Genomic DNA, 57,671 nt, shown 5'->3' with positions numbered 1-57,671 from the left:
TCATGCGTGTGTTGCTTGTCTTTGACATGACTTTACGGGGCGTGCGTCACACACTCGCGTCGAGTCGGGCTTACTTCTTTCCGGGCCGTGGTTCGTTTCTGGGGCATGACACTGCCCGCACGGCCCCGTAGCCTTTCTGTGGAGGATCGAGCAGGGGAGGCGACGCGCGGTGGGCGCAGGTGGCAGGGCCGGTTCCCGGTTCGGGCAATACGAATTGCGTCGGTTGATCGGTGTCGGCGGCATGGGCGAGGTGTACGAGGCGTACGACACCGTCCGTGATCGCGTGGTGGCCGTGAAACTCCTGGATGTGGAGCTGGCCAAGTCCCAGACCTATGTGGAGCGCTTCCGCCGCGAATCCCGCACCGCCGCCAGATTGCAGGAACCGCACGTCATCCCGGTGCACGACTGGGGCGAGGTGGACGGCGTGCTGTTCATCGATATGCGCCTGGTGCGCGGCCGGGACCTCAAGGCCTACCTGAACGCCGAGGGCCCGCTGCCGCCGCACCAGGCCGTCGCGGTGGTGGATCAGATCGCCGCCGCCCTGGACGCCGCGCACGAGATCGGCCTGGTGCACCGCGATATCAAGCCCGCCAATATTCTGCTCACCGGCGACTTGTTCGCCTACCTGGTCGATTTCGGCATCGCGCATTCGGAATCGGATGTGCAGCTGACCAGTACCGGCAGCGCCATCGGCTCCTTCGCGTATATGGCCCCGGAGCGGTTCGAGCAGCAGGTCGTGGTCTCGCCGTCCGCCGATGTCTACGCGCTGGCCTGCGTCTTGTACGAATGCCTCACCGGCGAGGTGCCGTTCAAGACCGACAGCAATCTCTCCACCATTCGCGCGCACATGCTGACTCCGCCGCCGCGCCCGAGCCTGCGGCCCGGCGTGCCGGACACCTTCGACGAGGTGATCGCCATCGGCATGGCGAAGGAGGTCGCGCATCGTTATGTCTCGGCGGGTCAGCTGGCTCGCGCCGCCCGGGCCGCGCTCATGCGCGCCGAATCCGGCCAGCAGACCCGCACGCAGGCCCCGCCCACCGTGCTGAATCAGCGTGTGGCGCATTCGGTTCCGCCCGGCGACCAGTTTCAGACGCGCACCGACCAGCCCTCCAGTCCGGTCAGCTACTCCGGCCCGGTCAGCTACGGCGGCGGTTACTCCGGGCCGCCACCTTCGCACTTCTCCGGGCCGCAGCCGCAGCGGGAACATCCTTCCGCACCGCTGCCGCTGCCACCCCGGAAGCGCACCAGGTCGATGCCGATCCTGCTGGGCGCGCTCGCCGCGGTCGTGGTGCTGCTGGGCGGCATCCTCGGCTGGATGCTGTTGTCCGGCAACGGCAATGACCAGAACAAAACGGTGGCCACCGTGACCGGCGGTTCCACCTCGCCGATCACGCAGGCGCCGACCACCGGTGGAAGCTATCCGAAGTCCACCGCACCCACCACCGGCGCGGCCGTCACCACCACCCTGGCTCCGCTGACCGGCACCGTATCCGGCACGGACGCACAGGGTTTCATCGGCACCGGCGGCGCGCGCTGCAATGCCGATAATCCGGCCGTGGCCATCGGCCGCACGTCCGGCTCGCGATTGGTGGTGTGCCGCACGGGTACCGGCCGCTACTACTACAAGGGCGTGCGGATCAGTGACGGTGCGGGCATCGAACTCGACGATCCGGTGCCGGATGGTTATGGCGGGTTCACGGTCACCAATTCGACCGATGGCACCCAGTACCGGATCACCTCCAGCGCGCTCACCATCGTGAAGGGCGGGAATGTCCTCGCCGACGAACCCATGATCGAGTACGCGCACCGCTGAGCGGCATACGACCAACCGGTCGGAACCCACTGTGACATGACAAAAACCGGCCGACCGGGACAATTCGCCTGGGTATGGGTTAAGTTCGGTTTCACAGTCGTGGTGGGATTGATCGGAGTTGATCGGGTATGCGCGCAGCCGTGGTGAGCAAGCTGGAAGGCCCCGAAGCCATCGAGGTGGCCGACGTCCCGGAGCCCGCGACCTATCCCGGCGGCGTCGTGATCGATGTGCACGCGGCGGGCATCGCCTTCCCCGATGTGCTCATGACCCGCGGTCTCTACCAGATGAAGCCACCGCTGCCGTATGTCGTCGGCTGCGAGGTGGCCGGAATCGTGCGGGAGGCCCCCGAGGGCGCGCACGTCAAGGCCGGTGACCGCGTGGTCGCGCTGACCCTGCTCGGCAATGCCGCCGCCGAGGTCGCGGTGGCGCCCGCCGAAATGGTGTTCACCCTGCCCGACAATGTCTCCCTGGAGGCCGGTGCGGGAGTGCTCTTCAATGACCTCACCGTGCACTTCTGCCTCCGCAATCGCGGCCGCCTGGCCGAGGGCGAGACCGTCCTCGTGCACGGCGCGGCGGGCGGCATCGGCACCTCCACGCTGCGCATGGCGCAGGCCCTCGGCGCGGGCCGGGTGATCGCCGTGGTGAGCACCGATGAGAAGGCCGAGGTAGCGCGCGCGAACGGCGCCACCGATGTGGTGCTGACCGATGGCTGGCTGGCTGCCGTGAAGGAGCTGACCGGCGGTCGCGGCGTCGATATCGTGCTCGATCCGGTGGGCGGCGACCGCTTCACCGACAGCATCCGCTCGCTCGCCTCGGGCGGGCGCGTCCTGGTGGTCGGCTTCACCGCAGGCGATATCCCCACCGTCAAGGTGAATCGCCTGCTGCTCAAGAACGTCGAGGTGATCGGCGCGGCCTGGGGCGAATGGGTGATGACGCATCCGGGCTACCTGCAGGAGCAGTGGGCCGAGGTGGAACCGCTGCTCGCCAATGGCAAGATCAACCCGCCGGAGCCGGTCATCTACACCCTGGACCACACCGCCGAGGCCGTCTCCGCCCTCGACAAGCGCACCGCCACCGGCAAAGTCGTGGTCACGCTCCGCTGATGCCGCACCGGTAGCGTGGGCCGGTCACGAGGATATACAGCACGAAGATATACAGCATGAAGCTGTCCAACCGGATTCTGAATCGCACGTTGCTGCAGAGGCAGCATCTGCTGGACCGCACCACGCTCACGGTGCCGGAACTGTGCGAGCACCTCATCGGCTTGCAGGCGCAGGACATGCTGCCGCCGTTCGTCGCATTGTGGAGCCGCACCGCCGATTTCGATCCGGAGACGGTCTCGAAGGGGCTCGACGACCGATCCCTGGTGCGAATCACCTTGATGCGCGGCACCATTCACCTGGTCACCCCGCCGGACGCGCTGCGCATCGCCCCGCACATTCAGCCGGAGCTCGAAAAGGTGCCCTTCCGTAAGGGTTTCAACTTCGGCGCGATGGTCGGCCTGGATCCGGAGGAGGTTCGCGCGCACGGGGAAGCCCTGCTCGGCGACGAACCCATGTCCGCGGCCGATATGCGGGCCCGGGCCGCCGAGCTTTATCCCGACCGCGATGCCGGTGCGGTCCTGCAAGCCTGGCTCTACCAGCTTCCCGTCCTGCAAACCCCGCCGCGCGGCCGCTGGGGCGACAGCAGCCGCCCGGTCTGGTCCCGCGTGGAGCCCTGGCTGGGCGCACTCTTGGACCCGGCGTACCCGCTCGAGGAACTCCTGCTGCGCTATCTGCGCGCCTTCGGCCCGGCCACCACCATGGACATGCAGACCTGGTCCAAGCTGACCGGCATGAAACCGGCCGTGACCCGCCTCGGCGACCGCGTCCGCACCTACACCGACGAGCGCGGCCGCACCCTCTACGACGCCGCGGACGCCGAACTCGCCGACCCGGATCTGCCTGCGCCCGTACGCTTCCTGGGCTGGTACGACAATGCGATCCTGTCCCATCAGGACCGCACCCGAATCGTCCCGGACGGCGCGGCGCCCCCGCTGCGCGCCTTCGCCGCCCAGGTGTCGCCGATCCTGGTGGACGGCTATCTTTCCGGCATCTACAAGGTCTTCACCACCGCGAAGATCGCCCGCCTCCGAATCAGTCCGAACTCCGACTGGACGCCCGCCGACCGCGCCGCCATCGAAGCGGAAGCCCATGCGCTGCTGGCCTTCCTGGAGCCGGATCGCACCCCGCAGGTCGAAATCCTGGACACCGGGGCCGATCTGCGTCCCTAGCCGACGGCTCCGCGACCGGCGTCGTGCAGGCCGTCATCACTCCGCGCCACGCGGGCAGCGGTTTACCGCAGGATTGCTGATCGGTAGCCCATAGACTGCCCGCATGATCGGAGCATCCGGTCTCGACTGGGGACACGAGACGCTCGGCAGCCTCTGGTGGATCGCGAAGGCCTTCGTGATCACCGCTGTTCTCTTTCTTGTCGGTACCGCCGTCCTCATCCGATTCACCCAGTGGGGCCGGATGTTCTGGCGGATCTCCGGCGGCTACTTCCTCGGCAGGCGCAGCTGGCCCGCCTGGGGTCTGTTCGCCCTCGTATTGCTGATGGCCGTCTACAGCGTGCGCATGACGGTGCTGATCTCCTACGTCTACAACGACATCTACACCGCATTGCAGCGAGGCGTGCAGGCGCTGGTGAACAACGGGCCGGGCCCCGGCACCGCCCATGCCAAAACCCTTTTCTGGCACGCCCTGATCGTGTTCGGGGTGCTCGCGACGGTCCTCGTGACCATGGGCATGGTCACGTACTACCTGCAGAACGCCTTCCAGATCCATTGGTGGACTTGGCTGAACGAGCGCATGCTCGACGACTGGACCGCGGGCCGCGCCTATTACCGGGGCCGCTTCATCGACCAGACCATCGACAATGCCGACCAGCGGATCCAGCAGGACGTCCAGGATTTCGTGAACGGCTCGTTCGCCCTGGCCTTCGGCGGCAATATCGGCCCGTACACGATCAGCAGCAATGGCGTCATCGGCAGCGGGCTCACGCTGGTCTCGTTCACTCCGATCCTATGGCGGCTGTCCGGGCCGATCGAGGTTCTGGGCGTCGATATCCCCAAGGCCCTGGTGTTCTCGGCCTTCGTCTGGATCGCCTTCGCGACGGTCGCCTCGTTCCTGATCGTGCGACCGTTGATCAAGCTGAACTTCTGGTTCCAACGCCGCACCGCCGACTTCCGCTACGCCCTGGTCCGCCTGCGCGAGAACGCCGAGAGCGTCGCCTTCTACAACGGTGAGAAGGTCGAGCGCGCGGGTCTGTTCGGCCGCTTCGACGCCGTCATCGCCAACTATTGGGCGCGGGTGTACCGGCTGCTCAAGTACTTCGGCTGGAATCTGGTCACCCAGCAGATCGCCAATGTCTTCACCATGCTGCTGCTGGGACCGCGAGTATTCGCCGGTACCACCACGATCGGCGACCTCCAGCAGGCGGCGACCTCGTTCAGTCAGGTGCAGGGCGCACTATCCATGCCGCAGATGTCCTTCGACGCCTTCACCTATTACCGTGCCACCCTTATCCGTCTCGACGGTCTGCTCGACGCCGATCACAAGTCGCGGGAACTGCCGTCGATCGCCACCACCCCCGTGGCCGACGGCCTCGAACTCTCCGGCGTCCAGGTGAGCAAGCCGGACGGCACCCCGCTCATCACCGATCTCGCCCTGCGCCTGGTCCCCGGCGACGCCCTGGTCGTGAAGGGCAGCTCCGGCGTCGGCAAGACCACCCTGCTTCGCAGCATCGGCGAATTATGGCCGTACACAGAGGGTTTCGTGCGCCGCCCGATCGGCAACGACACGCTGTTCCTGTCCCAGCGCCCGTATCTGCCGCTCGGCGACCTGCGTTCGGCCATCACCTATCCGGCCGATCCGGACGTGGCCGACACCGATGCGCTGCGCGACGCACTGATCAAGGTCAATCTCGGTCACCTCACCGAACGCCTGGACGAGACGGCCGACTGGTCCGCCACCCTCTCACCCGGTGAACAGCAACGCGTCGCCTTCGCCCGCCTGCTGCTGCTCGCGCCGAAGCTCGCCTTCCTCGACGAGGCCACCTCCGCCATGGACGAGGGCCTGGAATACGCGCTCTACCACCTGGTACGCACCGAATCCCCGAACACCGTGCTGGTCAGCGTCGCGCATCGCAGCACTGTGGACCAGCACCACACCCAGCGACTCGAGTTGGAGGGTGCGGGCGTCTGGCGGCTGTCCCCGGTCGATGCCTGAACGCGGTCGAGGGCTGCATCAGTGCGCGGCGCGGTAGGCCGGAGCCTTGCTGGACCCCGCCGGATTCAGCGTCCGCAGCAGCGGCAGCGTGCGCGGCGAGACCACCGTGGACAGCACGATCACGCTGTGCGACCGCACCACGGACGCGCTGCGATCGATGCTGAGCAAGACGTTCTGCAATCCGGCATGCGAATCCGCCCCGATCCGGCACAGCACATCCTGCGAGCCGGTCGTGGCATAGGCCTCGAGCACCCCCGGAATCCCGTCGAGATCCGCCGCCACCGCATCCAGCGCGCCCTGTGAGATCTCCAATGTCACGAACGCCTGCACGTCGAAACCCGCTGCGGTGACATCGATCTGGGGATCATAGGAGGCGATGACGCCCGCCTCCTCCATGCGGGCGATCCGGGATTGCACGGTCGCGCGGGCGACCCGGGTGCGCCGGGACAACTCCAGAATCCCCGCCTTCTGGTACTCGTGCATGGCGGTGAGTATGGCCAGGTCCAGCTCGTCCAGCTTGGCGGGTGTGCGTGCCATGGCGGGACCTCCGCTCGGTTTGTCGAAGCTCGATACTGCTATTCAAATTGTCCAGTACGAAGCCGAAGTTGGTGACGTAATCCGCCAGGGTGTCCACTTCGAATCGGCGATATTGCTCATCAGCAGCCGGGGCGATTTCCTTGGGACATGAGCATCGAGGTTGCCGCACAGCGGCCCGCCGACCTGCCGGAATCCGATGACCTGCGCCGACTCGTCGGCCTGGTCGACCATGACGCCGCCGCAGACCCCTTCCCAGTACTCGGCTGGGACGCCCTGGTCTGGACCGTCGGCAATGCCACGCAGACCGCCCACTTCCTGGAATCCGCCTTCGGCATGCGACTGGAGGCGTACTCCGGCCCCGAGACCGGAAACCGCGACCACAAGGCCTACGTGCTGCGCAGTGGCGGCGCTCGGTTCGTGGTGTGCGGTGCGGTGGATCCGGAGAGTCCGCTTGTCGCCCACCATGATCGGCACGGCGACGGCGTCGTCGATATCGCCCTCGAGGTCCCCGATGTGGACCGCTGCATCGAATGGGCCCGCACCCACGGCGCGACCGTCCTGGTCGAACCGCATGACGAGACCGACGAATTCGGCACCGTGCGTTCCGCCGCCATCGCCACCTACGGCGACACCCGGCACTCCCTGATCGACCGCTCCCGCTACGACGGCCCGTATCTCCCCGGCTTCATCGCGCGCCGTTCCGCATTCAAGCCGCGCGGGACGTCGCCGAAGCGCCTGTTCCAGGCCATCGATCATGTGGTCGGCAATGTGGAGCTCGGCCAGATGGACACCTGGGTCGAGTTCTACCGCCGCGTCATGGGTTTCGAGAACATGGCCGAATTCGTCGGCGACGATATTGCCACCGACTACTCGGCGCTCATGAGCAAGGTCGTCGCCAATGGCAATCACAGGGTGAAGTTCCCGCTCAATGAACCGGCGGTGAGCCGCAAGAAGTCTCAGATCGACGAGTACCTGGAGTTCTACCGGGGCCCGGGCGTGCAGCACATCGCGCTCGCCACCTCCGACATCCTCACCGCCGTGGACGTGCTGCGCGCGGAGGGCATCGAATTCCTGGACACCCCCGACTCCTATTACGAGGACCCGGAACTGCGCGCCCGCATCGGCCACGTCCGCGTCCCGGTCGAGGAACTGCAATGCCGCGGCATCCTGGTCGACCGCGACGAGGACGGCTACCTGCTTCAGATCTTCTGCAAGCCGATCACCGACCGCCCCACCGTCTTCTTCGAATTGATCGAGCGGCACGGCTCGCTCGGCTTCGGCAAGGGCAATTTCAAGGCCCTCTTCCAAGCTATCGAGCGTGAACAGGAGGCGCGCGGCAACTTCTAACCGCCGCCTTCGCAATAGGTTCCGGTAGCGTCCAGAGCATGCACGTAGATGGTTCGCGGCCGTCTCGATTCTGGACTGACGGAGCGGGGGAGCGAAGCGGAGGAGCGGAGGAGGGAAGAATCGAGACCTCAGGGCCGCGAACCCGCCCCGGAGCGAAGCGGAGGGGCAAGATAGGCACCTCGATCGTCACGGGGATGGCTCTCGCGCTACTGCTGTCGGCATGCGGGGGGAGCAATGATTCGGAGACACCGACCGGACCGTTGAAGCCCCCGCCGAAGGTGGCGACACTCGGGCCCTTCGTGGGCGAGTGTGGCCACCTCACCGATGACGAGGTGCGCGATCTAGGGGGTTTCGGCTCCGTGTCGCAGGTGTTCAAGAACGCGGTCGGCTGCAATTGGCAGGCCGGGGGAGTGAGTTCGGGGAGCGTCACCTTCGCCTCCTACCGCGGCAGCCCGATCGATCGCGAGAAGGCGTGGGTGGCGAGCGTCGGCCGCAATCCGCAGGAGATCGAGGTGGGCGGGAAGAAGGGCTTCCAGGCCCTGGATCCGCGCGGCAGCGTCTGCGATCTGGCGATCCAACTGGACGACGACTTCTTCGAATGGTCCATGTCCTACGGCCTGTTCGGCGCTGGCAGCCTCGGCAATCCGTGTGACCGCACCCGCAAGATGGCCGAACTGACCGTGCAGCGACTCGGAAAATGAAGGGGACATCAGTGGGTAAGACCTCGCGCCCCGGAACCAAGCGCTACGCCGTGCTGTTCGCCGCGCTCGCGTTGACCGCCGCGGCCGGTGGTTGCGGCAAGACGGTGAACGGCACCGCGCTGCCCGTGGGCGGCACCACCGGCGGCAACAGCAAGATCAATACGAACTTCGACAAGCTGCTCCGCGAATGCGAGGTGGTCTCGGTCGATGACATCGGCAAGACCGTCGGCGAGGGCACCTATGTGGGACCGTCCTTCAATGGCGCGGTCTGCATGTGGGATCTGGACGGCGGCACGGCCGGCAGCGGCATGGTGACGCTCAGTTGGTACGAGCTCGGTTCACTCACCAACGAGAAGCAGAACAATGATCGGCTCGGCTATGTGACCAATGACATAACCGTCCAGGGCCGCCGATCTTTGGAGACGCATCGGCCGAATGACAATGACTCCTGCGGCGTGAGCGCACCCGCCGCCGACACGGGAATCGTTGGCTGGTGGGTGAATTACCGTGCGGGGTCGACACATCCGGATCCGTGCGAGGCGGCCCGCAAGCTCGTCGAGCTGACCTTGAACCTGGCTCGATAACCTATCTACCAGCTGCTGCGAGCGGACCCCTTTTTGCCCCCCGAAACACCGGCGGGTATCGTGGACCGCTGTGCCCGGAAGCATTCGGGCAGGTTTGTGCTCAGTACGTAGGCCAGCGAGAGCGGCTGACCGTTCCAGCGTGCCCGCATTTCGGGCCGCGCGCTGAGCGCGACACGCCCGACCTCGTGCGGTGAAAACAGCGCGTGAACAGGGCGAAAAGCTCGAATGACACAAACATGAAGTTCCAGACACCTGGTTACTAAATAAGGAAAGCCGGTCTATGCCAACCATCAACCAGCTGGTCCGCAAGGGTCGTCGCGACAAGGTCACCAAGACCAAGACTGCGGCCCTGAAGCACAGCCCGCAGCGTCGTGGCGTGTGCACTCGCGTGTACACCACGACCCCGAAGAAGCCGAACTCCGCGCTGCGTAAGGTCGCGCGTGTTCGCCTGACCACTGCGGTCGAGGTCACGGCGTACATCCCCGGTGAGGGTCACAACCTGCAGGAGCACTCGATGGTGCTCGTTCGCGGTGGTCGAGTGAAGGACCTCCCGGGTGTGCGCTACAAGATCATTCGCGGTTCGCTCGACACCCAGGGTGTGAAGAACCGCAAGCAGGCTCGCAGCAAGTACGGCGCCAAGAAGGAGAAGAGCTGATATGCCACGCAAGGGCCCCGCACCCAAGCGTCCGCTGATCAACGATCCGGTTTACGGGTCCCCGCTGGTTACTCAGCTGGTCAACAAGATCCTGATGGACGGCAAGAAGTCCACCGCCGAGCGCATCGTCTACGGCGCCATGGAGCAGGCACGCGAGAAGACCGGCACCGATCCGGTCGTCACCCTCAAGCGCGCGCTGGACAACGTCAAGCCCGCCCTCGAGGTGAAGCCCCGCCGCGTCGGTGGCGCCACCTACCAGGTGCCGGTCGAGGTCCGTCCGGGCCGCGCCAACACCCTGGCGATGCGCTGGCTGGTCAGCTACTCCCGCGCTCGTCGTGAGAAGACCATGGTCGAGCGTCTCGCGAACGAACTGCTGGACGCCAGCAATGGCTTGGGCGCTTCGGTGAAGCGTCGCGAGGACACTCACAAGATGGCCGAGTCGAACCGGGCCTTCGCGCACTACCGCTGGTGATTTGCTGCCCGGCCCTCCGTTCGGATGTGCCGGGAAGCGAGTCACTGTCCGGCGTGGCACTACGACGCCGCGCCGGACGTTGACACCACATGACCCGCTGGGCACACCAGGGGTCGCTCCCGAAGATCCCATCTATAACGAGCGGGGAAGATTTCCGTGGCACAGGACGTGCTCACCGACCTGAACAAGGTCCGCAACATCGGCATCATGGCCCATATCGATGCGGGCAAGACCACCACCACCGAACGCATCCTCTTCTACACCGGTATCACGTACAAGATCGGTGAAGTCCACGATGGCGCTGCCACGATGGACTGGATGGCGCAGGAGCAGGAACGCGGCATCACGATTACGTCGGCCGCGACGACCTGTTACTGGAAAGACAACCAGATCAACATCATCGACACCCCCGGGCACGTCGACTTCACCGTCGAGGTGGAGCGGTCGCTGCGCGTGCTCGATGGCGCGGTCGCGGTGTTCGATGGCAAGGAAGGCGTCGAGCCGCAGTCCGAGCAGGTGTGGCGTCAGGCCGACAAGTACGACGTGCCGCGCATCTGCTTCGTGAACAAGATGGACAAGCTCGGTGCGGACTTCTACTTCACCGTGCAGACCATCAAGGACCGCCTCGGCGCTCGCCCGCTGGTCATCCAGCTGCCGATCGGCGCGGAGGACAACTTCGAGGGCATCGTCGACCTGGTCGAGATGAACGCGAAGATCTGGCGCGGCGAGACCAAGCTGGGCGAGCAGTACGAGGTCATCGAGATCCCCGAGGACCTCAAGGAGCGCGCCGAGCAGTACCGCCAGGAGCTGCTCGAGACCGTCGCCGAGTCCGACGAGGCGCTGCTGGAGAAGTTCTTCGGTGGCGAGGAGCTCTCCATCGAGGAGATCCAGGGCGCGATTCGCAAGATGACCGTCAATTCCGAGCTCTACCCGGTGCTGTGCGGTTCGGCGTTCAAGAACAAGGGCGTTCAGCCCATGCTCGACGCCGTCATCGCGTACCTGCCGAACCCGCTGGACGACGGCGGCACCGATGGTCACGTCCCCAATAAGGAAGACGAGATCATCCACCGTGACGCGAGCGTCGAAGCTCCGTTCTCGGCGCTGGCGTTCAAGGTCGCGACGCACCCGTTCTTCGGCAAGCTGACCTACGTCCGCGTGTACTCGGGCAAGGTCGACTCCGGCGCTCAGGTCATCAACTCGACCAAGGGCAAGAAGGAGCGTCTGGGCAAGCTGTTCCAGATGCACTCCAACAAGGAGAACCCGGTTGCCGAGGCCCAGGCCGGCCACATCTACGCGGTCATCGGTCTGAAGGACACCACCACCGGTGACACCCTGTGCGATCCGCAGAACCAGATCGTGCTCGAGTCGATGACCTTCCCGGATCCCGTTATCCAGGTGGCCATCGAGCCGAAGACGAAGGCCGACCAGGAGAAGCTGGGCCTGTCGATCCAGAAGTTCGCGGAGGAGGATCCGACCTTCAACGTGAAGCTGGACGCCGAGACCGGCCAGACCATCATCGGTGGCATGGGCGAGCTTCAGCTCGACATCTACGTGGACCGCATGAAGCGCGAGTTCAAGGTCGAGGCGAACATCGGCAAGCCGCAGGTCGCGTACCGCGAGACCATCACCAAGTCGGTGGACAAGCACGAGTACACCCACAAGAAGCAGACCGGTGGCTCGGGCCAGTACGCCCGCGTGATCATCGCCCTCGAGCCGTTCGTCGGCGAGGACGGTGCGTCCTACGAGTTCGCCAACAAGGTGACCGGTGGCCGCGTCCCGCGTGAGTACATCCCGTCGGTCGACGCCGGCTTCCAGGACGCCATGCAGTACGGTGTCCTCGCCGGTTACCCGCTGGTCAATGTGAAGGCTTCGCTGATCGACGGCGCCTACCACGAGGTCGACTCCTCGGAAATGGCGTTCAAGATGGCGGGCTCGATGGCCTTCAAGGAAGCGGCCCGTAAGGCCGGTCCGGTGATCCTCGAGCCGCTCATGGCGGTCGAGGTCACCACGCCTGAGGACTACATGGGCGAAGTGATCGGCGACCTGAACTCCCGCCGTGGCCAGATCCAGGCCATGGAGGAACGCAGTGGTGCCCGTGTCGTCAAGGCGCTGGTTCCGCTCTCGGAGATGTTCGGTTACATCGGTGACCTGCGGTCGAAGACCCAGGGCCGAGCGAACTTCTCGATGGTTTTCAATTCGTACGCAGAGGTTCCGGCCAATGTGTCGAAGGAAATCATCGCCAAGGCGACCGGCGAGTAATAGCTCTCGGGACAGGATGTGCTGAATCTCGGCGCAGCCTGTCCCGGCCGGGAGTTGTGCACGACCCCCTGTAAGTAACCGCACTGCTGCGATGCAAAGCACGCAACAACAAGTCCAGGAGGACACAAGTGGCGAAGGCGAAGTTCGAGCGGACGAAGCCCCACGTCAACATCGGCACCATCGGTCACGTCGACCACGGTAAGACGACGCTGACCGCTGCGATCACCAAGGTGCTGGCTGACAAGTACCCGACGCTGAACGCGGCATTCGCGTTCGACCAGATCGACAAGGCGCCGGAGGAGAAGGCTCGTGGTATCACGATCAACATCTCCCACGTCGAGTACCAGACGGAGAAGCGCCACTACGCGCACGTCGACGCTCCGGGCCACGCCGACTACATCAAGAACATGATCACCGGTGCCGCCCAGATGGACGGCGCGATCCTGGTCGTGGCCGCCACCGACGGCCCGATGCCGCAGACCCGCGAGCACGTGCTGCTCGCCCGTCAGGTCGGCGTGCCCTACATCCTGGTCGCGCTGAACAAGTCGGACATGGTCGACGACGAGGAAATCCTCGAGCTCGTCGAGATGGAGGTCCGCGAGCTGCTGGCTTCGCAGGAGTTCGACGAGGATGCCCCCGTCATCCGCGTCTCCGGCCTGAAGGCCCTCGAGGGCGACGAGAAGTGGGCCGAGTCCATCGTCGAGCTCATGAACGCGGTCGACGAGTCGATCCCGGAGCCGGTTCGTGAGACCGACAAGCCCTTCCTGATGCCGATCGAGGACGTCTTCACGATCACCGGTCGTGGCACCGTCGTCACCGGTCGTATCGAGCGTGGCATCGTGAACGTGAACGAGGAAGTCGAGATCGTCGGCATCCGCGAGAAGGTCACCAAGACCACCATCACGGGCATCGAGATGTTCCGCAAGCTGCTCGACAACGGCCAGGCGGGCGACAACGTCGGTCTGCTGGTTCGTGGCATCAAGCGTGAAGATGTCGAGCGCGGCCAGGTCGTCGTGAAGCCGGGTACCACCACCCCGCACACCGAGTTCGAGGGCCAGGCGTACATCCTGTCGAAGGACGAGGGCGGCCGCCACACCCCGTTCTTCAACAACTACCGCCCGCAGTTCTACTTCCGTACCACGGACGTGACCGGCGTCGTTACCCTCCCCGAGGGCACCGAGATGGTCATGCCCGGCGACAACACCGAGATGAGCGTCAAGCTCATCCAGCCGGTCGCCATGGACGAGGGCCTGCGTTTCGCGATCCGTGAGGGTGGCCGCACCGTCGGTGCCGGTCGCGTCACCAAGATCGTCAAGTAAGACTGTCTCTCTGAGACTCAGCTCTTACTGAAAGGGCCGTTCCCCCTCGGGGGAGCGGCCCTTTCGCCATTTCCGAAAGTCCACGTAGATATCCAAGGTACTGTGGATGTCATGAGCGCAGCATATGACGTGATCCCCTTCAGCGACCTGCTACACAAGCCGGCCGTCACCGCGGGGCGGCTCGATCAGGTGCGTGCCCTGCGGCTTCGTCGGCGAGATGCCGGGGATCTGGCGCTCATGCGAGTGGAACAGCTCGATGCCGAGGGCGCCGTCGTCGATTTCACGGCACGACTGCTCGCCGGATTGGTCCGTCGGCTGGGCGCGGGTGCGGTGCGCGAGGTGCTGCCCGATGCGGTTCCCTGGGTGACCTTCCTGCCGGACGCGGATGTCGACGTGTTCGTGCGTGAACTAGTCGAAGTCGCACAGGGCGCAGCCGCTTTGGAGAACCTCGCTCCCTTGGCGACGCTGCTCACCCAGTGGCGCAACACCGCCGAGATTCACGCGGACCCGGTCTTGCGCGCCCTGGTGACCCGAGTGCCTGAAGGAGACTTGGGCCCGGTCCCGATCCCGGACCCACCGGAGGCGGCCGAGTGAGCCCCAAGCGCGGCGATCGCGCCGCACCGCCCGCAGTGGACACCGAGTTCGAGATCCGTTTCGCTGCAACGGAAGCCGTAACAGGATGGGAGCAACTGGCCAAACAGGCGCCCACAAACCTGCGTCGCGCCTACGACGCGATTCGTGCCGACCCTAGGGCTGGATCGAATCCCGAGAGGCAGCATCGTCTCAAAGGGTCGCTGGGCGCCGCGGATTGGAAAGGTGCTGTCCTCGAACGCTGGCAATACGAGGTGACCAGCGGTGGTCGCATCTGGTACCTCATCGATGACGACGAGCGCACCGCATGGATCACGTACGCGGGTACCGGGCATCCCAAGGCGACGGGCTGAAGATTTGTGACCTACTCCGCCGAGGCGCAGCCCAATACGCCCTACTCGCCAACAGCCTTTGACCCGGCATTTGCGAGACTGGTGCCATGCGTTCCCCGCTGATCATTGCCGCCGCCCAGCTCGCCTGCGTTCCCGGAGATATCGACGCGAATGTGGTTCTGCACGTGGATCTCATCGACAAGGCCGCCGAATCCGGTGCTCGCGCAGTGGTTTTCACCGAGTTGTCGCTGATCGGCTATGAGCTCGACGTGATCGCGCAGCGGCTGCCGGAGCTCGCTACCGGGCCGAATGATCCACGCCTGCAACCATTGCGAGCGGCCTGCGCGCGGCACGGTATCCACGCGGTGGTTGGCGCGGTCCTTCCTGCCGAAACCGGCTACACCATCTCTTCGCTGGTCTTCGATGGCAGTGGTGATCTGGCGGCCACCTATGCGAAGCAGCACCTGCATGGGGTAGAGGGTGAAATCTTCTGCCCTGGAACCGATTGCGTGGTTATCGAGGTGGATGGATGGAAGCTGGGTTTGGCCATTTGCGCTGACGTCAATCTGCCGGAGCATGCCGCGGAGACGGTGGCCGCCGGTGCCGATGTGTACGTGGCCAGTGCGCTGTACATGGCGGGCAAGGAGGCCAGAAGGGATGGCCACATGGTCGCTCGTGCCACCGAAAATAATTGCTGGACTGTGCTTTCCGCCTACAGCGCCCGGGTCGACGGTGAAGCCACGACCGGCGGCAGCGGCATCTGGCGTCCCGATGGCTCCCTCGCCGCCCAATCTGGCCCCGAATCCCCGGCCCTGGCCATCGCCGCGCTCACCGAGGCATAAGGCCCGTCACTCGTTTCCCCGAGTCCGATCGGGCGGCGGAAGGTGCTCCGGCGTCTGGTCGTTCGGCGTCCGATCGTCGTCGAACACCGAATTGCCTTCCTCGTCGACCCAGTCGCTGACGGCGGTCCCGGAGACCATCCCGTCCGTGCCGGGCATGACGGTGGTAGATCGGTCATCCCGATAGGAGTCCGCCATCTTCGCCGCTTGCCGCCGATGCTTCTCCTCGACTTCTGGCTCCGGTACCACCGGTCGCGATTCCGGTGACTCCTGCTCTTTGTCAACGCTCATGTGACAGACCTGCCCGCGTATGTGCCAATCAAACGGGATGGCCGAGGTTCAGTCTCTCGAGGGCTACGGGCTGACGGGCTCGGCGGGGAGGGCGCCGAGGCGGCGGCCGGAGTCGAAGGTGGCCGCGGCGGTGGGGAGGTGGCCGGGGCGGTGGCTATTGAGGACGCGGGTGGTGGCGGTGCCGGTGGTGGGGCGGGCGAGGGCGTCCATGCGGCGCAGGGTTTGCGCGGCTACGGCTTCGGCGCTGTCGAAGATGCGGATGCCGGGCGGGAGGGCGGCGAGGATGGCGTCGATGACGAGGGGGTAATGAGTGCAGCCCAGGACGATCCCCTCGGTGCCGGGTGGGGTGCGGTCGGCCGCGCTGGCGATGGCTTCGGTGATGGCGGGGAGGTCGCCGCGGTCGATCGAGTCGGCGAGGCCGTGGCAGGCCACACCGGTGACGTCGGCTTCACCGGCGAAGCGGGCGATCAGGTCGGCCTGGTAGGCGCTGGCCGTGGTGGCGGCGGTCGCCCAGACCGCTACCTTCCGGCAGGCGGCGGCGGCCGGTTTGATGGCGGGGACGGTGCCGATCACGGGTACGCCGGGGCCGACTTCGGCGCGGACATGCTCGAGGGCGATGACGCTGGCCGTATTACAGGGCAGCACAATGACTTCCGCGCCCTCACGCACGGAGGTGCGGGCGGTGTCGACCACGCGGTCGATGACCCACTGCTCGGGTTTCGGGCCCCAGGGGGCGCCGTCGGGATCGGTTTGCAGCAGCAGATCGATATCGGGCCGTAGCTTGCGCAGCCACGCCCCGGTGGGCAGCATTCCCAGTCCGGAATCAATGAGCGCGACGATCACACCAGTCACGGTAGTGAACCTGACCCCTCGACCGCGAACCGCGGTCCGAGATCGGGTCAGACCGTGGCTCGGGCTCCGGCGGCCAGTTGGGCGCGCATCTTCATGACCTTGCCGGTCATGCCCGCGCCGACCACGGCGACCAGCGTGCCCGCGCGCAGGTAGTGGGCGAAGAACTTGCGGCCCTTGTCCTCGATGATCTGGACCTCGTCGGCGAGGTGGGGGGTGCCGAGGACCTGGATCTTCACGTCGTACTGATCGCTCCACACGTAGGGGACGCGTACGGCGAGGGCGGCGTGGGGTTCCGCGCCGAGCAGGGCGGCGGTGAGCAGCTGGGCTTGTTCGCCCGCATTGGTCCAGTGTTCGACGCGCTTGTTGTGGCCGGTGTCGTGTTTCCACGCGGCGACATCGCCGACCGCCCAGACGCCGGGAACGGTGGTCCGGCCGACCTCGTCGGTGAGGACGCCGCCGCCGTCCATGGGTGCGGCGAGCGGGATGCCGGAGTCGGCGAGCCATTCGGTGACGGGCACCGAGCCGACGCCGATCACGACCAGGTCCGCGTCGACGATGCCGCCGTCGGAGAGTTGTACGCCGCGCACCGAATCTCCCTCGGTGAGCAGGGCTTCCACGCCGATGCCGCAGCGCACGTCGACGCCTTCCTCGTCGTGCATGCGGGCGACCAGCGCACCCACCTGCGGGCCGAGAGCGGCGGCCAGGGGAGTGGCCTGAGGTTCGACCAGAACCACATCGACACCCTTGGCGCGGAAGCTTGCCGTGAGTTCGCAGCCGATGAATCCGGCCCCGACGACGACGGCTTTCCGGGCATTAGCGAGCTCGTCGCGCAGTCCCGTCGCGTCCGCGTGGGTGCGCAGCACGTGCACACCCCGAACGTCGGGGAAGGAGGCGATGCGCCGCGGCCGCAGCCCGGTGGCAATGATCAGCTGGTCGTAGCCGAGCGTGTTGCCGTCACTCAGCGTGACCTGCCGCGCAGTGGTGTCCACGCCGGTAGCGGAGGCCCCGAGCCGCAGGTCGATCCGGTTCTCGTTGAAGAATTCGACGGGCCGCAGGGCGGTGTCGTCGGTTTCGCCGCGAATGAACTGTTTGGACAGTGGCGGACGGTCGTACGGTGCGCGATCCTCGTCCCCGATGAGGGTCAGTTCCCCCGCGTAACCTGCGCGTCGCAGTTCTTCGGCGGTGCGCAGTCCCGCGAGCCCCGCGCCAACAATTAGAACGTGTTCCACCGAGTCCGACATGGGTCACAGATTATCTGCTCGGGAGGGTCCCCGCCGATGTGTCACGCACCACACCCGAGTTGGTGCCGGATCGTAGCCAGGGATTTATTGATCGGGCGGTCAATCAGGAATTAACTGGAAGCAGGACATACCCTCAGCCTTTAAGGAGGCACATCATGTTCACCGAGAGCCGCGCACAGGACGCTGCGGCCGTCGTACTCGGCGCCGTAGCCGCGTTGTCCCCGATCTGGGTCGCGCATACCGATAAGGCCATGTGGACGCTCGTCGTCCTCGGCGTGCTGATTGCCGCCGCAGGGCTCGGGCACCTGGCCAAGATGGCGGGCACCACCGCCGATTACGCCATGGGCGTGCTGGGCGCATTGCTGTTCATCTCCCCGTGGGTGATGGACTTCCGTGGTTACAGCGGTGCGTCGTGGACCGCCTGGATTGTCGGCGCGTTGACCGTGGCGGTCGCGCTCGCGGCAATGCCCGCGGTGTCGGGTCGCTTCCATGCGGTGACGCATCACTGATGCAGATGCGCAGACCGGGGGCGGGGCGTCGCCGCAGTCGTAAGACCGACGGCGACGCTCGTCTGCTCATTCTGGATGCCGCGGAGAAACTGTTCGCGGAAAAGGGATTCGACGCGACTCCGACCGCCGCCATCGCGACGGCGGCCGGAGTCCCCAAAGGCCTGGTCTTCTACTACTTCCCCACCAAGGACGCGATTCTGTCGGCGCTCATGGCCGAACGCGTCCCCGCCGATCCGATCGACGATATCGATTCCCTTGTCGCTCCGGGTGATCCGGTCAAAAGCCTGGTGAACCTGGATGCGGCCCTGAATCTGCGCGATCACCATTCCTCGGTCCTGCGCGTGATCATGTGGCGTGAGGCGGATACCCATCCGGATGTGCGTAAGCAATTGCGCCGCATGCGGGATCAACTACTCGATATCACCGCGAGGGTTTTGCAGGCCAGCGCACCCGCCCCGGTTCAGCCCGGCACGCTCCGGGCCTGCGCCGCGGCCTGGGTATCGGCCATGTTCGCCATCGCGAGCACCGATCGCCTGCATGCCCTCGATGGCCTGACTCTTCCCACCTCCGATGAGATCTTCCATGTCTCGCAGGTGGTGGCCGCGGGCATGACACAAATGGGCTGAATTCCGTCAATGCCCCAATACCGTTGCTTGTGAATAGCTTTGGTCGCGGCCCGAGTCGCACCGGATCGGCGGGGGCGGTAAGAATGTCGGCCATGGATGCCGATTTCTCCGCCAGTCTCGGGGACACCCTCAATGCGCGTCAGGCGAACTACCGCCTCACCCACCCGGACACCCCCGAACCGGGCACTTCGCAGAACCCGGTGTTGACCGGCATCGACACCGGCACCCACGCCACCCTGGGCCGAACCGGCCTGGACCAGCCCGAACAGCCGGTCCAGTGGGCATCCCCCTACCGCCCCGACCCCGACCAGAGCTCCTTCAACTCTGCGCCGACCCCGGAGCCCGCCTCCTTCCGCTCGGTCATGGACCCCGACCCCGTCTCTCCGCGCCCCTCGATCCCGGAAGCCGATCCCGCTCCCCGCCAGTTGTCCCCCGACCCGGCGCCCCTCCCCAACCGTCGCCACGCCACCACGGACGCCGACCCCATCCCGCCCCGCGCCACCTGGGAATCCGAACCATCCCAGCCGGTTTCGAGACGCGAGTCCAGAGCCGAATCCCGTGCCGCCGAATCCCGCGAGATGGAGTCCCGCCCGCCCGCTCCCCGAGTCCCCGATTCCCCGTCTTCCGACGCCCCGGCCCCCAATATCGACCTCCACCAAATCATGCGTCTCCTACTCACCAGCCACGATCTCGAGGTAGCCGCCCTCGAGGCCGAATCGGGCGAAATCACCGTCTCCGAACTGGCCCGAGCCGCCCGCCGCACCCGCTCCGCAGCAGTCGATCTGGTGGCAGCCTGGTACGGCGGCCCCGACCAGATGCGCAAGTTCGGCGAGGTGCTGTTACAGGCTGCGGCTGAAACCGCTTGATGCAAAGAGTCGTTCGGTGCCGGGTTCGGCGTGGTGCCGATTTCGTGTCGGTGGGCTGGTCGATCATGGGTGGATGACCAGTCCGGGGATGACGGCGGCTGCGGTGCGGGCGGAATTGGCGAAGGTGGCTGATCCGGGGGATGCCGTGCACTTGCAGCGGTTCTTCAAGACTGGGGTGGGGGAGTATGGGGAGGGGGATGTCTTCATAGGAATTCGGGTGCCGAAGACGCGGCAAGTGGTGAAAAAGTTTGGGGGACTGCCGCTTTCGGAGATTGACGCGTTGTTGGACAGTGAGGTGCATGAGCATCGGCTTGCGGGGCTGGTGATTTTGAATGGGGAGATGGCTAGTGCCTCGCGGGGGCGTGGGGGAGATGTTGGGGCGCAACAGGAGATCGTGGAGTTGTATTTGGGGGCTGTGCGCCGGGGGAGGGTGAACAACTGGGATCTGGTGGATGGGTCGGCGGAGTTCATTCTGGGGCCTTGGTTGTTGGGGCGGCCTCGGGATTTGTTGTTTCAGCTGGCGGGGGAGGAGTCGTTGTGGGAGCGGCGGGTGGCATTGCTGACCACGTTCGCGTTTATCAAGGAGGGGGATACCGCGACCACTGTGGAGCTGTGTGAGCTGCTGCTGAGTGATCGGCGGGATCTGATTCAGAAGGCTGTGGGGTGGATGTTGCGGGAGATCGGTAAACGGGTGGATGAGGCGCAGCTAACTTATTTTCTGGATGCGCATGCGGCGGAGATGGGGCGGACCGCGCTCAGCTATGCGACCGAGAAATTGACGCCTGAGCAGCGGGTTTACTATCGCTCGCGGCGCTGATCGGGTGGGGCTGTGACCGAGGGCTCGGGCAGATTCACCTGTTGTTCAGCTTTAGTTGGGTTTACGTTAACCTGGCGCAACCATTCTGTGACTTGTCGAGAAACAGACCGAGCGCCTGCTTAAGGCGTGAAGTACTCGAGCATCATGCGGAAAACGTTCCGCGGTGAGATGCGCGAACGAGTAGCGGTCTCAGCGGCCGGATAACTGAATCCCGGTCCCCCACATAACAAGTCACATATACGCAGACAGTGCGACCACGAACGCCCGAATTCCGCAGCGGCGCTCGCGGTGGATGCTGTGCTGCCGGAGAAACGCGCATGCCTTTACGTAAGCTCATCCCCCTCGCCGTCCTGGCCGCCGTTGTCGCGGTGCCCGGCACCGCCTACGCCGACGCCCCGATCTCGGGTGTGCCGAACGAGTTGCAGGCCCCGGCCCAGCAGATGCAGGCCACGGCCGAGCAGTGGCAGCAGACGCTGCCTGCGCCGCAGCAGGACCAGGTGCAGCAGTTCGTGCAGTCCCTGCCGCAGCCCTTCTCGCAGATGCTGCCGCCGGTCTTCGCCGACAACCTGGACGGCTGGATCAAGAATGCGCTGTTCATCATGACTCAGCGCGGCATTCCGGGCAGCTACGACGGCATCTTCCGCAACATCATGCGCGAGTCGGGCGGCAACCCGGGCGCGATCAACCTCTACGACTCGAACGCCGCGGCGGGCATCCCCTCCAAGGGCCTGCTTCAGGTGATCGACCCGACCTTCAACGCGTACCACGTCGAGGGCACCGCGTTCGATATCTGGAACCCGGTCTCGAATATCGCGGCGGCCTGCAACTACGCGGCCCACCGCTACGGCTCGATCGACAACGTCTTCTCGGCTTACTGAGAAGCCGCTGACGCGGAGTCTTGGGGGCTTCGCCCCCAAACCCCCTGGCCGCCTCGCGGGGGCCGCCGCTCCGCGCGGGTCATGCTGCGGGCTCGCCATTCCTGGCCCCTCAACGTATTTCGGCCGCCGCATCTGTGATGCGGCGGCCGAAATTGTTGTGACAGATCAGAACTGGATCTTGAGGTGGTCCGTGACCGGTCGCGCCTGGCAGCCGAGGATGTAGCCGTTGGCGATGTCCTCGGGGTCGAGGATTTCGGCGTTCTCCATTTCGACGGTTCCTTCGAGGACGGTGCAGGCGCAGGAGCCGCATTCGCCTTCGAGGCAGGAGTAGGGGACGTCGAGGCCCTTGGAGAGCATGATGTCGACCAGGGTCTGGCTGCGCGGCCAGGTGAGTTCGTGTGTCTCGCCGTCGAGTTCGACTTCCACGCTGGCGGTGTCGGCGGCTTCCTCATCGCTGAGCTCGGTGGGGGCGACATCGGCGAACGAGTCGCCGGAGAGCGAGTTGAAGACTTCGGCGTGGGTTCGGTTGCGCGGCATGCCGATCGAGCCGAGTGCGTCGTGGACGCGGTCCATGAACGGCTTGGGTCCGCACATGAAGGCCTCGAACCCGGCATAGGGCTTGGTGAGGGTGGCGAGCGCGTCGGCGGTGGGCAGTCCTTGCAGGTGCTCGAGCCAGTGGATGACGACGAGCCGCTGTGGATGCTTATCGGCGAGTTCGCGTAGCTCCGCGGCGAAGATGACCGATTCGTGGTCGCGATTGGCGTACACCACGACGATGCGCCCATTGCCCCGCGCGAGTGCGGATTTCAAGATGGCCATGACCGGCGTGATGCCGCTGCCCGCCGCGAAGAGCAGTAGATCCTCGTCGAGGTTCTTGGGTGTGAAGACGCCCGACGGCGGCAGCACCTCGAGGGTGGAGCCGGCTGTCACGTTGTCGCACACCCAGTTCGAGGCGTAGCCGTCGACGGTGCGCTTGACGGTCACCTTCGGCTTGTCGTCCGTGTAGGGCGAGCTGGCCAGGGAGTAGCAGCGCGAGACGGACCCGGTGAGTTCGCTGGGGATGCGGAGGGTCAGGAATTGGCCGGGCTGGTAGGTGAAGCGTTCACGCAGTTCCTCGGGCACGTCGAATACCAGCGAGCAGGAGTCGGCTGTTTCGTTGATGACCGCGGAGACCCGCAGCACGGCCGATCGAGAGCTGTGCGGTACGTCGACGGTGGTCATAGTGTCCTCTCGAACCCGGCGTGTGGTGCGTTGCCGGTGCAGTCTACCCAAACTAGAACGTGTTCTAGTTTCACTATACGGTGCGCTCTTGCTGCCGGACAAGCTGAGCCTCGAGCCCGGCGATGAGCACATCCATGGAGAAGTCGTAGGAGTACTTCCCACGCAGGTCGCCCAGATGTTTCATCGCGCGTTCGACGGCTTCCGGCAACACCCGATCGGCGAGTACCCCGCGATCGCGCGGGTTCACCTTGCTGCGCCCGAACAGATAGGTGTGGATGGTCGCATAGGCGGCGAGCACATTCCGGTCGTCGAATCCGGCGTCGAAGAGGATTTCCATGACGGCCGCGATCAGATCGAGCTGTTTGCCCAGCATCTGCTCGATGAGTACGTCGCCGAGGCCCGGGTGTTTGCGCAATTTCTCGTCGATCTGATCGACGATCTCGCGCAGCCGCATTTGCCATGGCCCGAATTCCGGTGGCGGCTTGCGCACTCCGGTGAGTGCGGCGGTCGCCACCAGGTCGAGTAGCTCGCGCTTGTCCGCGACGTAGTAATAGGGGGCCATCGGAGAAACTCCGAGTTCGCGGGACAGTCGCCGCATGGAGAGTTTCTCCACGCCGTCCTGGCGGACCACCCGCAGGGCGGCCTCGACGATCTCGGCTTCCGAGAGGGTGTTACCGCCCCCGCTTGTCTGCATTCGCCCGACTCCCATGCCACCTCGGTACCGTGGGTCCGGATTTCCGTCCCCTGCCTGTTCAACTGCTGAAATTCCCACCGAAGTGTAGAGCGCGCGCTCTCGCACGGGTCCGGCTGCGGGTGGACCGCGAAAGGTTTATCGGACTATCGGGATAGCAAGCGGCGCGCCAATCATGATTGCTGAGTATGTGCTGACCTAGCATTCCAGGAATGCGCCATGATCGCCTTCCCGATGGTTTCGGGGTGCGAATCGATCCCAGGGTGCGCACTTACTCCGGTGGACGGCTCCTGGTCGGCGGCACGCCGACCCGGTTGCTGCGGCTCGCGCCGGAGGCTGCGGCCCTGATCGGTGACGGGTACCTCGAGGTGACCGACCCGACGTCGGCCAAGGTTGCCAGACGCCTGCTCGATTCCGGCGTGGCGAATCCGCGCCCGCGGCTGCTGCCCGCGCTGGAGGACGTCACCGTGATCGTCCCCGTGCACAACAATGTGCCCGAATTGAATCGGCTGCTCTCGGCGCTGCGCGGGCACACCGTGATCGTGGTCGATGACGGCTCGGATAAACCGGTGCGGATTCCGGAATCGGGTGGCAGCCGTCGCCGGGTGACGGTGCTGCGCTGGGATAAGCGGCACGGTCAGGCCGCCGCCCGGAATTTCGGCCTGCGCGCGGCGGCAACCGAATTCGTGGCCTTCCTGGACCCGGATGTGGTGCCGCGGACGGGCTGGCTGGAGGTCATGCTGGGCCATTTCAGCGATCCGAAGGTGGCCCTGGTGGCCCCGCGGATTCTGGCCATGGACCCGGATTCCACGGTGCTGGCTCGCTATGAGCACACCCGGGGTTCGCTGCATCGCGGTCGCCGCGAGTCGGCGGTGCAGGCGCACGGCCCGGTGCCGTATGTGCCGAGCACCGCGCTGCTGGTGCGCAGGCTGGCCCTGCTGGGTGAGGGTGGTTTCGACGAATCCATGCCCGCGGGTGGCGATATCGACCTGTGCTGGCGGCTGGATCGGGCGGGTTGGCGGTTGCGCTATGAGCCCGCGGCCCGGGTGGCGCACAGCAATCCGGTGTCGCTGCGAAAGTGGTTCACCCACAAACTGACCCATGGCACGGGTGTGGCCCCGCTGAGTCAGCGGCATGTGGGGATGGCCGCGCCGCTCTCGCTACCCATCTGGACCGCGGTGACGGCCGTGCTGTTCGGCACGCTCACGCGCTGGGGTGCGGTGGGCGCGCTGCTGACCCTGATCACCACGCTGTTCCGCTTGCGCCGGGTTTTCGCCGGTCTCGACAATCCGACCCGGGTCGCCGCGATATATATGGCGCGCGGGTTTTCGGGTGGGGTGTGGCGGCTGGCTTCCTCGCTGTGCCGCCACTATTGGCCGGTGACGCTGCTGGGCATGTTGTGCTCGCGCCGGATTCGGCATATCGCGGTGACGCTCGCGGTGGCGGAGGGCTTGGCGGACTGGTTCATTCATCGGGAGTCCGGCGCGCTGGATCCGACTCGATATGTGGCCTGCAAACGCCTGGACGATATTGCGTATGGCGCGGGCCTGTGGTGGGGCGCGGTTCGCCAGCGCAGCGCATCCTCCCTGCGACCGACTTTGCCGCCCAACTAGATTCGCCTACCGTTCCACCGGACTGAACAGGGCACGTTTTACAAACTGCTGCGTAGCTCACATTTCGTGAGGTTCTGTTCGGGGTGTGACCTGCGGGACAAACATCCGGCTTCTACCGTCGGGTGTAAAGCCCGTCGGTACTCTTTGGGGCGGGAAAGAAAGGCAAATGGTCAGCAACATCGCAGGTGGGAGCAATCCGCAGCACGGTGCCGAACCGGGCACGCAACTTGGCGCGCTCGAGGCCTATGCCGCGCAAGCCCACGGATATCTCAGTGTGGGCGGCGAACAACTCGGTCAGCTGCCGGGTTTGCTGCGACCGATGGTCCTCGAATCATGGTTGCGCAGCCTGCGCGGCGGCGTCGATCCCATGGACGACAATGACGGTCGCGGCCTGCGCGGCACCGATCTGGTCCGCTATCGGGACGCGCACGCGACCGCCGCGATCATGCCGCTGGTGGACAAGTTGCTGCTGCGCGATGCCACCAGCACCGGACTCATCGTGGTCATCTCCGATCAATTCGGCCGGGTGCTCTCGGTACACGGCAATGCCGATCGCGTGCATGCCGCGGCCGAGGCGGGCCTGCGTGAGGGCAATGATCTGAGCGAGCGCCGGGTCGGCACCAATGCGGTGGGCCTGGTGGTGCGCACCGGCCGCGCGGCCTGGATTCACGGTCCGGAGCATTTCCTGCAACGCCTGCATCAGATCACCGGAGCGGCTGCGCCCGTGCATGATCCGGATGGCCGCCTGGTGGGCGTGCTCATGATCGCGGGCGGCGTGCGTGTCGCGCGACCGGAGATTCTGGCGCTGGTCAAGGCGGCGGCGACGGCGGCGGAGATGGATCTGCTGCTGGCCGCGGTGCGGTCGGGGGATCGCCGTTCGGGTGCGGACGCGCCGATGCCGGAGCGGCTCGGCCTGGAGGTGCTCGGGCTGGGGCAGCCGCAGCTGACCGTGGCGGGGGAGCGAGTTCCCTTGTCGCAGCGGCACGCCGAGATCCTGTTGCTGCTCGCCGAACACCACGAGGGTTTGTCGGCGGATCACCTGGCGCTGCTGCTCGATGACGCGGATCTGGACAATGCCACCATTCGCGCGGCCATGTCGCGGCTGCGGTCGGTCGTGGGACCGAATGTGTTCGGGTCCCGGCCGTACCGGCTGTTGATTCCGATCGCCACCGATGTGGAGGCGCTGCGCGCCGCGCTGGATTCCGGGGACGCCGATACCGCGGTGCGGCTTTATTCGGGTCCGGTGCTGCCGCGTTCGACCGCGCCGGGAGTTATAGACATTCGCAATGAATTGCGGGTTCGATTGCGCACGGCCGTGCTGCGTTCCGGCGATGCCGCGATCTTGAGCCGATGGACCGCCGGTGCGGAAGGGCGTGACGACGCCGCCGCGTGGGCCGCCTATCGAGCGACGGTCGATCGAGATTCTCCGCTGTATTCGCAGATCGAGGCCAAGATGCGCGTGCTGGATCGGCGTATGGGCGCCGATGCAACGCAGATGCAACGTTTCGACTCATAGTCTTCGAATCCGAAAGTGCGGTTAGTCACACCGCGGCTTCATCATGTGGGCGTTCCCACATTCTTCGCGCTCGATGCGCGATCTTGCGAACCAACTAGACGCTCGTCCAACTTTTTTTGGGGAAAAAGTTCCGTTTTATTGCGTAAAGGCCTACTGTCCTCAATGCATGGACGGCATCCATGTGACGCAGGCGACACGGCGAGGTTTCGTGGCAAGTGTCAAGACAGCACTTTTCACGGCAGCGCCAGCGGTGAAGTTGGAGGAGATCGGCAACAGGACAATCCGATGCGGATGACCCGGAGGCAGCCGCATCCCGGACGGACCTGACGGGGGTTCCGCCCGGTTCGAGCACTAGTCAGATCACGCGCAGGACGTCGCAGCCCGGCGTCGCGCATTCGTCGAATCACCGTGGGCAGTACGGTTTTCCGTGGCCTGGCGGCCGATACTCATCGGCCTGCGCAGGCCTATTTCGTGATGCCCTCACACGTTCGGCGGGATAGCAATTCGCCATAACGAGGGAGGCTCCTGGTGCACGGTACGGAGTTGGGGTTCAGCGGTTCGGGCAGCGATCACGGCCCGGGACAACCGTTTCCGCTCACACCGGGGCAACTCGGCCTCTGGTACGCCCAGCTGCTCGAGCCGGAGGTGCCGAGCAATGTCGCCGAATACCTGGATGTGCGAGGCGAACTCGATCACACCGTGCTGGAGCAGGCGCACCTGGAGGCATTCCGGGAAACCGAATCCATCATGGTGCGGGTGCTCGAGGTGGACGGCGAGCCCCGCCAGATGGTGGATCCGCGACTGCCGGTGAGCATTCCGCTCATCGACCTGCGTGAGGCCGCCGATCCGATCGCCGCCGCGCACGACTGGATGCGCGCCGACTTCACCGCCCCGGTGGACCTGCTGGCCGACCGGCTCTTCGGCGGGGCGCTGCTGCGGGTCGCCGACCGCCGCTACTTCTGGTACCTGCGCTGCCACCATCTGCTGCTCGACGGGTTCGGCGCGCTCATTGTCACCATGCGCATCGCCGAGCGGTACAACGCCCGGATGAATGGCACCGCACCGTCGTCGATCGATCCGGCCGGTATGCGGACGCTGGTCGAGGCCGAGCGGGAGTACCGCGAGAGCGCGGACTTCGTGCGGGATCGCGAGTACTGGGCCGAGCAGGTGCGCGGTATGGAGCCCACCACGCTCGAGCGGCGTACGGCCGGACCTGCCGCCGCCAATCTGCGCTTCGGGCGGCCGTTGCCGCGGCGGGTGTTCGATCGCGTGAACGCCTTTGCCGCCGAGCATGGTTCGAAGGTGTCGGCGGTGTTGGTGGCGGCCTTCGCCGCCTATCTGGCCCGGCTGACCGACCGCGATGATGTGGTGCTCAGCCTGCCGGTGACGGCGCGCACCACGGATCTCGCGCGGCGTTCGGCGGGCATGCTGTCGAATATCGTTCCGCTGCGGATTCCGGTGCCGGCGGACGCCACCTGGGGTGATCTACTGGCCGCGAGCCGGGCGGGATTGTCCGGTGCGGTGCGGCATCAGCGCTATCGGGCCGAGGACATTCGCCGGGACGCCGACCGCGAGGGTCAACAGACGCGGCGGGCGCTGTTCGGGCCGATGGCCAACATCATGCTTTTCGATCTCAGCTTCCCGATGGCCGAGGCGACCGCGCGGTACCACGTGCTGACCAGCGGCCCGGTCGAGGATTTGAGCTTGCAGCTGTACCCCGGCGACAGCGATCAGGTGCTGCTGGAGTTGGAGGCGAATCCGAATCTGTACAGCCCGGACGAGATCGCCAGGCATCACGCGCGTTTCACCGGACTGCTGGAGCGGCTGCTGGAGCTCGATCCGGCCACACCGCTGTCGGCGGTGCCGGTGATCACCGAGCTGGAGCGCGAGGTGAGCCTGCGGATCTGGAACGACACCGCGCACCCCGTGGATTATGCGGCCACGCTGCCCTCGCTGTTCGCGGCGCAGGCGGCGCGCACTCCGGACGCGGTGGCGGTGCGCTACGCGGATGAGCCGGAGGCCACGATCGGCTATGGCGAGCTTGCCGAACATGTGAACCGCCTTGCCCGGCACCTGATTTCGACCGGCGTCGGACCGGAGTCCTTGGTCGCTCTGCACCTGCGGCGGTCGCCTGAACTGGTGATCGCGATCTACGCGGTGCACGCGGCGGGGGCGGCATACGTGCCGCTGGATCCGGATCATCCGGCCGAGCGCATCGAGCACATCGTGGGCACGGCGAACCCGGCGGTGGTGCTGACCACGACCGCGGATCGGCCCGCGCTCGAGCTCGGCGCGCCGATGTTGAACCTGGACGAGATCGACCTGGATGACTACCCCGACGGGCCGATCGAGGAGGCGGAACGCCTTGCGCCGCTGCGGCCTTCGAATACCGCGTACGTGATCTTCACGTCCGGCTCGACCGGCCGTCCGAAGGGTGTGGCGGTTAGCCACGCGGCCATTGTCAATCGCCTGGCGTGGATGCAGGACCAGTACGGCCTCACCGTTGAAGACGTTGTGCTGCAGAAGACTCCGGCGACCTTCGACGTGTCGGTATGGGAGTTCTTCTGGCCCTTGCAGATCGGCGCGGCCCTGGTGCTGGCGAAGCCGGACGGGCATCGCGATCCGGCGTATCTGGCCGATCTGATTGCCCGCGAGGGTATTACGGTCGCGCACTTCGTGCCGTCCATGCTCTCGGTGTTCGTGGCCGAGCTTGCCGCCGCGGCGGATCGGGACGAGGTCGGGGCCGGGGCGAATTGCGGACTCGGTCAGGGTTTCACCGGGCCGACGCTGCGCCTGGTGTTCGCCTCCGGTGAGGCGCTGCCCGCATCGACCGCGCAGCGTTTGCGCGCGCTCACCGGTGCCCGGCTGCACAACCTGTACGGTCCCACCGAGGCCGCCGTGGACGTTACGTTCCACGAGGTCACAGACTTGGACACCGAGATCGTGCCGATCGGCGCGCCGGTGTTCAATACCCGGCTGTACGTGCTTGATTCACGTTTACGGCCGGTTCCCGTAGGGACTCCGGGTGAGCTGTATCTGTCGGGGGTACAGCTCGCCCGGGGCTACGTGGCGTGCCCGGATCTGACGGCGGAGCGGTTCGTGGCCGATCCGTTCGCGGGTGCGGAGGGGCACGGGCGGGCCGGTGAATCGATGTACCGCACGGGCGATCTGGTCCGTTGGACCGCCCAGGGGGAATTGATCTATCTGGAGCGCACCGATTTCCAGGTGAAGCTGCGCGGTTTGCGCATCGAGCTGGGTGAGATCGAGTCGGCGCTGGTCGCGGTGGATGCCGTGCGGCAGGCCGTGGTCGTGGTGCGGGATGAGCAGCTTGTCGCTTACGTGGTGGCGGATGCGCCGGGCACGGTGGAGACCGCCGCGTTGCGTGCCGCCGCCGCTGCCGCGCTGCCCGCCTACATGGTGCCTGCGGCGTATGTGCTGTTGGAGGCGTTGCCGGTCAATGCTTCCGGCAAATTGGACCGGACCGCGCTGCCCGCGCCGGAACGCCGGACGGTCGAATACCGGGAACCCGTCTCACCGGTGCAGCGGACCGTGGCGCGCGTGTTCGGCGAGGTGCTCGAGCGCGATCGGCTGGGCCTGGATGACGACTTCTTCGCGCTCGGCGGCAATAGCCTGATCGCCACCCAGGTGGCGGCGCGGCTGGGTGCGGAGCTGGGGTGCCGGTTGGGCGTGCGGGAGCTGTTCGCCGCCACCACCGTTGCCGAATTGGCCGAGCTCATCGACAACCGCTTTGTGGACGAGAATGCCGAGGCAGGTCCGGAGCTGCGCCCGCGGGTGCGCCCGGAGGTGGTGCCGCTCTCGCCCGCGCAGCAGCGCATCTGGTTCCTGAATCGTTTCGAGCGTTCCGGCGCCGACTACAACATGCCCTTCGTGCTGCGTCTGAGTGGACCGGTGGAGGTTGCGGCGCTGCACGCGGCGCTGCTGGATGTGCTGAATCGTCACGAGGTGCTGCGCACCGTCTTCCCGCAGACCGCCGAGGGCGCGGCGTGCCAGCGCGTGGTACCGCTGGATCGGTTGCTGGGCACGCTGGCCGATGCCCGGTCCCCGGGTGCCGACCGCGTGACCGAAGTGTCTGAAATGTCCTCTGCGGCAGGGCCAGAACTGCCCATCGAGCCGGTATCGGTCGAGCGCCTCGATGCGGAGCTGCGCGGATTCGCCGCCACCGGTTTCGACCTCGAGCGCGAGCTGCCCTTCCGGGCGCGATTGTTCGCGCTCGCCGAGAACGAGTTCGCGCTGGCCGTGGTGCTGCATCACATCGGCGCGGACGGGTTGTCGCTGCCGGTGCTGGCCCGCGAATTGAGCGACGCGTATGCGGCGCGGCGTGAGGGCCGCGCGCCCGGTTGGGCTCCGCTGGCTTTGCAGTATGCGGATTATGCGCTGTGGCAACGGGAACGGCTGGGTTCGGCGGAGGACCCGGATTCGCTGCTGACCCGGCAGCTGGAGTTCTGGACCGATGCGCTATTCGGCGCGCCGGAGCAATTGGATCTGCCCTCGGATCGGCCGCGTCCGGCGATCGCGAGCGGGCGGGGCGGGACCCAGGTCGTCGAGTTGTCCGCGGACCTGCACGCGCGGACCGCCGAAGCCGCTCGTGCCCATGGGGTTTCGACCTTCATGTGGATGCATACCGCGCTGGCGGTGTTGCTGACCCGTTTGTCCGGTGCCGACGATGTGGTCATCGGCACGCCGGTCGGCGGGCGCGGCGTGCGCGAATTGGACGATCTGATCGGCATGTTCGTCAATACGCTGCCCTTGCGCACGCGGGTGGATGCCCGGTTGCCGTTCGAGAGTTTGCTGGCGCAGGTGCGGGAAGTCGATCTTGCCGCCTTCGCGCATGCCGACGCGCCGTTCGAGCAACTCGTCGAGGTAGTGAATCCGGCGCGCTCGCAGGCCCGTCATCCGGTGTTCCAGGTGATGTTCTCGTTCACCGGTGCGGGGAATGTCGGTGTCGAACTGCCCGGATTGCTTGCCACGGCGGGTACGCTGGACCCCGGAGTGACCAAGTTCGACCTTTCGATCGCGGTCACCGAAAGCTTCGCCGGTGCCGGTCCCGGGGAAGGTCCGGCACCGGCGGGGATCCAAGCGGAGTTCAACTTCGCTACGGATCTATTCGAACACGCCACCATCTCTGACTACGCACGCTGGTTTGTGCGTTTGCTCGACGTTGTAGTGGCGGCTCCGCAAACTATTGTTTCGGAGCTGCCGCTGCTCGATTCCGCGGAGCGCGCTCGCGTGCTCGAATCCGGTGTGGCCCCGGCCATCGCGGGCGGCGATACCGTGCTCGCGGCCTTCCAGGCGCAGGCGCTGCGTACTCCCGGTGCGGTCGCGCTCATCGACGGTCCGTGGATGCTCACCTACGGCGAGATGTCCGCGCAGGTCAACCGGCTTGCCCGGCAGCTCGTTTCGCTGGGTGTGGGCCCCGAGACGCTGGTGGTGCTGGGCATGCGGCGCTCGGCGGAGTTCGTTCTGTCCGTGTATGCCGTGCTCACCGCGGGTGGTGCGTTCGTCCCGGTGGATCCGGATCAGCCGGTTGCTCGTTTGCGGCAGGTAATTGAAACCGCCCAGCCGGTATGTATTTTGACGACTTCCGCCGATGGCTGGCCCGCCGACGCCGTCGCCGGAACTCGCGTACTCGCGGTCGATACCGCCGAATTGTCCGGCTTCTCAGACGATCCGGTCACCGACGACGAACGGCGCGGCCCGCTGCTGCCCTCCGGGCTGGCCTATGTGATCTTCACGTCCGGCTCCACCGGCCGCCCCAAGGGCGTTGCCGTGCAGCACGCTTCGGTGGCCAATCAGATCGCCTGGATCTCCGAGGAATACGGCATCGGGTCCGAGGATGTGGTGCTCTTCAAGACGCCCGCCACCTTCGACGTGTCGGTGTGGGAGCTTTTCGCCGCGCTGTGCCGGGGCGGTCGCGTCGTCGTCGCCGAGCATGACGGGCACCGCGATGCCGCCTATCTGGCCGAGACCATCGCGCTGTACGGGGTCACCATGACCTCGTTCGTGCCGTCCATGCTCACGGTGTTCGCGGGTGCGGTGCGACGGGAGGAAATCGCCTCGCTGCGTACGGTTCTGGTGGCTGGTGAGGCCATGTCGAGTGAGACCGCCGCGGTCTTCGCCACGGTGAGCGATGCCGCGCTGCACAATCTCTACGGTCCGACCGAGTTCACGGTCCATGCCACCTATGCACCCGTCGATGCGGCCGGTTCCGGGCCGGTGCCGATCGGCCGGGCGGTGCACGGCAGCACCGTGTTCGTGCTCGATGAGCGGCTGCGGCCGGTGCCCGACAATGTGATCGGCGAGTTGTACCTGTCGGGCGTGCAGGTGGCGCGCGGGTATCACGGTCGCACCGATCTGTCGGCGGAGCGCTTTATCGCCAATCCGTACGGACCGGCCGGTACCCGCATGTATCGCACCGGCGACCTGGTCCGCCGCACCCGTGGCGGCGATCTGGAATACCTGGGCCGCAGCGACTTCCAGGTGAAGTTGCGCGGACAGCGGATCGAACTGGGCGAGATCGAGGCGGCCTTGGTCGCGGCCCCGGACGTGCGCGCCGCCGCGGTGAACGTGCGCAAGCACCGCACCGGCGAGCTGCTGGTGGCCTATGTGGTCACCGAGCTGGCCGAGGACGAGCTCACCGAGATTCTCGGCGAACGCCTGCGCGCCGCGCTGCCGTCCTACATGGTGCCCACCGCGTATGTGCGCGTGGACGCCATGCCGCTCACCGCCTCCGGCAAGCTGGATCGCAAGGCGCTGCCCGAACCGGAGCTGCGCGCCCGTGCCTTCCGCGCCCCCGTCACCCGCGCCGAGCGCGCGGTCGCGGAGGTTTTCGCGGAGGTGCTGGGAGCCGACCGGATCGGCCTGGACGACGACTTCTTCGCCCTCGGCGGCAATTCGCTGGTGGCTACTCGGATTTCGGCGCGACTGGCCGCGGTGCTGCACGCCGATGTCCCGGTGCGCACCCTCTTCGAACATCCGACCGTCGCCGGGCTGGCCGAACGCCTGCGCCGGAGCGCGGCCGAATCCCGCCCGGCCCTGCGGCCGGGTGATCGTCCCGAATTGGTTCCGCTGTCCTACGCGCAACAGCGCATGTGGTTCCTCAACCGGTTCGACACCACGTCGGTGGCCGACAATCTGGTCGACGCCCTCCGGCTGCGCGGACCGCTCGACGAGGCGGCCCTCGCGGCGGCGATCGGCGATGTGGTCCAGCGCCACGAAACCCTGCGCACCGTGTATCCGGCGGTGGACGGCATCGGACGCCAGCAGGTCCTGGATATTGCCGCGCCCGCGCTCACCGTGGAGGACGTCGAACCGTCCGGCCTCGACGACCGCGTACGTGCCCTGGCCGCACGGCCTTTCGATGTCGGCGAGGAAGTGCCTTTCCGCTTGACGCTGCTGCGCATGGCCGATGAGCATGTCCTCGTCGTTTCGGTGCATCACATTGCCGCCGACGGCTGGTCCATCGCGCCGCTGACTCGCGACGTCATGACCGCCTATGCCGCGCGGCGCGCCGGGACCGCCCCGGAGTGGACCGCGCTGCCGGTGCAGTACGCGGACTACACGCTGTGGCAGCGGGAGCTGCTCGGTAGCGCGGACGATGCGGAATCATTGCTGGCCCGGCAGATCGGATTCTGGAGCCGGGAACTCGCGGGTCTGGCTCCGGAGCTCGCCTTGCCCGCCGATCGTCCGCGGCCCGCCACGGTGTCGGGCCGCGGGGCTCGGCACGGTTTCACCATCGACGCGGCGACGCACCGGCGGCTGTGGGAGATCGCCGAGCAGTGCCACGCCTCGCTGTTCATGGTGGTGCACGCCGCGCTCGCCACGCTGCTGGCCAAACTCTCGGGGCAGTCGGATATTTCGATCGGCACCCCGGTGGCCGGGCGTGGTGAGCAGGCTCTCGACGGACTGGTCGGGATGTTCGTCAATACTCTGGCGCTGCGCACCGAGGTCACACCGCGACAGGCCTTCACCGAGCTGGTGGGGGAGGTGCGCGACCGCGATCTGCGGGCCTTCGGACAGGCCGATGTGCCGTTCGAGCGCCTGGTGGAGGCGCTGAACCCGGTGCGTTCGCCGGGCCTGCACCCGCTGTTCCAGGTGGTGCTGGACTTCCAGAACAATGCCCGCACCGAACTCGTGCTCGACGGTCTTCAGGTGTCCCGCTTGGAAATCGACACCCACACCGCCAAGTTCGATCTCCAGCTGTCGATGACGGAGCTTCAGGATCCGACGGGTGCGCCCGCCGATCTCGACGCCGTATTCACCTATGCCACCGACCTTTTCGATGCGGAGACCATTGCGGCTCTGGCACAGCGCTTCGAACGGATCCTCGCCGCCGTGACCGCCGACAGCGCGATCACGATCGACGATATCGAGGTGCTCGGGGCCGAAGAGCGGCACCGGGTGCTCCACGAATGGTCGATCACCGGCGCGGATATTGCCGAAGACGATTCCATCGCACGACGTTTCGCTGTGGCCGCCGCACTGGATCCGGCGGCCGTCGCGGTGCGCTCCGGTGCGACCACGCTGACCTACGGCGAGCTCGATGCCCGCGCCAACCGTTTGGCCCGCCGCCTGATCGCGGCCGGGGTCGGACCGGAATCGCTGGTGGCCGTGGCGCTTCCGCGTACGGCGGACCTGGTTGTCGCCTTGCTGGCGGTACTGAAGTCCGGTGGCGGTTACCTGCCCATCGACCCCAACTACCCGGCCGATCGCATCGAGTATGTGCTGGGCGATGCCCGTCCCGTGTGTGCGCTCACGAGCGGCGGCGCGAAGCTGCCCGCCGGATGGTTCGGTGGCACCGTCATCGACCTCGACACCGTGGATCTGGCGGGCTACGCCTCGACCCCGATTGCCGATCGGGATCGGCGCGCGCCGCTCGACCCCGCGCACACCGCGTACGTCATCTACACCTCGGGCTCGACCGGCCGCCCCAAGGGCGTGCTGATCCCGCACCGGAATGTGGTTCGGCTGCTGGACAATACGCAGCGTCACTTCGGTTTCGGGCCGTCGGATGTGTGGACCATGTTCCACTCCTACGCCTTCGACTTCTCGGTGTGGGAGCTGTGGGGCGCGCTGCTGTACGGCGGCAGCGTCGTGGTAGTCGATTACTTCACTTCCCGTTCGCCACAACAGTTCCGGGAACTGCTCGCCGCGGAACGGGTCACGGTGCTCAACCAGACGCCGTCGGCCTTCTATCAGCTGATCGCCGCCGATCGAGGAAGGGACGCCGAGGATCTCGCGCTCCGCTACGTGATCTTCGGTGGCGAGGCGCTGGAGCCGCAGCGCCTGCGCGACTGGTTCGCCCGGCACCCGCAGGGTCCGGCGCTGGTGAACATGTACGGCATCACCGAGACCACGGTGCACGTGTCGTACCGGCCCATTACTCCGGACACCGGCTCGGCCAGTGTGATCGGTGGTGCGCTGCCGGGTCTGGCTGTGCGCGTACTGGATTCGCGTCTTCGGCCCGTGCCGGTCGGCGCGCCCGGCGAAATCTATGTCTCCGGTGGGCAACTCGCCCGCGGCTATCTGGACCGGCCCGCTCTGTCCGCGAGCCGCTTCGTGGCCGACCCGTACGGTCCGGCCGGATCCCTCGCCTACCGCACCGGCGACCTGGCGCGCTGGACTCGCACGGGGGACCTGGAATACCTCGGCCGCGCCGACCTCCAGGTGAATCTGCGCGGCTTCCGCGTCGAGCTCGGCGAGATCGAGGCCGCGCTGCTGGCGGAGTCCGGCGTGCGTGAGGCCGCCGTGGTGGTCCGGCACGACGAGATCGTGAACGAGGATCGCATTGTCGGATACGTCGTGCCGTCCGAGGCTTCGGATGCCGCGCACGTCGACACCGCCGCCCTGCGGCAGGCTCTGGCGCAGCGACTGCCCGAGCACATGGTGCCTTCGGCGATCGTGCTGATCGATCGAATCCCCTTGACCGTCAACGGCAAACTGGACCGCGCCGCCCTGCCCGCACCGACATACGAGGCCGCGGCCTACCGTGCGCCGGTCACTCCGGCCGAACGCGCGGTCGCCGAGGTCTATGCCGAACTGCTCGGCCTGGAGCGGGTCGGCGTGGACGACGACTTCTTCGCTCTCGGTGGCAGCTCGCTGCTGGCGGCCCGGGCGGCCGCCCGCATCGGTGTCGCGCTCGACTGCGAGATTCCGGTGCGCGCACTGTTCGAGGCACGCACGGTGTCGGCCTTGGCCGCGCGGGCGCAGCAGTCGGCGGGTGCGGGCGCGCGCCCCGCGCTGACCACGCGTCCCCGCCCGGGGCGGCTGCCGCTGGCGCATGCCCAGCGCCGCATGTGGTTCCTGAACCGCTATTGGTCCACCGAGGAGACCGCCGGTCCCGGTGCGGCCGTGGACAATATCCCGCTCGTCATCCACCTCGACGGTGAGCTCGACGCACCGGCCATGAGGGCCGCCCTCGGTGATCTGGTGGAGCGTCACGAAACGCTGCGCACCGTCTACCCGGATGGTCCCGACGGCCCCGAGCAGGTCATTCTGCCCGCGGCGGGGCATGCCCTCGTGCTCGAGGTCGAGGCGATCGAAGCGTCCGCGCTCGATGCGCGCCTGCTCGCCGCGGCCACCCGGGCCTTCGACCTGACCGTCGAAACCCCGCTGCGCGCAGCACTGTTCACGCTGACGGCCACCGAACACGTGCTGACCCTGGTCCTGCACCACATCAGCGCCGACGGCTATTCGCTCGGCCCGCTCGCCACCGATCTGATGACCGCGTACACCGCGCGCAGCGGCGGCCGGGCTCCCGGCTGGGAGCCGCTGCCGGTGCAGTACGCCGATTACACGGTGTGGCAGGAGGAAGTGCTCGGGTCCGATACCGATCCGGAGTCGGAATCGCGCCGCCAGCTGGACTACTGGCGTACCCGGCTCGCGGGCCTGCCCGAGCAGCTGGAACTGCCCGCGGATCGCCCGCGCCCGGCGGTGTCCTCGCAGCGCGGCGGCACGCATCGGGTCACCATCGATTCGCATCTGCACAGCGGGCTCGCGGAGCTGGCGAGCAAGCAGGACACCACCCTGTTCAGCGCGGTGCACGCGGCCCTCGCGGTGCTGCTGGCCCGCTTGTCGGGGACCTCCGATATCGCGATCGGCACCCCGGTCGCCGGTCGCGGCGAGCAGGCCCTGGACGGCCTGGTCGGCATGTTCGTGAATACCTTGGTGCTGCGCACCGAGGTCGACCCGCGCGCCGGGTTCGACACCGTGCTGGAGTCGGTGCGCACGAATGACATCGAGGCCCTGTCGCACGCGGATGTGCCGTTCGAGCGACTGGTCGAGGCGCTTGCCCCGGCCCGCGCGCAGAACCGGCATCCGCTGTTCCAGGTGGCGCTGACCTTCCAGAACTTCCCGCTGCCCGCGGTGGAACTGCCGGGGCTGCATGTGCGCCCGGAGCAGATCGACGCGGGCGTGGCCAAGTTCGATCTCCAGTTCACCGTCACCGAGGCTCGGGATGCCGACGGCCGCGCCGGTGGCATCGACGTCGAGATCACCTATGCCGCCGACCTTTTCGATGCAGACAGCATTGCGGTGCTGGCTCGTCGATTCGAGCAGGTGCTGGCGGCGGTGGCCGCGGACCATACGGTCGCGGTCGGCGATATTCAGCTACTGAGCGCCGAGGAGCAGCAGCTCGCGCTCCATGAGTGGCCGGTGCGCGGCGAGGACATCGCCGAATTCGTCACCATCGCGGATCGTTTCGCGGCGGCAGCGCTCATCGACCCGCAGGCGATCGCGGTGCGGTCGGGGAGCGTCACCCTCACCTACGCCGAACTCGATGCTCGCACCAATCGACTGGCCCGCCGTCTCATCGCGGCCGGTGTCGGACCGGAATCACTGGTGGCCGTGTCGCTTCCACGCAATGAGGAGGTCGTGGTCGCGCTGCTGGCCGTGGTCAAATCCGGTGGCGGCTATCTGCCCATCGACCCCAATTACCCGTCGGATCGCATCGAGTACGTGGTGGATGACGCGCGCCCGGTGTGCGCCATCACCAATGCCGCCGCGAATCTGCCCTCGGGCTGGTTCGGCGGACCGGTCATCGACCTGGATGTGGTTGACCTGAGCGGTTATTCGGCCGACCCGGTGACCGATGCGGATCGTCGCTCGCCGTTGCGCCCGGACAATAAGGCCTACGTCATCTACACGTCCGGCTCCACCGGCCGCCCCAAGGGCGTGATGATGCCGCATCACAATGTGATTCGGCTGCTGGACAATACCGAGAGCGAATACGGCTTCGGCCCGTCCGATGTGTGGACCATGTTCCACTCCTACGCCTTCGACTTCTCGGTGTGGGAGCTGTGGGGTGCGCTGCTCTACGGCGGCACCCTCCTCATGGTCGACTACTTCACCTCGCGGTCGCCGCAGCAGTTCCTGGAATTGCTTGCCGCGGAGAAGGTCACGGTGCTCAATCAGACGCCGTCCGCCTTCTATCAGCTGATCAATGCCGACCTGGAGCTCCAGCCGGACCTGGCGCTGCGCTACGTCATCTTCGGTGGCGAAGCCCTGGAACCGAATCGGCTGCGCAGCTGGTTCGCGCACCGCCCGGCCATGCCGGTGCTGGTGAATATGTACGGGATCACCGAGACCACGGTGCACTCCTCCTATCGGCCGATCGGACCGGATCACGGTCCGGCCAGCAATATCGGCGGCGCGCTGGCGGGATTGAGCCTGCGCCTGCTGGATTCGCGGCTGCGGCCGGTGCCGGTCGGCGTACCCGGTGAGATCTACGTGTCCGGTGGACAGCTGGCGCGCGGCTACTTCGCGCGGCCCGCGCTCACCGCCTCGCGTTTCGTGGCCGACCCGTACGGTCCGGCCGGTGCGCTGGCCTACCGCTCCGGTGACCTGGCGCGCTGGAATGCCGACGGGGAGCTGGAGTACATCGGACGCGCCGATCAACAGGTGAACCTGCGCGGCTTCCGTGTCGAGCTCGGCGAGATCGAGCAGTCGCTGCTGGAGGAACCCGGTGTGCGGCAGGCCGCCGTCGCCGTGCGCCGCGATGACGTCACTGAGGAGGACCGGATCGTCGGTTACGTGGTGGCCGCCGACGGGCCCCTCGATACCGCCGTGCTGCGCCAGGATCTGGCGCAGCGGCTGCCCGAGCACATGGTGCCCGCCGCGATCGTGGTGATCGACCGAATCCCGTTGACCGTCAACGGGAAACTGGATCGCAAGGCGCTGCCCGCGCCGGTCTTCGAGACCACCGCGTACCGGCGGCCCGCCACCTTCGCCGAGGAGATCGTGGCCGGTGTGTTCGCCGAACTGCTCGGTCTGGACCGGGTCGGCTCGGACGATGACTTCTTCGCCCTCGGTGGCAGTTCGCTGCTGGCGGCCAAGGCGGTCGCCCGGATCGGCGGCGTGCTCGGCGCGACCATCGGCGTGCGGGCGCTGTTCGAGGCCTCGCGGGTCAGCGATCTGGCGGCCCGGATCGGTGCTGGCCTGCTGCCCGCGGCCCGGCCCGCGCTCACCGCCGGTGCGCGCCCGGAGCAGCTGCCGCTGTCGCCCGCACAGCAGCGCATGTGGTTCCTGAACCGCTTCGACAATGCCTCCACGGCGTACACGATTCCCCTGGCCCTGCGCCTGTCGGGAACGTTGGATGTGGCTGCGCTGCAAGCGGCCATGGCCGATGTGATCGGACGGCACGAGACGCTGCGCACCGTCTATCCGGAGACGGAGTCGGGTCCGGTGCAGGTGATCCTGCCCGCAGAAAAGGCCGCGCAGCCGCTGCACCCGATCGACATCACCGAAGCCGCACTGCCGCAGCGCATTCTGGCGCTGGCGGGCACAAGTTTCGACGTCACCACCGATGTTCCGGTCCGTTTGGAACTGTTCCGCATCACCGATGCCGTGTCCCGCGAATACGTGTTCGCCGGTGCGCTGCACCATATTGCGGCCGACGGCTCATCCGTGGTGCCGTTCGTGCGCGACCTGATGCACGCTTACGGTGCCCGGCTCGATGGCTCGGCTCCGGCCTGGGCACCCATGGCGGCGCAGTATGCCGATTACGCGCTCTGGCAGCGCACTCTGCTCGGGTCCGAGGAGGATGCCGAATCGGTTGTCTCCCAGCAGATCGGGTACTGGCGGGACACTCTCGCCGGACTGCCCGATCAGCTGGACCTGCCCGCCGACTTCCCCCGTCCGGCCCGGCAGAGCATGCTCGGCAAGCGAATCGACTTCCCCGTCGATGCCGAACTGCATGCCCGGCTCGCCGATGTGGGTCGCCGTCACGGCGCGACCCTGTTCATGGTGGTGCACGCCGCTTTCGCCACGCTGCTGGCCCGCCTGTCCGGCACCGGCGATATCGCGGTCGGCACACCCATCGCGGGGCGCGGTGAGGCCGCTCTCGACGACATGATCGGCATGTTCGTCAATACCCTCGCGCTGCGCACGCGGATCGACGCGGCCGAACCGTTCGATCAGTTGCTGGCTCGGGTGCGGACCGCTGATATCGCTGCCTTCGCCCACGCCGACGTACCTTTCGAGCGCCTCGTGGAGGTGCTGAACCCGGTGCGCTCCACCGCGCGGCATCCGCTGTTCCAAGTGGGCTTTTCCTTCCAGAACCACGACCGGGCCACCCTGCGGCTGCCCGGCCTGGAGGTCGCCGAGGTCGAATTCGACAGCGATGTGGCGCAATTCGATCTGCACCTGTTCGCCGTGGACAACTACGACGACAGCGGCGTTGCGGCGGGCATGGACATCACGCTCGGTTATGCCACCGATCTCTTCACCGGCGCGAGCGCGGCGCGATTCGCGGATGCGCTGCGGCGGGTGCTGGAAATCATTGCCGCCCAGCCCGATATCCGGGTCGGTGCCATCGACCTGCTCGGCCGGGAACTGCGGCAGCGGGTGCTGCGCGAGTGGAACGACACCGCGCACCCGGTCGCGTCCGTCACTGTGGTGGACCTGGTGGACAGTCAGGTCGCGAATACCCCGCACGCGGTGGCGCTGCTGTCGGCCGATGGCGGAACCTCGCTCACCTATGCCGAATTCGATGCCCGGGTGAACCGGTTGGCGCGGCGGCTGATCGCCGATGGCGTCGGCCCGGAGAGCACGGTGGCCCTGGCCATGCGCCGTTCCATCGACCTGGTGATCGCCATGTACGCGGTGGTCAAGGCGGGTGGCGCGTATGTGCCGATCGACCCGGACCATCCGGCCGAGCGGATCGCGTACATCGCGGATACGGCGTGGCCGGTATGCGTGCTCACCACGTCGATCGACGGGGTCCCCTTCGATACCGAACTGCCGGTGCACGAGGTGGACCTGGTCGATCTATCCGAGTACTCGGATGCGCCGATCGTGGATGCGGAGCGGGTGCGCCCGTTGCGTGAGCACAATCCCGCCTATCTGATCTTCACCTCCGGCTCCACCGGCACGCCCAAGGGTGTGGCCATCCCGCACTCCGCCATTGCCAACCAATTGCAGTGGCTGCGCGCCACATTCGCGCTGGGCGCGGGGGATCGGGCGCTGCTCAAGACGCCCGCCACCTTCGACCTGTCGGTGTGGGAATTCTGGTCGCCGCTCACCACGGGCGGCAGCCTGGTGGTGACCGCGCCCGGCGACGAGCGGGATCCCGATCGCCTGCGCGCGCTCATGGACACCCACGGCGTCACCGTGCTGCATCCGGTGCCCTCACTGCTCGGCATGTTGCTCACCGCCGGGCCGCTGCCCGCCTCGGTGCGCGCGGTGCTCGCCATCGGTGAGGCGCTCCCGGCCGCGACGGCCGCGGAGTTCCTCGAAAAGAGCGGTGGCGCAACGCTGTACAACCTGTACGGCCCCACCGAGACGGCGGTGTCGATCACCGCGTACGAGGTGCGCAAGCAGCCCGAACTGACGGTGTCGATCGGTGCTCCGGCGTGGAACAGCCGGGTCTATGTGCTCGATGCGCGACTGCAGCCGGTCCCGGTCGGAGTATCGGGCGAGCTGTACCTGGCGGGCGCTCAGCTGGCTCGCGGGTACCACGGCCGCGCCGCGCTGACTGCCGACCGGTTCATTGCCGACCCGTTCCATCGGGTGGCCTCGGGTGGAGACGGGCGCATGTACCGCACGGGTGACATTGTGCGCTGGCGGATGGACGGCACCCTGGAGTACCTGGACCGCGCGGACTTCCAGGTGAAGATCGGCGGCTTCCGCATCGAGCTCGGTGAGGTCGAGACGGCCCTGCGCCGCCGGGCCGATATCGCGGCGGCGGTCGCCGTGGCCCGCACCGACAGCAATGCCGGTGCTCGCCTGGTTGCCTACGTGGCGATGCCGGACGCGGATCCGGACCGGTACGACGAGATCGCGACCGAACTGCGCACCGCACTCGCGGTCGATCTGCCCAAGTACATGGTTCCGTCGGCACTCGTCGTGCTGAATGCGTTGCCGCTCAATGCCAATGGCAAGGTGGATCGTGCCCGGCTGCCCGAGCCGGAGTTCATCGCGGCTGGCCATCGCGCCCCGGTGACCCGGATCGAGCGGGCGGTGGCTTCGGCCTTCGCCGAGGTCGTGGGCCTGATCGGCGACGCCGCCGAGAGTGTCGGCGTGGACACGGATTTCTTTGCCCTGGGCGGTAATTCGCTCATGGCGACCAGGCTCGCCGCCCGCCTCGGCGCGGACCTCGGTATCCGGGTGCCGGTGGCCGCGGTGTTCGATGCGCCGACCGTGGGCGCGCTGGCCGAACGACTGGCCGAGGCCGAGTCGGGAGAAGTGCGAACCGCGCCGACCCGCCGCATCGAGGCCGGGCCCGCGCCACTGTCCCTGGCCCAGCAGCGCATGTGGGTGCTCAACCGGTTCCAGCCGGATTCGGCGGCGTACAACGTGCCCGCCGCCCTCCGCCTCACCGGTGCGCTGGATCTGCCCGCGCTCACCGCCGCCCTGCGTGATCTGGTCGAGCGTCACGAGATCCTGCGGACCCGCTACCCGGAGCTCGACGGCGAGGCCGTGCAGCAGGTGCTGACCGTGGACGAGATGGTCCTCGACCTCACCCCGGTCGCGGTGCCGGTCGCTGAACTCGATTCGCGCATGGCTGATTTCGCCGGTCGCGGCTTCGACGTGACCGCCGCGCCGCCGGTGCGGACGCTGCTCTTGCGCCTCACCGAAACCGAGCACGTACTGGTCGTGGTGCTGCATCACATCAGTTCCGACGGGTACTCGATCACACCCATGACCCGCGACCTGGTGATTGCCTACACCAGCCGGGCCGGGGGGCGGGCTCCCGTCTGGACGCCCCTCGAAATCCAGTACGGCGACTTCGGCGCCTGGCAGCGCACGGTGCTCGGCTCGGACAGCGATCCGGAGAGCTTGCTCTCTCGTCAGCTGTCTTTCTGGCGCGGCGAATTGGCCGGTGTGCCTGAGCAATTGCCGCTGCCTACCGACCGGCCGCGCCCAACTCGCCGCGATATGGTCGGTGCCGCACTGAATTTCGAGGTCGGCACCGAACTCACCGCGCTGCTCTCGGGTGTCGCCCGCGAGCACGGCACGACCCTGTTCGGTGTGGTGCACAGCGCCTTCGCGGTGCTGCTGTCCAAGCTCTCGGGCCTGCGCGATATCGCCATCGGCGTGCCGGTGGCGGGTCGCGGGGATCGGGCGCTGGACGACCTGATCGGCATGTTCGTCAATACCGTGGTGCTGCGCACCGAGGTGGACGCCAAGGCCGCCTTCGGGGATCTGCTGCGGCAGGTGCGTGATCGCGATCTGGCCGCACTGGCGCACGCCGATGTCCCGTTCGAACGTGTGGTGGAGGCCATCGGCCGACCGCGCACCAACTCGTACACGCCGTTGTTCCAGGTCATGTTGGCCTTCCAGAACATGGCGGTGGATCGGATCGAACTGCCGGGACTGTCGGTCGAGGCTCTGGAACCCGAACTGTCCGAGGCCAAGTTCGATCTGCAACTGACCGGCGTGGAGCGCTACGACGACCGCGGCCGGGTCACCGGGCTGCGCATGCAGCTCACCTATGCCACCGACATCTTCGACGCCGGGACCGTCCGGCTGTTCGCGGATCGGCTGCTGCGGGTGCTGCGGACCGTCGCCGAGGATCCGGCGGTGGCCATCCGGTCCATCGACATTCGCACGGATGCCGAGCGAGCCCGTGGCCGGAACAATGGCTCGGCGTCGAAAAACACTGCGCCGAAGCTGGATTCGGTCCCGCCGGTGAATCCGGCGGACCTGCCCGCCCTGGTCGCGGCCGCCGCCGCGATCGCCCCCGACACGGTGGCACTCGCTCACGGCGAGCACACCGTCACCTATCGCGACCTCAATGCCAAGGTCGCCGTCGTCGCCCGAGCCATGGGCGCGGCGGCCAAACCTGAAGCCCTGGTGAATGTCGCACTCGCCGGACTGGTGCCCGGCATTCTGGCCGCCCTCGGCGCGGGTGGTCTCACACAGGCGCTGCGCTCCCTCACCGAGGCCGCGCACAGCCTGGTCCTTCGCTCGGAAAGCACGTCGGAAGGAAGCCTCTGATGTCCCAAGCAGAGTCGGTCGCCCTCAGCCGCAATGGCAATCACGCGGTGCTGCGTGGTGCTTATGGCATTGCGGACCTCCCGAGTTTGATAGAAACCGTTGCCATGCTGGAACCGGAGCGCATTGCGCTGCGGCACGGCGACAGCACGGTCACCTACGCCACGCTTGCCACTGAAGTGGGCGCGCTCGGTGAAATGATGTCCGGCGCACTGGAACCCGACGCCCTGGTGCAGGTTGTCGTGTCCGGACAGGTGCCGGGCCTGATGGACGGGGAAGAGGGCGCGCTCGCCGCGGTCCTGGAGGGCCTGCTCGACGATGCCGTCGACGCGGCCTCCGGCGTGCTCACCCCGGGCCTCGCGCCGGTCGAAACCCTGGTCACCCTGTTCGAGGAGCAGGTGCGGCGGACCCCGAACGCGGTGGCGCTGCGCTTCGGCGCGGCCAGCCTGACCTACGCCGAATTCGATTCGCGCGCCAATGCTCTCGCGCGCAGGCTGCTGGATTCCGGGGTCGGCCCGGATGTGCTGGTCGGCCTGGCCGTGCGGCGCTCGTTCGAACTGCTCGTCGGCATGTACGCGATTCTCAAGGCGGGCGGCGCGTACGTGCCGATCGACCCGGATCACCCGGCCGAGCGCATCTCCTATGTGCTGGAGACCGCCGCACCCGCCCTGGTGCTCACCACCATCGCCGATCAGCCCGAATTCGACGCCGCCGTGCCGGTGCTGCGCATCGACGAATTCGAGCGCGACAAGGTCGATTCCGTCGGTTCGGTCGCCGCCGGAATCTCACCCGCCTCGGATCCCGATGTGCCGCAACTGCTCGCGGACAATATCGCCTACGTCATCTTCACCTCCGGCTCCACCGGCCGCCCCAAGGGCGTCGCGGTCTCGCATCGCGCCATCGTCGCCAACCTGCGCTGGCGTCAGCGGCTCTACCGGCTGAACACCGCCGATGTGGTCTTGCAGAAGACGCCGTTCACCTTCGACGTGTCGGTGTGGGAGTTCTTCTGGCCCTTGCAGATCGGCGCACAGCTGGTCATCGCGGAACCCGAGGGGCACCGCGACCCGGCCTACCTGCTGCGCACCATCGCCGAATACGACGTCACCGTCGCACATTTCGTGCCTTCGATGCTGTCGGTCTTCGTCGCCGAGGCCGACGCCGACCTCGAGCGTGGCGGGATCGGCGTATCCGGTTCGCTCCGCACCGTTTTCGCCTCCGGTGAGGCACTGCCCGCCGCCACCGCGGCCGGATTCCGCAATGTCAGCGGCGCGACCCTGCACAACCTGTACGGCCCCACCGAGGCCGCCGTCGACGTGACCGCGCACGAGGTCACCGCCGAGGACCTGGACATGGTCCCGATCGGCTCTGCCGCCGATGACACCGATCTCCTGGTGCTCGACGACGACCTGCGTCCCGTCCCGCCCGGCGTGGTCGGCGAGCTGTACCTGGCGGGCGTGCAGCTGGCCCGCGGCTATGTGGTCCGCCCCGGGCTCACCGCCGACCGCTTCGTCGCCAATCCCGAAGGCGCACCCGGCGATCGCATGTACCGCACCGGCGACCTGGTGCGCTGGATGCCCGCCGACGGCGGCCCGGCCGAACTGGAATACCTGGGCCGCAGCGACTTCCAGGTGAAGCTGCGCGGCCTGCGCATCGAACTCGGCGAGGTCGAATCCGCTCTGCTGCGGCACGCTGCCGTGGCGCAGTCGGCCGTGCTGCTGCACCGGCAAGCCAGTGGAGATCACCTGGTCGGCTATGTGGTGGCAGCAGCGGACGCCGCGCTCGACACCGCCGCAGTCCTGGCGGAGGCCCGCACCCACCTCCCCGAGTACATGGTCCCGTCACTGCTCATGGTGTTGCCCGAAATGCCGGTCAATGCCAATGGAAAGCTCGACCGCCGCGCCCTCCCCGAACCCGAATTCGTCGACACCACCACCGAATACCGTGCCCCGGAAACCGTCGCCGAACAGTCCGTCGCCGCCGTCTTCGCCGACCTGCTCGGCCTCGACCGGGTCGGCGCGGACGACGACTTCTTCGCCCTCGGCGGCAACTCGCTCATCGCCACCCGGGTGATCGCCCGCGTCGCGGACGCCCTGCACATCACCCTCGACGTGCGCGACTTCTTCGACCGTCCGACCGTCGCGGCCCTCGCGGCATTGTCCGATTCCGGTGACGGTTCGGTGCGCGGCGCGACCGCCATCACCCGCACCGATGGTCCGCTCGCTCGCCCCGCATTGGTGCCGGGGCCCCGCCCCGACCGGGTGCCGCTATCGCCCGCCCAGCAGCGCATGTGGTTCCTCAACCGCTTTGCGCACACCGAATCCGGCACCGCCACCGGCGAATCTGCCGCTGCTACCGGCGATTTCGACGCCGCCGCAGTGGATAACGTGGTGGTCGCACTCCGCCTGCGCGGCGAACTCGACACCGTCGCCCTGACCGCTGCCATCGCGGACCTGATCGATCGCCACGAGGTTCTCCGCACCTACTACCCCGAGACCGCCGACGGGCCGGTGCAGATGATATGCGCCGCAACAGAACTCGGCATTGCGCGGCCAACTGTGGTGGCCACCGATACCGCATCTACCGGCCATCTGGTCGTGCACCCGGCCGGGATCCACGGTGCACAGCCGGGTTCCGAAGATGCTGCCCACAGGCTCGCCGGAACGACCGAGCCTGGCGGTGTACGAGGGCCGGAGCTTGTACTGACGCCGGTCGATATCGCCGCCGACGCGCTGGCCAGGACCGTGCGCGCGGAGGCCGGGCGCGGGTTCGATGTGGCCGAGCAGGTGCCGCTGCGGTTCCGGCTGCTGCGCGTGGGGACGAATGACCACGCGCTGGTGCTGGTCGTGCATCATATTGCGGCCGATGGGGTGTCGCTCGGACCGCTCATGAGCGATCTGGTCGCCGCGTATGCCGCGCGGCGGAGAGGTACTGGGCCGGAGTGGGCACCGCTGGCCGTGCAGTACGCCGATTACGCGCTGTGGCAGCGGGAGTTGATGGGCGATGAGTCCGATCCCGAGTCCATGGCTGCCCGCCAGATCGCCTTCTGGACCAGTGAACTCGCTGAACTGCCCGCGCAGCTGGACTTGCCCGCGGATCGCCTGCGGCCGCTGACCTCGAGCTACCGCGGTGCCACCGTGGAGTTCGATATCAATTCCGGGCTGCGGGCCGCGATCGACGCGGTCGCGGCTCGGTGCAAGGCGACGCCGTTCATGGTGTTGCATGCCGCGCTGGCCGCGTTGGTGGCCCGGTTGTCGGGAACCTCCGATATCGCTATCGGCACGCCGGTCGCGGGTCGTGGTGAGCGCGAATTGGATGCGCTCATAGGCATGTTCGTCAATACCCTGGTGCTGCGCACCGAGGTACGGGGTGCAGCGTCCTTCGCCGAGTTGGTGGGGCATGCGCGGGAACGTGATCTGCGGGCCTTCGCGCATCGGGATGTGCCGTTCGAGCGCCTGGTCGAGGTGTTGAATCCGGCGCGTGCGCGGAATCGGCATCCGCTGTTCCAGGTGGCGCTGTTCATGCAGGATCTGGGTGTCGCCACCCCGGTGCTGCCCGGCCTGGACACCGAGCTGGTCGACTTCGAGACCAGTTTCGCCAAGTTCGACCTGAATCTCACCGTCTCCACCCGTGAGTCCGCCTATCGCGCCGAATTCACCTATGCCACCGATCTTTTCGACGCCGCCACGGTGCAGGAGTTCGCGGCCAAGTTCCTGCGCCTGCTGACCGCCGCCACCGCGGATGCCGATCGCCCCGTCGGCGATATCGAACTTCTCGACGCCGGTGAACTCGACTATGTCGTGGACAGCTGGAATGCCACCGGCCACAAGGTCGCGGATGTCTACTTGCATGCCGGGTTCGACGCCCAGGCGCAGCGGACCCCGGCCGCCCCCGCTCTGATCTCCGGGGATGTCACGCTCACCTATGCCGAACTCTCCGATCGCGCGAACCGCCTGGCCCGCCTGCTGATCGAGTCCGGTGTGGGACCGGAATCCCTTGTTGTGCTGGCTATCTCCCGTTCCGTGGACCTGGTTGTCGCCATGTACGCGGTGCTGCGTGCGGGCGGCGCGTACGTGCCCGTCGATCCGAGCCACCCCGCCGACCGCATTGCCAATGTCCTGGATACCGCGCGGCCGAAGCTGGTTCTCACCACCGCGGTCGACGGCTTCGAGACCGCCGCCGCACCGCTCGTGCGCATGGATGAGGTGGATCTGTCGGCGTATTCCGATGCCAAGATCAGCGACCGCGTTCGGCTCGCGACCCTGCATCCCGAGCACCCGGCCTATGTGCTGTTCACGTCCGGCTCCACCGGTAAGCCCAAGGGTGTCGCCGTGAGCCATCGCGCCATCGCCCATCAAATGGCGTGGATGCAGGCCGAATACGCGATCGGCCGCAAGGATGTCTACCTCCAGAAGACTCCGAGCACCTTCGATGTCTCGCTGTGGGGCTATTTTCTGCCGCTGCGGACTGGCGCGACCATGGTGCTGGCCAGCCCGGATGGCCACCGTGATGCCCGCTATCTCGCGGAGATCGTGGCGGAGCACGGTGTCACGCTGACGGACTTCGTGCCGTCCATGTTGTCTGTCTTCGCCGCGCATGCCGAGCCGGGTGAACTCGATTCGCTGCGTACGGTTTTCGTCGCCGGTGAGGCCTTTCCGGCCGAGACCGTGGCCGCCTTCCGCGCGGTCTGCGGTGCCGACCTGCACAATCTGTACGGCCCCACCGAGGCCGCCATTACCGTCACCTACCGCGAGGCGGGCGATGAGCCGCACCCGGTGCCCATGGGTGAGCCGGAGTGGAACACCCAGGTCTATGTCCTGGATTCGCGCCTGCGTCCCGCGCCCATCGGCGTGCCCGGCGAGCTCTACCTGGCCGGTGTGCAGCTGGCGCGCGGCTACCACGGCCGCGTCGATCTCACCTCGGATCGCTTCGTGGCCAACCCGTTCCGCCCCGCCTCCCCGGGCTTGCCCGGTCAGCGCATGTACCGCACCGGCGATCTGGTGCAGTGGACCCGGGATGGCGAACTGGTCTACCTGGGCCGCATCGACTTCCAGATCAAGTTTCGCGGTCAGCGCATCGAGCTCGCCGAGATCGAGACCGCGCTGCTGACCGCGCCCGAGGTGGCCCAGGCCGCGGTGCGGCTGATTGCCGCCGAGACCGGCGACTACCTGGCCGGATATGTGATCCGCACGGCCGGAAGGGATCTCGATCCGGACCGACTACGTGCCTTGCTGATCGGTCTGCTCCCCGGGTACATGGTGCCCACCACGATTGTCGAACTCGCCGAATTCCCGCTCGGCACCAGCGCCAAGCTGGATCGCACCGCCCTGCCCGTTCCGGTGCTGGCCGCCAAGGCCTTCCGGGCCCCGGTCGACGCCACTCAGCGCCTGGTGGCGCGGGTCTTCGGCGAGGTGCTGGGCCTGGACCGGATCGGCCTCGACGACGACTTCTTCGCCCTCGGCGGCAGCTCGCTGTATGCCACTCAGGTGACCGCCCGCGCCGGAGCCGAACTCGGCGTGCGGATTCCGGTCCGCGCCCTGTTCGACGCCGGGACCGTGGCGGGCTTCGCCGCCGCCATCGGCGAACTGGCCGGTGTCACCACCCTGCGCCCCGCACTCGTGCCCCAGCCGCGCACCGATCGCGTGCCGCTATCCTCCGCGCAGCAGCGTCTCTGGTTCCTCAATCGCCTGGAGAACGACCAGGACGGGCCCAGCCTCTACAACCTCCCGCTGGTGCTGCGCCTGAACGGCCGCCTGGATGTGGCCGCGCTGGAGCAGGCCACCCTCGATGTGCTGGCCCGCCACGAATCCCTGCGCACCTACTTCCCGGATACCGAATTCGGTCCGTACCAGCGCATTCTCGATCCGGTCGATGTCGGTTTGAGCCTCACCCCGGTGCCGGTGGAGGCCCACGAGGTGACCACCGCCGTCACCGCCATCGCGGAGGCGAGCTTCGACGTCACCCGGGAACTTCCGTCCCGCATCGCGCTGCTCCTGGTGGATCGCGGCGCGGACGCACCCCTGAACTCCGACGAATACGTGCTCGTGGTGGTCGTGCACCACATCAGCGCGGATGCGCTGTCCATGCCGCCGCTGGTGCGAGACCTGATGCGGGCCTACGACGCTCGCCTCGCGGGCGCGGAACCCGACTGGGCACCGCTGCCCGTGCAATACGCCGATTACAGCCTGTGGCAGCGCGCGCTGCTCGGCTCGGATCTGACGCCTGGTGATCTCGCACATCAGCAACTGGAGTTCTGGCGGGACACCCTCTCCGGACTGCCCGCGCAATTGCCGCTGCCCGTGGATCGGCCGCGTTCCGCGCAGCCGCTGAACACCGCGAGGACAGTCGATTTCGAGGTGGACGCCTTCCTCCTCACTCGTCTGCGGGAACTCGCGCGGCAACAGGGCGCGACCCTTTTCATGACCGTGCACGCCGCCTTCGCCGCCACCTTGGCTCGGCTGACCGGCACCGGCGATATCGCCATCGGCACACCCGTGGGCGGGCGCGGGGAACGTGAACTCGATGACCTCATCGGCATGTTCGTCAATACCCTCACGCTGCGCACGGTTATCGACCCGGCTGCCTCCTTCACCGAGGTGCTCACCCGGGTCCGCGATACCGATCTGGCCGCCTTCGCCAATGCCGATCTGCCGTTCGAACGGCTCGTCGACGACCGAGTCAAGGACCGCTCCACCGGTGCGCATCCGCTGTTCCAGGTCATGCTCAGCTTCGGTGCGGACCGCATCGAAGACACCGAGCTGAGGCTCTCCCGGCTGACCGTGACGCCGATCGAAATCGACGATGCGACAGCCAAATTCGATTTGCAACTGGTGATCACCGAACAGGGTGGCCGCCTCGACGGCAGCCTGCGGTATGCGGCCGAACTCTTCGACGCGAGCACCGCGCAGTCGATCACCGCCCGCTTCGTGCGCCTGCTGCGCGCCGTCGCCGCCGACCCGACCGCCCCGATCGGCGATATCGACCTGCTCGGCGCGGCCGAACGCGGCACCGTCCTCGAACAGTGGAACGACACCGCGCACCCCATGCCCGCCGAGGCCACCCTGGCCGCATTGTTCCGGGCGCAGGCCGAGCGCGCCCCGCGGCTGACCGCCCTCGAGTTCGAGGGAATCACGCTGTCCTACAGCGAATTCGCCGGATGCGTGCACCGGCTGGCCCGCCACCTGGTGACCCTGGGCGTCGGACCGGGCACCCTGGTCGGGCTCGGCATGCGACGGTCACTGGACCTGGTCGTCGGCATGTACGCCGTGATCACGGCCGGTGGCGCGTATCTGCCCCTGGACCCCGATCATCCGCGCGAGCGCACCGAATATGTGCTGGGCACAGCGCATCCGGTGTGCGTACTCACCTCGGGCGAGGACTTCGAGACCGGATCCGTTCCGCAGCTGCGCATCGACCGGGCCGACCTGTCGAGCTACTCCAGCGCACCGCTGAGCGACGCGGAACGCAGTGCACCGCTGCGTGGTTCGGATACCGCGTATGTGATCTTCACTTCCGGTTCGACGGGCCGCCCGAAGGGTGTGGCGGTGCCGCATTCGGCGATTGTCAACCGCCTGGTGTGGATGCAGTCCGAATACATCCTGCGCGCCGACGATGTGGTGTTGCAGAAGACCCCGTCCACCTTCGACGTCTCGGTGTGGGAGTTCTTCTGGCCCTTGCTGGCCGGTGCGCGGCTGGTCGTGGCCAAGCCCGAAGGACACCGCGATCCCGCCTACCTGGCCGAGATCATCGCCAGCGCGGGCGTGACCGTGGCGCACTTCGTGCCGTCGATGCTCGCCGTGTTCGTCGCCGAACCCGCTGCGGCGCAGTGCTCGTCCCTACGCATGGTGTTCGCCTCCGGTGAGGCATTGCCCGCGCCGATCGCACAGCAGCTGCGCGAACTGACCGGTGCTCGCCTACACAATCTGTACGGCCCGACCGAGGCCGCCGTCGACGTGACCTATCACGAGGTCACGGCCGCCGATATCGACGCGGTGCCGATCGGCCGCCCGGTCTTCAATACCCGGCTGTACGTGCTGGATTCGCGTCTGCACCCGGTTGCCGTGGGTATCGCGGGTGAGCTGTATCTGGCGGGCGATCAGCTCGCGACCGGATACCTTGCGCGTCCCGACCTGACCTCGGATCGCTTCATCGCCAACCCGTTCACACCCGGTGCGCGCATGTACCGCACCGGTGACCTGGTGAAGTGGAACGGCGCGGGGGAGCTGGAATACCTGGGCCGCACCGATTTCCAGGTGAAGCTGCGCGGCCTACGCATCGAGCTCGGCGAGATCGAATCCGCGCTCACCGCACTGGATTCCATCGGCCAGGCGGTCGTACTGGTGCGTGACGATCACGGCCTCGGCGGCAATCTCGTCGCCTACCTGGTTGCGGCATCCGGTCGCGAAGTCGTGGTATCCGAGGTGGAATCCGCTCTCGCCCAGACTCTTCCGCCCTATATGGTCCCCGCCGCCTACCTGGTGCTCGGCGAATTCCCGCTGAACGCGTCCGGCAAGCTGGATCGCGGCGCACTGCCCGCTCCCGCGCCTATCCACCGCGAGTTCCAGGCCCCCGGTGATCAGGCCGAAGTCCTGGTGGCCGATACCTTCGCCGCCCTGCTCGGCCTGGACAAGATCGGCGCGGAGGACGACTTCTTCGCCCTCGGCGGCAATTCGCTGATCGCGACCCAGCTGGCCGCCCGCCTGTCCAAGGCGACCGGCGCACCGGTGCCGCTGCGCGCGATCTTCGACGCCTCCACCGTCCGCGCCCTGGCCGCGCGAATCTCGCTGCCGGACATCGATACCACGGTCACCCTGCCGCCCTTGACCGTTCAGGTGCGCGGCGATGCCATTCCGCTGTCCATCGCCCAGCAGCGCATGTGGTTCCTCAACCGTTTCGACGCGCGCGGTGGCGGGTACAACATTCCCTTCGCGCTGCGACTCAATGGCTCGCTGAATGTCGAGGCGCTCGGGATTGCCGTGGCCGATCTCATCGACCGGCACGAAACCCTGCGCACCCTCTACCCGGAGCGCGATGGCGAAGCCACCCAGCTCATCCTGCCCGCCGGAACCCGCCTCGTGGACCTGGTACCGGAGTCGATCACCAGCGCTGACCTGCCGGGGCTCATGGAATCCCTGGCGCGCACCGCATTCGACGTCACCGCCGAGGTGCCGATCCGAGCCCGGCTGCTGCACCTGCGGGACGAACCGAATACGCACATCCTGCTGTTCGTGGTGCACCACATCGCCGCCGACGGATGGTCGCTGGCACCGCTCACCCGTGATCTCGCCAATGCCTATGTGGCCCGGTGCGCGGGGACCGCCCCCAACCCGGCCCCGCTGCCCGTGCAGTACGCCGATTTCGCCCTCTGGCAGCGCGACGCCCTGGGTTCGGCCGACGATCCGGATTCCGCCCTGGCCCGGCAGCTCGGCTATTGGACGGGCCGCCTCGACGGGGCTCCGGACGTGCTCCCCCTGCCGTCGGATCGCCCGCGACCCGCGGTGGCGAGCAACCGGGGCGGAGCTCTGTCCGGAGCTCTGGACGCCGAATTGCATGCCGCCGTACTGGAATTCGCCGCCACCCACCGGGTGACGCCGTTCATGGTCCTGCACACCGCCCTGACGGTTCTACTGTCCCGGCTCTCCGGCGCTCGCGACATCCTCATCGGCACGCCGGTGGCGGGCCGCGGCGACGAGGCTCTGGACGACCTCGTCGGCATGTTCGTCAATACCCTCGTCCTGCGCACCGACGTGCGCCCGGACGCCACGCTGAATGAACTGCTCGGCGAGGTTCGCGATGCCGACCTGTCCGCCTTCGACCATGCGGCCGTCCCCTTCGAAACCCTGGTCGACGCGCTTAACCCGGTGCGCTCGCAAGCACACGCACCGCTGTGCCAGGTGACGCTGACCATGCAGAACCACACCCAGCCGGACATCCGACTGCAGCGCATCGCCATCGAGGCGCTGGAGGTCGAGGTCACCTCCGTGCAATTCGACCTGGACTGGACGCTGTGGGAGAACACCGATGCCGCGGGCGAGCCGACCGGTATCGATGTGCGCCTGAACTATGCGCGGGATCTGTTCGACGAGGCCACGATCGCGGAATTCCTGGCCGGTTACGCCCGCGTGCTGCGCGCCATGATCGCCGATCCGCGGGTGACCGCCGGTGAGGTGGAGATCATGTCGATGGCCGAGCGCGGCCTGCTGCTGTCCGATCGCAATGCCACCACCCGGGCGCTGCCCCGCGAAACGCTCGCGGATCTGCTGGGTGCTCGCACGGCCGCGAATCCGGAAACGGTCGCGCTGATCCTGGACGGCGAAACGCTCACCTACGCCGGACTCGCCGATCGCGCCAATCGCCTTGCACGCTGGCTGATCTCGCAGGGCATCGCCCCCGATGCCATTGTCGGCGTCACCGCCCAGCGGTCCTTCGACATGGTCGCCGCGCTGTTCGCCATTGCGCACGCGGGCGCGGCCTACGTGCCGGTCGACCCCGCGCATCCGGCCGACCGCATCGCGCACGTGCTGGAGGCTTCCGGCACCTCGCTGGTGCTCTCGGTCGGTGGCGCGACCCTGCCGGAACTCGACGGTGTGCGGGTGGTCGACGTGACCGCCCTGGATCTCACCGGGTTCTCCGCCGCCCCGCTAGCCGATGCCGATCGGCTCGGTGCGCTGCGCCCGGACAATCTCGCGTACGTGCTGTTCACGTCCGGTTCCACCGGTCTGCCCAAGGGCGTGGCCACCAGCCACCGGGCCATCATGAACCAGCTGCGCTGGTTGCAGGACCGCTACGGCGTCACCGCCGACGACCGCATCATGCAGCGGGCCCCGCTCACCTTCGACGTCTCGGTGTGGGAATGCTTCCTGCCCGCCCTGGCCGGTGCGCCCCTGGTGATTCCGCGCCCCGGCGGGCACCAGGACCTCGACTACCTGGCCGGGCTCATGCGTGAGCACGGCATCACCATTGCCGAGCATGTGCCGTCGGTGCTGGCCGCGCTCCTTGCCGAGGGGCACGGGGACGCACTGCGTTCCTTCCGACACCTGCACACCGGCGGCGAGGCGCTGCCCGCCGAACTGCTCGGCCAGCTGCGCGCGCAGGTCGGCGGGTCGGTGCACAATGCGTACGGCCCCACCGAGGCCGCGATTTCGACCATCTACCACGAGTTCTCCGATTCCGATCCCGAGCATGAGGTCGCCATCGGCCGACCGAACTGGAATACCCGCGCGTATGTGCTCGATGCCCGGCTGCGGCCGGTGTCGATCGGTGTGACCGGCGAGCTGTACCTGGCGGGAACCCAGCTGGCGCGGGGCTATCAGGGCCGGGGCGCGCTCAGCGCCGAACGCTTCGTCGCCGATCCGTTCGGTGTGCCGGGCACCCGCATGTACCGGTCCGGCGATCTGGTGCGCTGGAACCGCGCCGGTGACCTGGTTTATCTGGGGCGCAATGACTTCCAGGTGAAGCTGCGCGGTCAGCGCATCGAACTCGGCGAGATCGAGGCGGCGCTGCTGTCGGCCGAGGGCGTCGCGAATGCGGCCGTGCTGCTGGCCCGGGATACGGCCGGGACCGAGTGCCTGGTCGGGTATGTCTCCGGCGCAGGGCTTTCCGCGGACGAGGTGCTGGCGCAGGCGCGCACCGCACTGCCCGCGTACATGGTGCCCGCGCATCTGGTGGTCCTCGACGAAATGCCGCTCACCACGGTCGGCAAGCTCGATCGCAAGGCCCTGCCCGCTGTCGAATTCGCTGCCGCCACAACCGCTTTCCGTGCTCCGAAGGAGGGCGCGGAATCGGTCCTGGCCACTCTCATCGGCGATCTGCTGGGCGGCGTCACCATCGGTGCGGACGATGACTTCTTCGTGCGCGGCGGCAATTCGCTGCTCGCCATGCGCCTGGTCGCCCGCGCCAATGCCGCCCTCGGGTGCGAACTGAATGTGCGCGAGATCTTCGAGGCCCCTACCGTCGCCGAACTTGCCGCTCGCGTGAGCCGGGAAGCGCAGCGGGGGCTGCCGCTCGCGCCTCTGCCGCGTCCGGACCGAATCCCGCTGTCCCTGGCACAGACCCGCATGTGGCTGCTCAACCGGCTGGAGCCGGAGTCCGCGGTCTACAACATCCCCGCCGCTATCCGCCTCCGCTCCGTCGACCCGCGCTTGGGCGATCTCAACGTATCCGCCCTGCAAGCCGCGCTCGCGGACGTGCTCGGCAGGCATGAGGCATTGCGGACCGTATTCCCCGAGGACGCGGACGGACCCATGCAGGTCGTGCTCCCCGTAGCGGATGCGGCGCTGCCCGAACTGACCCCGATCGAGACCGATGATCCGGTCGCGGCCGTCGCCGCAGTGGCCGGACGCGGTTTCGATCTGCGCACCGAACTACCCATTCGCGCAGCCCTTTTC

General features: G+C 67.2%; 29 protein-coding genes (1 of these 29 cut by a window edge). 23 read left to right on the top strand and 6 right to left on the bottom strand.

Annotation, left to right across the window (positions count from 1 at the left end; translation table 11 throughout):
- The first annotated feature begins 169 nt into the window (after nt 1-169).
- The 4 genes from AB0N05_RS03640 to AB0N05_RS03625 all read left to right on the top strand — a co-directional run bounded on the left by AB0N05_RS03640 (nt 170) and on the right by AB0N05_RS03625 (nt 6,081).
- The gene (locus AB0N05_RS03640) at nt 170-1,813 is read left to right on the top strand and encodes a serine/threonine-protein kinase (protein ID WP_364687090.1); all 1,644 of its coding nucleotides are present in this window, start codon (nt 170-172) and stop codon (nt 1,811-1,813) included.
- A gap of 128 nt (nt 1,814-1,941) precedes the next feature.
- The gene (locus tag AB0N05_RS03635; RefSeq protein WP_364687088.1) at nt 1,942-2,916 is read left to right on the top strand and encodes an NADPH:quinone oxidoreductase family protein; all 975 of its coding nucleotides are present in this window, start codon (nt 1,942-1,944) and stop codon (nt 2,914-2,916) included.
- A gap of 56 nt (nt 2,917-2,972) precedes the next feature.
- Nucleotides 2,973-4,085: a winged helix DNA-binding domain-containing protein gene (locus tag AB0N05_RS03630; protein ID WP_364687086.1), complete on the top strand. Its 1,113-nt coding sequence runs from the start codon at nt 2,973-2,975 to the stop codon at nt 4,083-4,085.
- A gap of 103 nt (nt 4,086-4,188) precedes the next feature.
- Entirely contained in the window at nt 4,189-6,081 is a 1,893-nt protein-coding gene (locus tag AB0N05_RS03625; RefSeq protein ID WP_364687084.1) for an ABC transporter ATP-binding protein/permease, read from the top strand.
- Nucleotides 6,082-6,099: 18 nt separating this feature from the next.
- Here AB0N05_RS03625 and AB0N05_RS03620 read toward each other — a convergent pair whose 3' ends face one another.
- Nucleotides 6,100-6,618, bottom strand: coding sequence for an Lrp/AsnC ligand binding domain-containing protein (locus AB0N05_RS03620; protein WP_364687082.1), 519 nt, complete (start codon nt 6,616-6,618; stop codon nt 6,100-6,102).
- Nucleotides 6,619-6,765: 147 nt separating this feature from the next.
- On the opposite strand from AB0N05_RS03620, the gene hppD reads away from it, so the two are divergent.
- The 10 genes from hppD to AB0N05_RS03570 all read left to right on the top strand — a co-directional run bounded on the left by hppD (nt 6,766) and on the right by AB0N05_RS03570 (nt 15,720).
- Nucleotides 6,766-7,965 (top strand): 4-hydroxyphenylpyruvate dioxygenase, encoded by a 1,200-nt coding sequence (hppD, locus tag AB0N05_RS03615; RefSeq protein ID WP_364687080.1) that lies wholly within the window; start codon nt 6,766-6,768, stop codon nt 7,963-7,965.
- Nucleotides 7,966-8,159: 194 nt separating this feature from the next.
- The gene (locus AB0N05_RS03610; RefSeq protein WP_364687078.1) at nt 8,160-8,666 is read left to right on the top strand and encodes a DUF3558 domain-containing protein; all 507 of its coding nucleotides are present in this window, start codon (nt 8,160-8,162) and stop codon (nt 8,664-8,666) included.
- Nucleotides 8,667-8,677: 11 nt separating this feature from the next.
- Nucleotides 8,678-9,250: a DUF3558 domain-containing protein gene (locus AB0N05_RS03605; RefSeq protein WP_364687076.1), complete on the top strand. Its 573-nt coding sequence runs from the start codon at nt 8,678-8,680 to the stop codon at nt 9,248-9,250.
- A gap of 280 nt (nt 9,251-9,530) precedes the next feature.
- Nucleotides 9,531-9,905, top strand: a complete 375-nt coding sequence (gene rpsL / locus AB0N05_RS03600) for a 30S ribosomal protein S12 (RefSeq protein ID WP_364687074.1) — start codon at nt 9,531-9,533, stop codon at nt 9,903-9,905.
- Between the two features lies 1 nt (nt 9,906).
- Nucleotides 9,907-10,377 carry a 30S ribosomal protein S7 gene (rpsG, locus tag AB0N05_RS03595; RefSeq protein WP_364687072.1) on the top strand — a complete coding sequence of 157 codons (471 nt, stop codon included), beginning with the start codon at nt 9,907-9,909 and terminating at the stop codon, nt 10,375-10,377.
- A 156-nt stretch (nt 10,378-10,533) separates the two neighbouring features.
- Nucleotides 10,534-12,636, top strand: a complete 2,103-nt coding sequence (fusA, locus tag AB0N05_RS03590; RefSeq protein ID WP_364687070.1) for an elongation factor G — start codon at nt 10,534-10,536, stop codon at nt 12,634-12,636.
- A gap of 128 nt (nt 12,637-12,764) precedes the next feature.
- Nucleotides 12,765-13,955, top strand: coding sequence for an elongation factor Tu (tuf, locus tag AB0N05_RS03585; RefSeq protein WP_364687068.1), 1,191 nt, complete (start codon nt 12,765-12,767; stop codon nt 13,953-13,955).
- 111 nt (nt 13,956-14,066) lie between these two features.
- On the top strand, nt 14,067-14,549 hold the full coding sequence (locus AB0N05_RS03580; RefSeq protein WP_364687066.1) for a hypothetical protein: 483 nt from the start codon (nt 14,067-14,069) through the stop codon (nt 14,547-14,549).
- The gene (locus AB0N05_RS03575; RefSeq protein ID WP_364687064.1) at nt 14,546-14,899 is read left to right on the top strand and encodes a hypothetical protein; all 354 of its coding nucleotides are present in this window, start codon (nt 14,546-14,548) and stop codon (nt 14,897-14,899) included. Before AB0N05_RS03580 ends, AB0N05_RS03575 begins: the two co-directional genes overlap by 4 nt.
- A gap of 86 nt (nt 14,900-14,985) precedes the next feature.
- Complete coding sequence (locus AB0N05_RS03570; RefSeq protein ID WP_364687062.1) at nt 14,986-15,720, top strand: carbon-nitrogen hydrolase family protein; 735 nt, start codon at nt 14,986-14,988, stop codon at nt 15,718-15,720.
- Between the two features lie 6 nt (nt 15,721-15,726).
- On the opposite strand, the gene AB0N05_RS03565 is transcribed toward AB0N05_RS03570, so the two are convergent.
- The 3 genes from AB0N05_RS03565 to AB0N05_RS03555 form a co-directional block, all read right to left on the bottom strand.
- Entirely contained in the window at nt 15,727-16,008 is a 282-nt protein-coding gene (locus AB0N05_RS03565; protein ID WP_364687060.1) for a hypothetical protein, read from the bottom strand.
- A gap of 63 nt (nt 16,009-16,071) precedes the next feature.
- On the bottom strand, nt 16,072-16,851 hold the full coding sequence (locus tag AB0N05_RS03560; RefSeq protein ID WP_364687463.1) for an aspartate/glutamate racemase family protein: 780 nt from the start codon (nt 16,849-16,851) through the stop codon (nt 16,072-16,074).
- A 56-nt stretch (nt 16,852-16,907) separates the two neighbouring features.
- Complete coding sequence (locus tag AB0N05_RS03555; RefSeq protein WP_364687058.1) at nt 16,908-18,101, bottom strand: FAD-dependent oxidoreductase; 1,194 nt, start codon at nt 18,099-18,101, stop codon at nt 16,908-16,910.
- 155 nt (nt 18,102-18,256) lie between these two features.
- Here AB0N05_RS03555 and AB0N05_RS03550 point away from each other — a divergent pair, with 155 nt between their 5' ends.
- The 5 genes from AB0N05_RS03550 to AB0N05_RS03530 all read left to right on the top strand — a co-directional run bounded on the left by AB0N05_RS03550 (nt 18,257) and on the right by AB0N05_RS03530 (nt 21,797).
- A complete protein-coding gene (locus tag AB0N05_RS03550) occupies nt 18,257-18,610 on the top strand; it encodes an SPW repeat protein (protein WP_364687056.1) in 354 nt (117 codons plus the stop codon).
- A gap of 5 nt (nt 18,611-18,615) precedes the next feature.
- The gene (locus AB0N05_RS03545) at nt 18,616-19,236 is read left to right on the top strand and encodes a TetR/AcrR family transcriptional regulator (RefSeq protein ID WP_364687461.1); all 621 of its coding nucleotides are present in this window, start codon (nt 18,616-18,618) and stop codon (nt 19,234-19,236) included.
- 92 nt (nt 19,237-19,328) lie between these two features.
- Complete coding sequence (locus tag AB0N05_RS03540; RefSeq protein ID WP_364687054.1) at nt 19,329-20,102, top strand: hypothetical protein; 774 nt, start codon at nt 19,329-19,331, stop codon at nt 20,100-20,102.
- Between the two features lie 73 nt (nt 20,103-20,175).
- Nucleotides 20,176-20,919, top strand: a complete 744-nt coding sequence (locus tag AB0N05_RS03535; protein WP_364687052.1) for a DNA alkylation repair protein — start codon at nt 20,176-20,178, stop codon at nt 20,917-20,919.
- Nucleotides 20,920-21,236: 317 nt separating this feature from the next.
- Complete coding sequence (locus AB0N05_RS03530; protein WP_364687050.1) at nt 21,237-21,797, top strand: transglycosylase SLT domain-containing protein; 561 nt, start codon at nt 21,237-21,239, stop codon at nt 21,795-21,797.
- Between the two features lie 165 nt (nt 21,798-21,962).
- On the opposite strand, the gene AB0N05_RS03525 is transcribed toward AB0N05_RS03530, so the two are convergent.
- Both AB0N05_RS03525 and mftR2 read right to left on the bottom strand, forming a co-directional pair.
- Nucleotides 21,963-23,018 (bottom strand): ferredoxin--NADP reductase, encoded by a 1,056-nt coding sequence (locus tag AB0N05_RS03525; RefSeq protein ID WP_364687048.1) that lies wholly within the window; start codon nt 23,016-23,018, stop codon nt 21,963-21,965.
- A gap of 73 nt (nt 23,019-23,091) precedes the next feature.
- Nucleotides 23,092-23,712, bottom strand: coding sequence for a mycofactocin system transcriptional regulator MftR2 (gene mftR2 / locus AB0N05_RS03520; protein WP_364687046.1), 621 nt, complete (start codon nt 23,710-23,712; stop codon nt 23,092-23,094).
- A 209-nt stretch (nt 23,713-23,921) separates the two neighbouring features.
- Here mftR2 and mftF point away from each other — a divergent pair, with 209 nt between their 5' ends.
- The 4 genes from mftF to AB0N05_RS03500 form a co-directional block, all read left to right on the top strand.
- A complete protein-coding gene (gene mftF / locus AB0N05_RS03515) occupies nt 23,922-25,322 on the top strand; it encodes a mycofactocin biosynthesis glycosyltransferase MftF (protein WP_364687044.1) in 1,401 nt (466 codons plus the stop codon).
- Nucleotides 25,323-25,488: 166 nt separating this feature from the next.
- Nucleotides 25,489-26,838, top strand: coding sequence for a GAF domain-containing protein (locus AB0N05_RS03510; protein ID WP_364687041.1), 1,350 nt, complete (start codon nt 25,489-25,491; stop codon nt 26,836-26,838).
- Between the two features lie 528 nt (nt 26,839-27,366).
- Nucleotides 27,367-45,291, top strand: coding sequence for a non-ribosomal peptide synthase/polyketide synthase (locus AB0N05_RS03505; RefSeq protein ID WP_364687039.1), 17,925 nt, complete (start codon nt 27,367-27,369; stop codon nt 45,289-45,291).
- On the top strand, nt 45,291-57,671 hold the start of the coding sequence (locus AB0N05_RS03500) for a non-ribosomal peptide synthase/polyketide synthase (protein WP_364687037.1). It continues 13,173 nt past the right edge of the window; 12,381 of the gene's 25,554 nt are visible here — the first part of the coding sequence; its start codon is at nt 45,291-45,293; its stop codon lies off the right edge, out of view. The genes AB0N05_RS03505 and AB0N05_RS03500 overlap by 1 nt, the downstream gene beginning before the upstream one ends.

Origin of the sequence: Nocardia sp. NPDC051030 (genome assembly GCF_040683015.1) — a bacterium.
Taxonomy (GTDB): domain Bacteria; phylum Actinomycetota; class Actinomycetes; order Mycobacteriales; family Mycobacteriaceae; genus Nocardia.
Note: the sequence above shows the minus strand (reverse complement) of the source record. Positions and strands in the feature narration are given on the sequence as shown.

Bases quoted from the DNA above. Each gene is read 5' to 3' on its own strand.
- hppD (WP_364687080.1), top strand. From the start codon at position 6,766: ATGAGCATCGAGGTTGCCGCACAGCGGCCCGCCGACCTGCCGGAATCC.
- AB0N05_RS03630 (WP_364687086.1), top strand. From the start codon at position 2,973: ATGAAGCTGTCCAACCGGATTCTGAATCGCACGTTGCTGCAGAGGCAG.
- AB0N05_RS03565 (WP_364687060.1), bottom strand. From the start codon at position 16,008: ATGAGCGTTGACAAAGAGCAGGAGTCACCGGAATCGCGACCGGTGGTA.
- rpsL (WP_364687074.1), top strand. From the start codon at position 9,531: ATGCCAACCATCAACCAGCTGGTCCGCAAGGGTCGTCGCGACAAGGTC.
- AB0N05_RS03550 (WP_364687056.1), top strand. From the start codon at position 18,257: ATGTTCACCGAGAGCCGCGCACAGGACGCTGCGGCCGTCGTACTCGGC.
- AB0N05_RS03530 (WP_364687050.1), top strand. From the start codon at position 21,237: ATGCCTTTACGTAAGCTCATCCCCCTCGCCGTCCTGGCCGCCGTTGTC.
- mftR2 (WP_364687046.1), bottom strand. From the start codon at position 23,712: ATGCAGACAAGCGGGGGCGGTAACACCCTCTCGGAAGCCGAGATCGTC.
- AB0N05_RS03535 (WP_364687052.1), top strand. From the start codon at position 20,176: ATGACCAGTCCGGGGATGACGGCGGCTGCGGTGCGGGCGGAATTGGCG.
- AB0N05_RS03555 (WP_364687058.1), bottom strand. From the start codon at position 18,101: ATGTCGGACTCGGTGGAACACGTTCTAATTGTTGGCGCGGGGCTCGCG.
- mftF (WP_364687044.1), top strand. From the start codon at position 23,922: ATGCGCCATGATCGCCTTCCCGATGGTTTCGGGGTGCGAATCGATCCC.
- AB0N05_RS03570 (WP_364687062.1), top strand. From the start codon at position 14,986: ATGCGTTCCCCGCTGATCATTGCCGCCGCCCAGCTCGCCTGCGTTCCC.
- AB0N05_RS03620 (WP_364687082.1), bottom strand. From the start codon at position 6,618: ATGGCACGCACACCCGCCAAGCTGGACGAGCTGGACCTGGCCATACTC.
- AB0N05_RS03525 (WP_364687048.1), bottom strand. From the start codon at position 23,018: ATGACCACCGTCGACGTACCGCACAGCTCTCGATCGGCCGTGCTGCGG.
- AB0N05_RS03510 (WP_364687041.1), top strand. From the start codon at position 25,489: ATGGTCAGCAACATCGCAGGTGGGAGCAATCCGCAGCACGGTGCCGAA.
- rpsG (WP_364687072.1), top strand. From the start codon at position 9,907: ATGCCACGCAAGGGCCCCGCACCCAAGCGTCCGCTGATCAACGATCCG.
- AB0N05_RS03545 (WP_364687461.1), top strand. From the start codon at position 18,616: ATGCGCAGACCGGGGGCGGGGCGTCGCCGCAGTCGTAAGACCGACGGC.
- AB0N05_RS03540 (WP_364687054.1), top strand. From the start codon at position 19,329: ATGGATGCCGATTTCTCCGCCAGTCTCGGGGACACCCTCAATGCGCGT.
- AB0N05_RS03580 (WP_364687066.1), top strand. From the start codon at position 14,067: ATGAGCGCAGCATATGACGTGATCCCCTTCAGCGACCTGCTACACAAG.
- AB0N05_RS03635 (WP_364687088.1), top strand. From the start codon at position 1,942: ATGCGCGCAGCCGTGGTGAGCAAGCTGGAAGGCCCCGAAGCCATCGAG.
- AB0N05_RS03610 (WP_364687078.1), top strand. From the start codon at position 8,160: ATGGCTCTCGCGCTACTGCTGTCGGCATGCGGGGGGAGCAATGATTCG.
- AB0N05_RS03625 (WP_364687084.1), top strand. From the start codon at position 4,189: ATGATCGGAGCATCCGGTCTCGACTGGGGACACGAGACGCTCGGCAGC.